This is a genomic window from Nocardiopsis alba DSM 43377 (genome assembly GCF_000341225.1).
In the GTDB taxonomy this organism is placed as follows: domain Bacteria; phylum Actinomycetota; class Actinomycetes; order Streptosporangiales; family Streptosporangiaceae; genus Nocardiopsis; species Nocardiopsis alba.
Genome location: NZ_ANAC01000001.1, coordinates 1 through 57671, shown reverse-complemented (window position 1 = coordinate 57671; position 57671 = coordinate 1). Strand labels below are relative to the sequence as shown.

At 69.5% G+C, this 57671-nt stretch carries 52 protein-coding genes and 1 pseudogene (1 of these 53 running past the window's edge); 30 read left to right on the top strand and 23 right to left on the bottom strand.

Translation table 11 applies throughout. The annotated features are described in order from the left end of the window. Positions 1-184: the 3' portion of a cellulase family glycosylhydrolase gene (locus D451_RS0100265; protein ID WP_017532999.1), read on the top strand. 1286 nt of this gene lie to the left of the window's left edge; the window shows 184 of its 1470 coding nt (coding positions 1287-1470); the start codon falls outside the window, past its left edge; the stop codon is at positions 182-184. Between the two features lie 52 nt (positions 185-236). Here the strand turns inward: D451_RS0100265 and hisG are convergent, their stop codons facing one another. The 3 genes from hisG to D451_RS0100250 form a co-directional block, all read right to left on the bottom strand. Then, the gene (hisG, locus tag D451_RS0100260) at positions 237-1091 is read right to left on the bottom strand and encodes an ATP phosphoribosyltransferase (RefSeq protein ID WP_017532998.1); all 855 of its coding nucleotides are present in this window, start codon (positions 1089-1091) and stop codon (positions 237-239) included. A 94-nt stretch (positions 1092-1185) separates the two neighbouring features. Further along, on the bottom strand, positions 1186-1449 hold the full coding sequence (locus D451_RS0100255; RefSeq protein WP_014913038.1) for a phosphoribosyl-ATP diphosphatase: 264 nt from the start codon (positions 1447-1449) through the stop codon (positions 1186-1188). A 120-nt stretch (positions 1450-1569) separates the two neighbouring features. Then, a complete protein-coding gene (locus D451_RS0100250; protein WP_026124706.1) occupies positions 1570-2400 on the bottom strand; it encodes an SDR family NAD(P)-dependent oxidoreductase in 831 nt (276 codons plus the stop codon). 123 nt (positions 2401-2523) lie between these two features. On the opposite strand from D451_RS0100250, the gene D451_RS0100245 reads away from it, so the two are divergent. From D451_RS0100245 to D451_RS0100205, 9 genes are all read left to right on the top strand, one after another. Next, positions 2524-3255 carry a class I SAM-dependent methyltransferase gene (locus tag D451_RS0100245; RefSeq protein WP_014911906.1) on the top strand — a complete coding sequence of 244 codons (732 nt, stop codon included), beginning with the start codon at positions 2524-2526 and terminating at the stop codon, positions 3253-3255. 722 nt (positions 3256-3977) lie between these two features. Beyond that, on the top strand, positions 3978-6356 hold the full coding sequence (locus D451_RS0100240) for a trehalase-like domain-containing protein (protein ID WP_017532996.1): 2379 nt from the start codon (positions 3978-3980) through the stop codon (positions 6354-6356). Between the two features lie 89 nt (positions 6357-6445). Then, positions 6446-6937, top strand: a complete 492-nt coding sequence (locus D451_RS0100235; RefSeq protein WP_017532995.1) for a hypothetical protein — start codon at positions 6446-6448, stop codon at positions 6935-6937. A gap of 93 nt (positions 6938-7030) precedes the next feature. Continuing rightward, positions 7031-8134 carry a winged helix DNA-binding domain-containing protein gene (locus D451_RS0100230; RefSeq protein WP_026124705.1) on the top strand — a complete coding sequence of 368 codons (1104 nt, stop codon included), beginning with the start codon at positions 7031-7033 and terminating at the stop codon, positions 8132-8134. Positions 8135-8208: 74 nt separating this feature from the next. Then, positions 8209-9861 (top strand): hypothetical protein, encoded by a 1653-nt coding sequence (locus D451_RS0100225; RefSeq protein WP_017532993.1) that lies wholly within the window; start codon positions 8209-8211, stop codon positions 9859-9861. A 131-nt stretch (positions 9862-9992) separates the two neighbouring features. Further along, positions 9993-10913: a DedA family protein gene (locus D451_RS0100220; protein ID WP_017532992.1), complete on the top strand. Its 921-nt coding sequence runs from the start codon at positions 9993-9995 to the stop codon at positions 10911-10913. Between the two features lie 127 nt (positions 10914-11040). Then, positions 11041-12447, top strand: coding sequence for a dihydrolipoyl dehydrogenase (gene lpdA / locus D451_RS0100215; RefSeq protein WP_017532991.1), 1407 nt, complete (start codon positions 11041-11043; stop codon positions 12445-12447). 193 nt (positions 12448-12640) lie between these two features. Beyond that, positions 12641-13330 carry a hypothetical protein gene (locus D451_RS0100210; RefSeq protein WP_014911397.1) on the top strand — a complete coding sequence of 230 codons (690 nt, stop codon included), beginning with the start codon at positions 12641-12643 and terminating at the stop codon, positions 13328-13330. Between the two features lie 14 nt (positions 13331-13344). Further along, a complete protein-coding gene (locus tag D451_RS0100205; protein WP_017532990.1) occupies positions 13345-13947 on the top strand; it encodes a mismatch-specific DNA-glycosylase in 603 nt (200 codons plus the stop codon). Here the strand turns inward: D451_RS0100205 and D451_RS0100200 are convergent. After that, a complete protein-coding gene (locus tag D451_RS0100200; protein WP_237449945.1) occupies positions 13944-14597 on the bottom strand; it encodes a TetR/AcrR family transcriptional regulator in 654 nt (217 codons plus the stop codon). The two genes, D451_RS0100205 and D451_RS0100200, sit on opposite strands and share 4 nt — an antisense overlap. Before the next feature lie 137 nt (positions 14598-14734). Here D451_RS0100200 and D451_RS0100195 point away from each other — a divergent pair, with 137 nt between their 5' ends. Beyond that, positions 14735-15523 carry an SDR family NAD(P)-dependent oxidoreductase gene (locus D451_RS0100195; RefSeq protein WP_017532988.1) on the top strand — a complete coding sequence of 263 codons (789 nt, stop codon included), beginning with the start codon at positions 14735-14737 and terminating at the stop codon, positions 15521-15523. A 65-nt stretch (positions 15524-15588) separates the two neighbouring features. On the opposite strand, the gene D451_RS0100190 is transcribed toward D451_RS0100195, so the two are convergent. Next, positions 15589-17181: an OmpA family protein gene (locus D451_RS0100190; protein WP_017532987.1), complete on the bottom strand. Its 1593-nt coding sequence runs from the start codon at positions 17179-17181 to the stop codon at positions 15589-15591. A 274-nt stretch (positions 17182-17455) separates the two neighbouring features. Between D451_RS0100190 and D451_RS0100185 the strand changes: the two genes are divergently transcribed. Further along, positions 17456-18046, top strand: a complete 591-nt coding sequence (locus D451_RS0100185; RefSeq protein WP_017532986.1) for a fasciclin domain-containing protein — start codon at positions 17456-17458, stop codon at positions 18044-18046. A 4-nt stretch (positions 18047-18050) separates the two neighbouring features. Here D451_RS0100185 and D451_RS0100180 read toward each other — a convergent pair whose 3' ends face one another. Together D451_RS0100180 and D451_RS0100175 are read right to left on the bottom strand one after the other, a co-directional pair. Then, positions 18051-19340, bottom strand: coding sequence for an MFS transporter (locus D451_RS0100180; protein ID WP_017532985.1), 1290 nt, complete (start codon positions 19338-19340; stop codon positions 18051-18053). A gap of 523 nt (positions 19341-19863) precedes the next feature. Continuing rightward, positions 19864-21171: an MFS transporter gene (locus tag D451_RS0100175; RefSeq protein WP_014908300.1), complete on the bottom strand. Its 1308-nt coding sequence runs from the start codon at positions 21169-21171 to the stop codon at positions 19864-19866. A 188-nt stretch (positions 21172-21359) separates the two neighbouring features. Between D451_RS0100175 and D451_RS0100170 the strand changes: the two genes are divergently transcribed. The 5 genes from D451_RS0100170 to D451_RS0100150 all read left to right on the top strand — a co-directional run bounded on the left by D451_RS0100170 (position 21360) and on the right by D451_RS0100150 (position 26068). Beyond that, the gene (locus D451_RS0100170; RefSeq protein WP_014910270.1) at positions 21360-21836 is read left to right on the top strand and encodes an Lrp/AsnC family transcriptional regulator; all 477 of its coding nucleotides are present in this window, start codon (positions 21360-21362) and stop codon (positions 21834-21836) included. Positions 21837-21907: 71 nt separating this feature from the next. Further along, entirely contained in the window at positions 21908-22747 is an 840-nt protein-coding gene (locus tag D451_RS0100165) for a DMT family transporter (RefSeq protein WP_017532984.1), read from the top strand. 61 nt (positions 22748-22808) lie between these two features. Continuing rightward, entirely contained in the window at positions 22809-23450 is a 642-nt protein-coding gene (locus D451_RS0100160; protein ID WP_017532983.1) for a hypothetical protein, read from the top strand. 83 nt (positions 23451-23533) lie between these two features. Next, the gene (locus D451_RS0100155; RefSeq protein ID WP_017532982.1) at positions 23534-24424 is read left to right on the top strand and encodes an amidohydrolase family protein; all 891 of its coding nucleotides are present in this window, start codon (positions 23534-23536) and stop codon (positions 24422-24424) included. Positions 24425-24496: 72 nt separating this feature from the next. Next, on the top strand, positions 24497-26068 hold the full coding sequence (locus D451_RS0100150) for a long-chain-fatty-acid--CoA ligase (protein ID WP_017532981.1): 1572 nt from the start codon (positions 24497-24499) through the stop codon (positions 26066-26068). A gap of 39 nt (positions 26069-26107) precedes the next feature. Here the strand turns inward: D451_RS0100150 and D451_RS0100145 are convergent, their stop codons facing one another. Beyond that, positions 26108-26899: a VOC family protein gene (locus tag D451_RS0100145; RefSeq protein ID WP_017532980.1), complete on the bottom strand. Its 792-nt coding sequence runs from the start codon at positions 26897-26899 to the stop codon at positions 26108-26110. 97 nt (positions 26900-26996) lie between these two features. Next, complete coding sequence (locus D451_RS0100140; RefSeq protein WP_017532979.1) at positions 26997-27797, bottom strand: VOC family protein; 801 nt, start codon at positions 27795-27797, stop codon at positions 26997-26999. A 150-nt stretch (positions 27798-27947) separates the two neighbouring features. On the opposite strand from D451_RS0100140, the gene D451_RS0100135 reads away from it, so the two are divergent. Next, positions 27948-28877, top strand: coding sequence for a PfkB family carbohydrate kinase (locus D451_RS0100135; RefSeq protein ID WP_036567624.1), 930 nt, complete (start codon positions 27948-27950; stop codon positions 28875-28877). Between the two features lie 112 nt (positions 28878-28989). Further along, on the top strand, positions 28990-30465 hold the full coding sequence (locus D451_RS0100130) for an ATPase (protein ID WP_017532977.1): 1476 nt from the start codon (positions 28990-28992) through the stop codon (positions 30463-30465). 136 nt (positions 30466-30601) lie between these two features. Here the strand turns inward: D451_RS0100130 and D451_RS28040 are convergent, their stop codons facing one another. Both D451_RS28040 and D451_RS0100120 read right to left on the bottom strand, forming a co-directional pair. Beyond that, positions 30602-31744, bottom strand: coding sequence for a DUF308 domain-containing protein (locus D451_RS28040; protein ID WP_161628219.1), 1143 nt, complete (start codon positions 31742-31744; stop codon positions 30602-30604). 299 nt (positions 31745-32043) lie between these two features. Continuing rightward, positions 32044-32295, bottom strand: a complete 252-nt coding sequence (locus D451_RS0100120) for a Smr/MutS family protein (protein WP_014912425.1) — start codon at positions 32293-32295, stop codon at positions 32044-32046. A gap of 172 nt (positions 32296-32467) precedes the next feature. Here D451_RS0100120 and D451_RS0100115 point away from each other — a divergent pair, with 172 nt between their 5' ends. The 3 genes from D451_RS0100115 to D451_RS26135 all read left to right on the top strand — a co-directional run bounded on the left by D451_RS0100115 (position 32468) and on the right by D451_RS26135 (position 35291). Then, a complete protein-coding gene (locus D451_RS0100115; RefSeq protein ID WP_017532976.1) occupies positions 32468-33475 on the top strand; it encodes an STM4015 family protein in 1008 nt (335 codons plus the stop codon). Positions 33476-33743: 268 nt separating this feature from the next. Continuing rightward, positions 33744-34361: a TMEM175 family protein gene (locus tag D451_RS0100110; RefSeq protein ID WP_017532975.1), complete on the top strand. Its 618-nt coding sequence runs from the start codon at positions 33744-33746 to the stop codon at positions 34359-34361. Positions 34362-34481: 120 nt separating this feature from the next. Then, positions 34482-35291, top strand: a complete 810-nt coding sequence (locus D451_RS26135) for an alpha/beta fold hydrolase (protein ID WP_017532974.1) — start codon at positions 34482-34484, stop codon at positions 35289-35291. Positions 35292-35323: 32 nt separating this feature from the next. Here D451_RS26135 and D451_RS26130 read toward each other — a convergent pair. From D451_RS26130 to D451_RS0100080, 5 genes and pseudogenes are all read right to left on the bottom strand, one after another. After that, positions 35324-35807: pseudogene (locus D451_RS26130) on the bottom strand (N-acetyltransferase family protein). Continuing rightward, complete coding sequence (locus tag D451_RS0100095) at positions 35807-36616, bottom strand: TIGR02452 family protein (RefSeq protein ID WP_017532973.1); 810 nt, start codon at positions 36614-36616, stop codon at positions 35807-35809. The pseudogene D451_RS26130 and the gene D451_RS0100095 overlap by 1 nt, the downstream one beginning before the upstream one ends. An 83-nt stretch (positions 36617-36699) precedes the next feature. Further along, positions 36700-37533 (bottom strand): class I SAM-dependent methyltransferase, encoded by an 834-nt coding sequence (locus D451_RS0100090; RefSeq protein WP_014909176.1) that lies wholly within the window; start codon positions 37531-37533, stop codon positions 36700-36702. Between the two features lie 7 nt (positions 37534-37540). Then, complete coding sequence (locus D451_RS0100085) at positions 37541-38392, bottom strand: SURF1 family cytochrome oxidase biogenesis protein (RefSeq protein WP_193789584.1); 852 nt, start codon at positions 38390-38392, stop codon at positions 37541-37543. A gap of 115 nt (positions 38393-38507) precedes the next feature. Then, positions 38508-39563, bottom strand: coding sequence for a chaplin family protein (locus D451_RS0100080; protein ID WP_026124701.1), 1056 nt, complete (start codon positions 39561-39563; stop codon positions 38508-38510). Positions 39564-40394: 831 nt separating this feature from the next. Here D451_RS0100080 and D451_RS0100075 point away from each other — a divergent pair. Next, entirely contained in the window at positions 40395-41510 is a 1116-nt protein-coding gene (locus D451_RS0100075) for a CapA family protein (protein WP_017532971.1), read from the top strand. Positions 41511-41553: 43 nt separating this feature from the next. Here D451_RS0100075 and D451_RS0100070 read toward each other — a convergent pair whose 3' ends face one another. Further along, the gene (locus tag D451_RS0100070) at positions 41554-43536 is read right to left on the bottom strand and encodes an APC family permease (RefSeq protein ID WP_017532970.1); all 1983 of its coding nucleotides are present in this window, start codon (positions 43534-43536) and stop codon (positions 41554-41556) included. A gap of 102 nt (positions 43537-43638) precedes the next feature. Then, on the bottom strand, positions 43639-44646 hold the full coding sequence (locus D451_RS0100065) for a TetR/AcrR family transcriptional regulator C-terminal domain-containing protein (RefSeq protein ID WP_017532969.1): 1008 nt from the start codon (positions 44644-44646) through the stop codon (positions 43639-43641). A gap of 285 nt (positions 44647-44931) precedes the next feature. Between D451_RS0100065 and D451_RS0100060 the strand changes: the two genes are divergently transcribed. Continuing rightward, positions 44932-46104, top strand: coding sequence for a DUF418 domain-containing protein (locus D451_RS0100060; protein WP_026124700.1), 1173 nt, complete (start codon positions 44932-44934; stop codon positions 46102-46104). Positions 46105-46143: 39 nt separating this feature from the next. On the opposite strand, the gene add is transcribed toward D451_RS0100060, so the two are convergent. Together add and D451_RS0100050 are read right to left on the bottom strand one after the other, a co-directional pair. Further along, a complete protein-coding gene (gene add, locus D451_RS0100055) occupies positions 46144-47175 on the bottom strand; it encodes an adenosine deaminase (protein ID WP_017532967.1) in 1032 nt (343 codons plus the stop codon). A gap of 135 nt (positions 47176-47310) precedes the next feature. Beyond that, a complete protein-coding gene (locus D451_RS0100050; protein WP_017532966.1) occupies positions 47311-48771 on the bottom strand; it encodes an aldehyde dehydrogenase (NADP(+)) in 1461 nt (486 codons plus the stop codon). A gap of 450 nt (positions 48772-49221) precedes the next feature. On the opposite strand from D451_RS0100050, the gene D451_RS0100045 reads away from it, so the two are divergent. From D451_RS0100045 to D451_RS0100035, 3 genes are all read left to right on the top strand, one after another. Then, a complete protein-coding gene (locus D451_RS0100045; protein WP_017532965.1) occupies positions 49222-49812 on the top strand; it encodes a TetR/AcrR family transcriptional regulator in 591 nt (196 codons plus the stop codon). Further along, on the top strand, positions 49806-50684 hold the full coding sequence (locus tag D451_RS0100040; RefSeq protein WP_017532964.1) for an alpha/beta hydrolase family protein: 879 nt from the start codon (positions 49806-49808) through the stop codon (positions 50682-50684). The genes D451_RS0100045 and D451_RS0100040 overlap by 7 nt, the downstream gene beginning before the upstream one ends. A 199-nt stretch (positions 50685-50883) precedes the next feature. Next, positions 50884-51507, top strand: coding sequence for an HD domain-containing protein (locus D451_RS0100035; protein ID WP_014912646.1), 624 nt, complete (start codon positions 50884-50886; stop codon positions 51505-51507). A gap of 19 nt (positions 51508-51526) precedes the next feature. On the opposite strand, the gene D451_RS0100030 is transcribed toward D451_RS0100035, so the two are convergent. From D451_RS0100030 to D451_RS0100020, 3 genes are all read right to left on the bottom strand, one after another. Beyond that, entirely contained in the window at positions 51527-52285 is a 759-nt protein-coding gene (locus tag D451_RS0100030) for a sulfite exporter TauE/SafE family protein (RefSeq protein WP_014911264.1), read from the bottom strand. A 159-nt stretch (positions 52286-52444) separates the two neighbouring features. After that, positions 52445-53371, bottom strand: coding sequence for an SPFH domain-containing protein (locus D451_RS0100025; RefSeq protein WP_014913130.1), 927 nt, complete (start codon positions 53369-53371; stop codon positions 52445-52447). Positions 53372-53694: 323 nt separating this feature from the next. Continuing rightward, a complete protein-coding gene (locus D451_RS0100020) occupies positions 53695-54480 on the bottom strand; it encodes an ABC transporter ATP-binding protein (protein ID WP_014911100.1) in 786 nt (261 codons plus the stop codon). Between the two features lie 55 nt (positions 54481-54535). Here D451_RS0100020 and D451_RS0100015 point away from each other — a divergent pair, with 55 nt between their 5' ends. From D451_RS0100015 to serB, 3 genes are all read left to right on the top strand, one after another. Then, positions 54536-55297, top strand: coding sequence for a hypothetical protein (locus D451_RS0100015; protein ID WP_017532963.1), 762 nt, complete (start codon positions 54536-54538; stop codon positions 55295-55297). A 211-nt stretch (positions 55298-55508) separates the two neighbouring features. Continuing rightward, on the top strand, positions 55509-56168 hold the full coding sequence (locus D451_RS0100010) for a DUF1707 SHOCT-like domain-containing protein (protein ID WP_014908908.1): 660 nt from the start codon (positions 55509-55511) through the stop codon (positions 56166-56168). Positions 56169-56269: 101 nt separating this feature from the next. Beyond that, positions 56270-57481, top strand: a complete 1212-nt coding sequence (gene serB / locus D451_RS0100005; RefSeq protein WP_014912366.1) for a phosphoserine phosphatase SerB — start codon at positions 56270-56272, stop codon at positions 57479-57481. Positions 57482-57671 lie beyond the last annotated feature (190 nt).

Here is a 57671-nt window from a genome sequence, read left to right as displayed (position 1 = left end):
GTCGGGGGCCACCGAGCTGTACCTGCCCTCGGACGTCTTCGGAGAGGGCCACGAGCCGACCGTGGTTCTCGGCGGGGACGGCTCCTGGGACGCCGAGTGGGACGAGGGGATGCGGGTCCTGCGCGTGACCGTCACCGGAGCCGCCGACGGAGACGAGACCGTCCTCACCGTCACCCCCGAGTGAGACACCTCGGGCCCGGCGGCCCCCAAGGAGCTGCCGGGCCCGACGGACCGGATCAGAGCCGGCAGGCGTAGATGTCGGTGACCAGGATCGCGCGGGCGCCCAGACCCCACAGGTCGTCCATGATCCGCTGGGCCTCCTTGCGGGGCACCATCGAACGGACCGCGACCCAGCCCTCACGGTGCAGCGGGGAGACCGTCGGCCCCTCCATGCCCGGGGTGAGCGCGACCGCCGCCTCCAGGTTCTCGGCGTGCACGTCGTAGTCCATCATCACGTAGTCGCGCGCCACCAGGACACCGCGCAGCCGCCGCAGCAACTGGTCGATCTGCGGGTCGTCCGGGGCGTCGGTGGGCCGGATGACGACGGCCTCGGAGACGAGGATGGGGTCGCCGAAGGTCTCCATTCCGGCGTTGCGCAACGTGGTCCCGGTGGAGACCACGTCGGCGACCGCGTCGGCCACCCCCAGCTGCACCGAGCTCTCCACGGCGCCGTCGAGGTGGATGACGCGCGCGTCCACGCCCTGGGCGTCGAGGTAGGAACGGAGCAGACCGTCGAAGGAGGTGGCGATGCGCTTGCCGTCGAGGTCGGCGACGCTCATCGAGCCGCCGCCGGGGGCCGCGAAACGGAAGGTGGAGCCGCCGAAGCCGAGGGCCAGGACCTCGTCGACGGGGGCGCCGGAGTCCAGCAGCATGTCGCGTCCGGTGATCCCCGCCTGGAGGATGCCCTCACCGACGTAGACGGCGATGTCCTTGGGGCGCAGGAAGAAGAACTCGGTGTTGTTGTCCGGGTCGACCAGCACCAGGTCGCGGCTGCTCTTGCGCTGCCGGTACCCGGCCTCGGTGAGCATCTGGACGGCGGGTTCGGACAGTTGCCCCTTGTTGGGCACGGCGATACGGAGCATGTCGGGCATGTTCTGGGTTCCTTCTGTGGCTCTCGCGTGTACGGGGACGTCTGTGGCCGGCGCGTGTCCCGCACCCGGGTGGGCGCGGTGGGGCACGAGCGGCCTAGAGATGCTTGTAGACGTCCTCGAGGCGCAGGCCACGGGCCAGCATCAGAACCTGGAGGTGGTAGAGGAGCTGCGAGATCTCTTCGGCGGCCTGCTCGTCCGACTCGTACTCGGCCGCCATCCAGACCTCGGCCGCCTCCTCGACGACCTTCTTGCCGATGGCATGGACGCCGGCATCGAGTTGGGCGACGGTCCCGGACCCCTCGGGGCGGGAGCGTGCCTTCTCTGACAGCTCGGCGAACAGCTCTTCGAAGGTCTTCATGGTCTCTTTCCTCGACCGACAGTGCGCTACCAGGGTAGGCGCTTCCGACACCCGGTGACCAACCGGGGACCGGAAGTCTCACCATGTGGGAGGGCCGGCGCGCCGAGCGGGCGTCGGAGCTCAGGCCATACGACGGGCGACGGCCCGCACCAGGGAGCGCGGCAGCACGCGCAAGAGCCCATCGGCGGTCTTGTAGGCGGCCCCGGGGACGACCACGGAGCGCCCCGCGGACCAGGCCCTCAGGGAGTCCCGGACGACCTGTTCCTTGGCCACGAAGGCGAACTCGGGCATCCCCTGTTCCTGGACGCCGCGGGTCATGTCGGTGCGGACGAACCCGGGGAACACCGTGGTGACGTACACGCCCTTTCCGCGCACCTCGGCGGAGACGCTCTCGCTCCACAGGGCGATGAACTTCTTGCCCCCGCCGTAGACCGACCCTCCGGGGTTGGAGGGGACCTCCCCGGCCATGGAGGACACGTTGATCACACCGAGCCGACGGTCCGCTCCGGAGGCGGCGCGGGCGATCTGGACCGGCAGGACGGCGCGGGTCAGATGGAGGACGGCGCGGACGTTGAGGTCGATCATCGCGTCGATGTCGTCCGGTTCCTGGTCGACGAAGACGCCGCCGTCGCCGCGCCCCGCGTTGTTGACCAACAGGTCGATGGGGGCGGTCCCGTCCGAGCCGTGGGCGGAGACGCGCTCGACCACGGTGGCGAGCCCTTCGGGGGTGCCCAGGTCCGCGGCCAGGACCTCGATGTCGGTGCCGTAGCTCCCGCGAAGGTCCCCTGCGAGGTCTTCGAGGTTCTCCCGGCTCCGCGCCACGAGGACCAGGGAGTAGCCGCGCTGAGCGAGGCTGCGCGCGTACTCCTCGCCGATGCCGCGGGAGGCGCCGGTGACCAACGCCGTACGGGACGGGTCGGGCCGGTTTCGGGTCCTGTCCGCTTCGCTCATGGCTCCAGCGTAGGGCGTGGGCCCTCGGTTCCCGATGGCGCCGTGGTGATGACCACCCGGTGTTTCCCGGACAAACCCTTCCTCGCTCTCCCCATGGGGGCGACGAGGCGTTAGCGTTCAACCATGTCCGAGACACAGAGCCCTGCCGGACCCCTTTCCGCTCTCAGGCTGGAGGAACGTCTGCGTGACACCAGGCTGTTCTTCGGCCAGGCGTTGCGCACCTTCCACGCCACGGGTTCCATCGTGCCCAGCAGTGGCGCGTTGGCCTATGAGATGGCCGAGTACGTCCGCCGACGCCCCGACCCCGAACAGTCGCTGAGCATCCTGGAGGCGGGCGCGGGCACGGGCGCCATCAGCCGCGGGATCGCCGCCGCGATGCGTCCCGGCGACACGATCGACCTCGTCGAGGCCAATCCGGAGTTCGCCGCCCACGTCGAGGAGCTGCTCAAGACCGACCCCGAGATGTCCCGGGTCGCCGACTCCGCCGCCGTGCACGCCTGCCTGGTGAACGACATGGGGACCGACCGCACCTATGACGTGATCGTCTCCGGGCTGCCGTTCGCCAACTTCACCGCCGAGCAGGTCGAGAGCATCCTCGACCACTACTTCACGGTGCTCCGCCCCGGCGGAACGCTGTCGTTCTACGGGTACCTGTACACGAAGCAGGTCAAGGCGGTCATCGCCAAGCGCGAGGACTACCTCCGTCAGGCCCGGAGCGGCTGGGTGGTCCAGGACTGGATCGACCGCTACCGGATCGACTCGGCGAGGGTCTACGCCAACATCCCACCGGCCTGGGTGCACCACCTGCGCAAACCGGAATGGGAGTCCTCCGGGGAGCGTCCGCGCGCACTCTGATCCCCGGTTCCCGACCCGATATGTTCCGGTCCCGTCTCGCATGAACGGCCACCACGCCGTTCGTCCGGGGCGGGACCTTGGTCGTCTCTTCACGAACCAAGCCAATTGTGCGCGCTTTGCGGGGAAATGTCGGAATTTTACCCATTGATGCACCCGAGTTGCGTGCAATGACCGGAAGGGCGCCGACCTCGACCTCCCTACGTCGAGCATCCTCGAAGATCGTCCACAGGCTGTGGACGACTTTTTTTCCCACGCCCTCCCGCCCGCCCCTCCGACCTCCGCACCACGGGGAGGAAGAGGGGTGGAAGCGCATCGAAGCAGGTCAGAGTGGAGAGCCCCAAAAAGGGGGAGCACTCCCCCACTCTCGGAGGCCACACCCCGAAGCCCGCGCCACTGCACTCCGCGACGAGTGACCCACCCCAGGTCAGCTTGTGGGCCGCATCACCGGAAGCTCGAGTCGCGTGTCCTCTGTGACGCCGGTAGTCTCGCGTTGACTTCTGGGGGAGATGACCTTTTCCGGAACGACCGGCATCACCCGGTTCGCCAGAGCGGGCGTTAAAAGTTCCTGATGTCTGTTCAAAGTCCCCCGAGGCTCATCCCGCGCCACCATCCCTGCGTCTACGTTTTTCACACCAAACCCGTGTGAACGGAAAGCATGCGCGCGGAGTCCCATATCTCACCTATTTTCCCAGGTCATGCCATAGACCAGCGGAGGAGGCAACGTGACGCTCACCCAGGCGGTCGAGGGGGCTTCGGTCACGCCCACGAGGGCGACCGACACCACGCTCGAAGCCATGCCCCTCGACGTGCGCCAACGCGTCTCCGCCCTCGCGCGAACCTCACGGCTCCTCGTGGCCTGTGACTACGACGGCGCGCTGGCCCCCCTCGGTACCGACCGGCACGGGCCGCTCCCCGGAGCGGTCCGCGCCCTGCGCGACCTCGCCGACCTGCCCGGCACCGTGTGCGCGGTCGTCTCCTCCCGTCCCCTGCGCGATCTCGCCGTCCTCTCCCGGCTGCCGGCCGAGGTCCGGCTGGTGGGCGCCTACGGCACAGAGTTCGACACCGACCTGACCATCGACCCCTCGCGTCCGGGTCCCGGGGCCCCGCCCTCGGACAAGTCCGCCGCCCTCGAACTGCTGCGCGAGCAGGTCGACGCCACCGCGCTCCTCTACATCGGAGGCGGCGAGGGCGAGGAGCCGGTGTTCATGAACCTGAACACCGGAGCCGACGCCGGCATCCGTGTCGGCGCCGAGCCCACGGTCGCCTCCCACAGCGTCCCGGACACCCCGACCGCCGCCACCCTCCTGGCCCTGCTCGCCACCGAGCGCCGCTCCTGGGTCTTCGGCGAACGCCCCACGCCCATCGAGCGCATGTCGATGCTGTCCAACCAGGCCTCCGTGGCCCTGGTCGGCCCGGACGCGCGCCTGCTCTGGTTCTGTCACCCGGAGCCCGACTCGGGCGCCCTGTTCGCCGAGGTGCTCGGAGGCCGCCAGGCCGGGGTCTTCTCGATCGCCCCCGCGCACGGCGGGCTGCCCCTCGGCCAGCGCTACCTGCCCGGAACGATGACCGTGCGCACCCGCTGGTCGCGCCTGGAGGTCACCGACTACCTCACCCACGACACCGAGCCCGGACGCACCGACCTGGTGCGGGTGATCGGCGGCGTCACCCCCGCCACCATCGAGTTCGCCCCCCGCCCCGACTTCGGCCGTGCTCCGATCCGCATCACCGTCGAGCCCGAGGGCCTGCGCGTCCAGGGCGCCGACTTCCCGATGGTGCTGCGCTCCCCCGGCGTGGAGTGGCACATCGACCACGACGGCACCGACGACATCGCCCGGGCCACCGTCCACCCCAGGTCCGAGCGCCCCGTGATCCTGGAGATGCGCTGCGGCACCGACTCCCTGGCCGCAGAGGAGCGGACCGAGTCCGAGCGCCGTGAGCTCGCCGCGCACCACTGGTCGGACTGGCTGGAGACGCTGGAGCTCCCCGCCACCGAGCGCGCCCTGGCCGAGCGTTCCGCGCTGACGCTGCGGGGTCTGTGCACCCCCACCGGCGGGGTCATGGCCGCGGCCACCACCTCGCTGCCCGAGGAGATCGGCGGCGTCCGCAACTGGGACTACCGCTACTGCTGGCTGCGCGACGGCGCCCTGACCGTCCAGTCCCTGGTCACCCTGGGCTCCACCGTCGAGGCCGAGGCCTTCCTGGAATGGGTCCACCGTGTCGTGGACTCCCTGCCCGGCCCGGAGCTCCTGCGTCCGCTGTACTCCCTGCGCGGCACCGACCTGGGCCCCGAGGAGGTCATCGAGTCGCTGTCCGGGTACGCGGGCTCCCGCCCGGTCCGGATCGGCAACCTCGCCGACCGCCAGGTTCAGCTCGACGTGTTCGGCCCCGTGGTCGAACTCATCGCCCACCTGTCCCGGGAGCGCGGCACGCTGGCCGACCGCGACTGGGAGCTGGTCCGCTCCATGGCCGAGGCGGTCGCCCGTCGTTGGCACGAGCCCGACCACGGGATCTGGGAGGAGCGCGACGAACCCCGTCAGCGCGTCTACTCCAAGGTCATGTGCTGGGTCACCCTCGACCGGGCGCTCACCCTCGCGGAGACCTACGGTCGTCGGGCGGAGGCGTCCTGGGCGGGTCTGCGCGCGGAGATCGCCGAGGAGGTGCTGGACAAGGGCTGGAACGAGACCGTACAGGCCTACACCACCGCCTACGACGGCACCGACCTGGACGCCGCCTCTCTGCACATCGGCCTGTCCGGAATGATCGACCCGACCGACGAGCGCTTCCAGTCCACGGTCACCGCCGTGGAGGCGGAGCTGCGCAGCGGGCCGACCGTGTACCGCTACCACCGCGACGACGGTCTGCCCGGCGGCGAGGGCGGGTTCCACCTGTGCACCACCTGGCTGATCGAGGCGTACCTGCTCACGGGCCGCCGCGCGGAGGCCGAGGAGCTGTTCAAGCACCTGGTCGACGCCGCGGGTCCGACCGGTCTCATCCCCGAGGAGTTCGACCCGGTCACCGAGCGGGCGCTGGGCAACCACCCGCAGGCCTACTCGCACCTGGGCCTGATCCGCTGCGCCCGCCTGCTGGACACGCACCTCTGAGCGCCACCCCGCTCGACCGGTAGCGTCGACACCGACCCCACGGGGCGTCCCGCACGGGACGCCCCGTCTCCCTTCCCCCAGGAGAAGTCATGTCGACCCCGCGCGCCCGAAGGACCTCCGCTCCGAACAAGGTCCTGGTCACCTTCCTGCTCCTCGCCCTGTCCGTCATCGGCTTCCAGGCGTTCGTGGGGCCGTCGGTCCTCCCGATCGTCCCGGCCGACAGGCCGCACGAGTTCGCCAACGGGCTCGGGGTGAGGCTGCTGAGCATCGCGCACACCCACGAGGACGGGGAGCACCTGGTGACCTGGAGCGTCGAACTCCACAACCCCGGCGACACCGACCTCGTCCTGGACCCGACGACCGCCTGTCGGCACGTCATGCCGCCCGAAGACGTCGGGACGCCCGGGTCTCCCATGGAGCACACCGAGAGCGTCGTCGTCCCGGCCGGACAGGTCACTTACTGGTCGGACTCGTGCCCCTCCCCCGACTCGGGCCGCTGGTGGGCGTACACGGTGCGTTTCGACGATCCGACCGAAGAGCACCGCTACCCGCCGCTCACCCTGCTCGGCCGCGCCCACTGAGCCCGGACCGGGGGTCCGGGGCGTCGCCACGGTGGAATGTCCCTGGTGACGGGTAGGGTTCCGGAACCCATCGGACACCTGAGAGGCCCCCGGATGGTCGCCGTCCTCGATCGCCGCGCGCTCAACCGCGCCACCCTGGCACGCCAGTTCCTGCTCGAAAGGGTGGATCGGCCGGTCACCGACCTGGTCTCCCACCTGGCCGGGCTTCAGGCACAGACCACCCACAGCTGGTACGTCGCCTTCCAGAACCGGCTGATCCGACCGGATCCGGAGGAGGTGGGCCGTCTGCTCACCGACGGCGCGCTCGTGCGCATGTCGCTGATGCGTTCGACCCTGCACCTGGTCACCCCGGAGGACGCCCGCGCGCTGCGCTCCGTCACCCGGGAGGTCATGGCCCGGGACCTGCGGAACAGCCGGCATGGCAGGGCCACCGTCGGTGTGGACCACGCCGCGGTGGTGGCGCGGGGCCGGGAACTGCTGGAGGAACGGCCGCTCACCGCGCGGGAACTGGGAGAACGGCTCGGCGAGGACTGGCCGGACGTTCCCGGTGAGCACCTGGCCTACGTGGTGCGCTGTCTGCTCCCGGTCGTGCAGACACCGCCGCGCGGGGTCTGGGGCGCCTCGGGACGTCCCCTGCTGGCCCCGGCCGACCGGTGGACCGGGCTCGACATGGAGGTCGAACCCGACCGGGAGGGCCTGGTCCTGCGCCACCTGGCCGCCTTCGGACCGGCGAGCGTGCGCGACGTACAGGCATGGTCCGGGCTGACCCGGTTGAAGGCGGTGGTGGAGGGGATGCGGAACCGGCTCGTGTCCTTCCACGACGAGCGGGGCGTGGAACTGTTCGACCTGCCCGAGGCGCCGCGTCCGGGGCCCGATGTCCCCGCCCCGCCGCGGTTCCTCTACGACTTCGACAATCTGCTGCGCGCCCACGCCGACCGGAGCCGGGTGATCTCCGACGAGGGGCTGCGACGCATCGCCGTACGCAACGGCATGCCCCCGGCCACCGTGCTCATGGACGGATCCGTGGCCGCCACCTGGAGGGTGCTCCGGGGCACCGCCCCGGTGGTGGAGGTGGCCCCCTTCGCTCCCCTCCCCTCCGGCGAGGCCGAGCGGGTCGCCGAGGAGGGACTCGCGCTCCTCGCCTTCCTCCGGCCGGACCGTGACGACGGCCGGATCGAGTTCGTCACCCCCGACTGACCCGGCGCTTCACCCGTTTTCTACATATGTATCCGGATCACGGGGCCTACACGGGTATGTGACAGGATTCGAGGGTGACTGAAGAGTTCCGCGCCGCGTTCCAACGCGTGCTCGACACCGCCGCCGGCCAGACACCCGACTTCCCCGAGGCCGTGCGCGAAGCCTTCCGGCTGTCCTCCCACGTGCCCACCGAGGAGTTGGAGACGGCCCTGGAGGCGCTGGCCCCGGTGCTGGGCGACTGCGAGCCCTACCCGGGTGTGGCGGCCGACCTCTCGGTCCTCGCCGGAGCACTGGTCGAGTCGGGCGCCCCCGCCGGCCAGGTCGGTCTCGAAGTACTGCGTCAGGTCGGAAGCTACGGACAGGCCGCCGTGGCGTTCCTGCACGCGTGGGAGAAGACCGGCGGAGGCCCCCTTCCCGCCCCCTCCGAGGTGAGCGAGACCGAGGAGAAGAGGGTCGAGGAGGTCCTCGGTGAGAACGCCCCGTTGGCCACCATGGGCTGGTGGACCGTCCAGCGCTACGGCCTGGCCGCCAAGGCCATGCTGTGCGACGCGGGGGTGCGCTCCGCCGTCCGCGCGGACGCCGGGGCGATGAAGGGGCTCGGTCAGATCGTCCAGGCGCTCTCGACGCGACTGAGCGAGTTCGGCGAGATCTCCGAACTGCTGCGGATGGCCGAGGTCAGCCGGGTCCTGGTCCTGGACCGCGCCTCCCGACGAGGGTTCCGGGTGCGCTTCGACGGGGTCGGCGACAACTTCCAGCTCCACACCCTGCTCGCCGACGCCCTGATCGGCAAGGAGGGGATGCGACTCCCGGGATCCCGCCCCGACCCCCGCTGGGTGGCGGCCTCTCTGGACGCCCCGGTCGACCCGCTGGCCGACGTGGTGCGCGGCGAGTGGGACCTGGTCGGCGGGGACGGCACCTGGGTCGGCAACGAGGCCTGCCCCGGCGACATCCCCGAGGTGAACGGCGAGCGGGTCCTGGTCCTGGAGCCCCAGTCGCTGCTGCACTCGTGGCGTGCCGGACGGCGCCACCCGCACATCACCGGAGAGTTCACCGTCCTGTCCGAACTGACCCCGGACGAGGCGGCCTCCTGGTGGACCCGTCTCCATCCGGCCGGGGCGGTCCGTCACCCGCAGGCCCCGCCGATCGAGAACGACGACGCCGGCACGGACCCGGCCCCCCGTCACTTCGGGGAGGCCGCGCACTTCGCCGAGGTGGACCCCGGCCCCTCGTCGGTGCCCTTCCCGGCGCTGTCCCCGGAGGCGGATCCCTCCGGCCCCGACGCGGCCGCGCTCGTGGAGCCCGGACCGTCCTCCGCCCTCCCCTTCGACCCCGACCCCGAGCCCTTGGACGAGGACGAGGACGAGGAGTTCCCCGGAGCCGCCCCTTGGGCCGGAGCTCCGGTGACCCGGATCGACGAGGAGGACCTCTTCCCGGTCCCCGACGCGGGCCCCTTCCGCGACCCCGATCCGCTCGGCGGACCGATCGAACCGCCCTCCGACCTCTTCGACGACCGCCCCGAGGCGACGTCCGACCTCTTCTCCCCCGCCCTGGTGGAGAACGAGAACCCGCCGCCCTCGACGACCTCGGACGAGGGAACGCCCGAGAACGTCGAGACCGAGGGGCCGGCCCCCGGCTCCCGCCTGCTGCCGCCTCTTCCTCCCGGGGTCTCGGACAGCTTCACCTGGGCTCCGCACTGGAAGTGGCCCGCCCCGCCGCGGCGTCCCTGACCCGAACCGCGCCCCACACCACCCGTGAAGAGCGCATATGACAGTTGTCATGCCGATCCCACGCTTCTCTCACACGGAGTCGGTGACCGATGCGACTGTCGTGAGAAGCGCTCCGGCGAGAATCTGGGTACATGATGACGACGACGCCCGCTCCCCGTTCCGACTCCGATAGGTCCGGCGACGACCGGCCCACCCGTGAACAGGCCCTCAAGGCCGCCGAGCAGGCCTGGATGGAGCACGAGCAGGAGCTCGGCCGCGAGGCGCTCCGCTCCCTCAAGCCGTGGAAGGGCAAGGCCCAGCGGCAGGACAAGGTCCTGTTGACGGTGGCGCTCCTGCTCCCCGCGCTGCTCCTCCTCACCCTGCCGCTGCGCCCGTTGTTCATCGCCGACCACCCGCTGGCGCTGGCCCTGATCACCGGAAGCCACGCGGCCGTGGGCGCCGCCTCGGCCTTCATCGGCGTCGGGCAGGGCGGCGCCCTGTGGGTGGTGATCCTGGCGGGTGTCATCGGCAAGATCAAGATCGATTGGATCTTCTGGTGGCTGGGCCGACGTTGGGGGCGCGGCATCGTCAACTTCCTGATCCAGGGGGAGCGCGGGCGCCGTTTCGCCGACCGTCTGGAGACCATGAACCCCTGGGTCATGCGGGCCCTCGTACCGTTGAGCTACCTGCCGGGCGTCCCCGCGGGCATCACCCACGTGATCGCCGGAGCCAACGGGATGCGCCTGCACGTCTACATGCTGCTGAACGCGCTCGGCGCGGCCTTCGTCACCTCCATCGTCGCCCTCGTCGGCCACTCCTCCGGTCAGACCGGCGTGGACGTCGTGCTGCTGATCGACAAGTACGCGCTGTGGATCATGCTCGCGCTCATCTTCGGCATGGCGCTGTACCCGACGTTCACCGCGAGCCGCGATCAGAAGGCCCGTAAGACGGCCGCGCTGGAGAAGGCCGCCACCGAGTACGACGCCGAGACCGCCCGCCTGGAGGCCGAGGGCCGCTCCACGGAGTCCACCATCGCTCCGACCACCCCCACCGACGAAGAGAACCCTCGGTGACCCGGCCGCGACCACGGGTAGCCCACAGGTGGGGCGTACGCGGATAGGCTGGCAGACGGCAATCCGTCACCTTGGGCAACGCCGGCTGCACCTGGTGCGTCACCAACACTCTCAAGGAGATCCCGTCATGGGACAGCAACACTTCGACCTGGTGGTCCTCGGAGCCGGACCCGGCGGCTACGTCGCGGCCATCCGAGGCGCCCAGCTCGGCCTCAAGACCGCGGTCATCGAGGAGAAGTACTGGGGCGGTGTCTGCCTCAACGTCGGCTGCATCCCGTCCAAGGCGCTCCTGCGCAACGCCGAGCTCGCGCACCTGTTCCACAACGACGCCGACACGTTCGGCATCAAGGTGGAGGGCAAGGTCGAGTTCGACTACGGCAAGGCGTTCAGCCGTAGTCGCGAGGTCGCGGACGGCCGGGTCAAGGGCGTTCACTTCCTGATGAAGAAGAACAAGATCGCCGAGCTCGAAGGGCGCGGCACCTTCCTCGACGACCGCACCATCGAGGTACGGGGAGCGGACGGGGAGACCACCACGGTCACCTTCGACAACGTCATCATCGCGGCCGGCTCCTCCACCAAGCTCATCCCGGGCACCTCGCTGTCCGAGCGGGTCGTCACCTACGAGGAGCAGATCCTCGAGGAGAAGCTGCCCGAGAGCATCATCATCGCGGGCGCGGGCGCCATCGGCGTCGAGTTCGCCTACGTGATGAGCAACTACGGGGTCGACGTCACCATCGTGGAGTTCCTCGACCGCGTGGTGCCCATGGAGGACGAGGAGGTCTCCAAGGAGATCGCCCGCGCCTACAAGAAGCTCGGCGTGAAGGTCATGGCCTCCACCCGGGTGGAGAAGGTCGAGGACACCGGCTCGGGGGTCGAGGTCTCCGTCACCGGCACCGACGGCGCGCAGCAGGTCCTGAAGGCCGACAAGCTCCTCCAGGCGATCGGGTTCTCCCCCAACGTCGAGGGCTACGGCCTGGAGCGGACCGGTGTGGAGCTCACCGAACGCGGCGCCATCGCCATCGACTCCCGGGGCCGCACCAACGTCCCGCACATCTTCGCGATCGGCGACGTCACCGCCAAGCTCATGCTGGCGCACACCGCCGAGGCCATGGGCATCGTCGCCTCCGAGACCATCGGCGGCGCCGAGACCCAGGAGATCGACTACCGGTTCATCCCGAGGGCGACCTACTGCCAGCCGCAGATCGCCTCCTTCGGCTACACCGAGAACGAGGCCAAGGAGGCGGGCTACGACGTGCAGGTCGCCAAGTTCCCCTTCGTGGCCAACGGCAAGGCGCACGGCCTGGGCGACAGCCGCGGTTTCGTCAAGATCGTCTCGGACGGCAGGTACGGCGAGTTCCTCGGCGCCCACATGGTGGGGCCGGACGTCACCGAGCTGCTGCCCGAGCTGACCCTGGCCCAGCAGTGGGACCTGACCGTGCACGAGGTGGCGCGCAACATCCACGCCCACCCGACGCTCAGCGAAGCGGTCAAGGAGGCCGTGCACGGCCTGGCCGGTCACATGATCAACTTCTGATCCGACGTCGTTCGTCGAGGCCGGTCCCGGGTCGTCCCGGGGCCGGCCCCTTCGTATCGGGCGGGCGATCCTCGGGGCCTCCGGGGGCGGAGAGGTCCGGGCTCCCCGAGGACGCGGGACTTGCTAAGTTTCCCTGTGTCCCCCGCCGTCTCCCCTCACACGAGCACGGCGCACCCCGAACCGAAAGCCACCCATGCGCCTCATCCCGTCCACACCCCTGTCGTGCCTGGGCACGGCCGTCGCCGCGGTCGTCATCGGCGGTGTCGTACTCGTCGGCTGCGACGTGGTCGACCTCGACCTGGACCTGAGTCTGTCCAGTGGGGACGGCGCGGACGCCCCGGACGAGGAGGCGAGCGCCTCCCCGAGCCCCGAAGCGGAGGACGAGGAGGAGCAGGACGCCTCGTCCTACGGGCTCCCCGAGTCCTGTGAGGCGGCCTCCGCCGCCCAGATCGTCGGAGACCTGGCCCCCGGCCCGGTCCTCAGCGAGGAGAGCGGGCCCATCGACGGGTTCGAGGACGCCGAGCAGCTCTCCTGCACCTTCAGCGAGGGCGGCACCGAGCCGGGCACCCCCTCCTTCACCATCGTCTTCACCTCCGGCGCGGACCCGAGCGCCTCCCCGGACCTGGTCCAGGTGCCCGGAGCCGAGGCCGAGATGAACTGGGAGGTGGACGTCGACGTGGACGTCGACACCTACCACACGGAGGAGTCCGACGACCTCGGCGGCGACCTGGAGTACGTGGGCACCGTGGACGGTTCCAGCCGCCACCTGTACCTGGAACTGCCGGGCGACTTCTACGTCACCGCCATCGCCTACTTCGACGACGTCGAGCGGGGCGACCTGGAGCGTGTCGTCTTCCAGGCGGCCGGGCAGATCCGTAACTGACGAAGGGGGCCGGAGTGGACCGGGAGGGGCCCGTACGCGGGGTCGGCGGACTGAGTCGGGCCGAGCTGGAGGCCGGGCGCGACCTCCTGCTGCCCGACGTCCTCTCGGAAGGGCTCCCGGTGGTGTTCTGCGGGCTCAACCCCGGGCTGACCAGCGCGGTCCGGGGGCACCACTTCGCCTCACCCGGTAACCGGTTCTGGCCGGCCCTGGCGCGCTCGGGGTTCACCCCGGGCCGTTACTCCCCCGACCGGGACGGCACTCTTCCGGAGCTGGGGATGGGCTTCACCAACCTCGTGGCCCGGGCCACCCGGGGTGCGGACGAGCTGGAGCCCGAGGAGTTCGTCCGCGGTGCCGAGGAGCTGCGCCGCAAGGTCCTCGAACTGCGTCCGGGGTGGCTGGCCTTCCTGGGGATCACCGGGTACAGGGCGGGGTTCGGGGACCGGCGCGCGAAGGTCGGTCCTCAGGAGACCACGATCGGCGGGACCCGGCTGTGGGTGCTGCCCAACCCGAGCGGACGCAACGCGCACTGGACGCCCGAGGGGCTGGCGGAGGAGTTCGGCCGGCTGCGTGCCGCGGCGGGCCTGCCCGACCGATCCCTCCCCACAGGACGTTCCTAGCCGACCGCCGGGGCGCCCCACAACCCCGTGTCCAGGGCCCGTAGACAGCGCGCGACACGCGCCGCGGGCCCTTCCCCGCCCCGCTCCGGAGCGTCCGAGGCGGCCCAGTCCTCGATCGACAGCCGTACCGCGTCGGTGACGGCCGCCGCGGCCAGTCTCAGCACGATGTCGTCCTCCTCCCGCCCGGTCAGCCGGGCGAGCACGGGCACCAGGAGCACCTCCGATTCCCGGTTGACCCGGTGCCAGACCGCGCGCAGGGAGACGTCGTCCCGCGCCGCGCGGACCAGCCCTCGCGCCCTCTCCAGTTCCTCCGTCTCCTCGGCGCTCTCGGGGGTGAGCTCCGCGAGGATCGAGCGTTCCACCGCCTCGGCCGGGTTCCCCCCTGGCTCGAAGGAGCCCAACCGTTCACGCCACCGATCGGCCCCGGTGACCAGTAGAGGGGCGACCGCCTCCTGTTTCGTGCGGAAGTAGCGGTAGAAGGTGCGCGGAGAGACCCCGGAGGCGCGGGCGATGTCCTCCGCCGTGGTGCCGTCGACACCTTGTTCGGTGAACAGCTCCGCGGCCGTACGGGCGATCTCCAGTTGGGTCATGGCCTTGCGTCGCTCGGTGAGCGAGGGCCGGCCCCGTTCTCGTGGGTTCTCGGTGTTCATCACCGCCATGGTAGGCCCACCACTGCCAGGGTGACCTTTCATGCATTTGTGGCACATTGTGCCATCAAGGCATAGTATGCAGTCGTCGCACGTGCGGCCGGACAGAGGGCCCGACCGCCGGAAGAGTGGAGGAAGCCATGAACCGCTTCGAAGGACGACGCGCCCTGGTCACCGGCGCCGGCTCGGGTATCGGCCAGGCCACGGTGCTGCGCCTGCTCGACGAGGGCGGCACCGTCGTCGCCGCCGACGTGAGCGAGACCGGACTGAAGGACACGCTCGCCCGCGCCGGCACCGCCGTCGACCGGCTGACCACCCTCGTCATGGACATCGCCGACGAGGACTCCGTCCGCTCCGGGGTGCGCTCCGCCGTCGACACGCTCGGCGGACTGGACGCTCTGGTCAACGCGGCCGGCGTCCTGCGCTCGTCGCACACCGAGGAGACCTCGCTCGAGGACTTCGAACGGATCCTGCGGATCAACCTCGTCGGCACCTTCCTGGTGATCCGCGAATCCCTACCGGCGCTGCGAGGCGGCCGAGGCCCCGCCGTGGTCAACTTCAGCTCCACCTCCGCCGCCTTCGCCCACCCGTACATGGCGGCCTACGCCGCCAGCAAGGGCGGGATCCAGTCCATGACGCACGCCCTGGCGAGCGAGTACGCCGGGGACGGGATCCGCTTCAACTCCGTCCAGCCCGGCTCCGTCTCCAGCGGCATGACCGACGGCAGCGGGGCCAGCGGACTGAGCCGGGGCCCCGGACTGCCCGAGGACGCCGACATGCGCCTGTTCGCGAAGCTGTCCCCCGCCCTCGGCGACGGCGGTTTCGCCGGGGCCGACCGGGTGGCCTCGATCGTGGCCATGCTCGCCTCCGACGACGCCGCCTTCGTGACCGGGACCGAACTGCGCGTCGACGGCGGCACCCACTTCTGACCGCCCCGGGTACACGAGAAGGGGGCCGCCGACATCATGTCGAGGCCCCCTTTTTCCTTGTGCTCCTAGTACTCGACCGGGATCTCCTCGAACTCGCCGAACGGTCCGGCGCGCAGCGTCAGCTCCTCGACGTCCACCGGAGGCGCCGGGAAGACGGCGACCAGCTCGTGGGTGTTGCCGGGCTGGATCGTGTGCACCTCCTCGGCGAAGCTGCTGTAGCGGTTCTCGCCGAAGTCCATCTGGGCCACGTAACGGACCAGGCCGCTCTCCGGCTCGAACAGCTGGAAGCCGCCCAGGGTGCCCTTGTTGAACTGCTCGGGGCCGCCCGCCACCGTCTCGCTGCCGCCCAGCTCGGGGGCGAGCGGCTCATCGGTGGTGTTGGTCATCGCCACGGTGCCGATGACGTAGGCGCCGTCCCGACGGAGCGGGTAGATCTCCAGCCGGATGCCGTCCTTCTCCCCGTCGGCGACCACGGAACCCGGGTCGTCGCTGTAAGGAGCGGGCCAGGTGACGTTGCGCTGGGCCACGCCCAGACCGTCGTCGTCGTACTCCTCGTCCTCGGTGGCCTCGACCGTCGGGTTGAAGACGTAGGAGAACTCCACCCGACGGTTACGGGCGCGGGCCTCCTCGTCGTCGGGGCCGCCCTCGCGGGCGATGGGCTCGCGCTTGCCGCGCCCCTCGACCTCCAGCTTGTAGTCGGTGCCGAGCTCCTCCGCGAGCAGGTCGCGCACGCTCTCGGCGCGCTCCACCGACAGGTTGTCGTTGTAGGAGTCGTTTCCGATGCCGTCGGTGTGACCGACCACGGTGATCGTGGGGTCGTCGGGGTCGACGTTGCGGGCCAGCGTGGTGGCGGCGCGCCGGACCACGTCCGCGGCGTCGGCGGTCAGATCCGAGCGGTCGAACTCGAACATCACGTCGGAGTGCAGGGAGATGATCTCCCGATCCCCGTCACGGGTGGTCGAGGCGATCTCGGAGTCGACGAAGCTCTGCACCCAACCCTCGTCGGCGACCGCGTCCTCGTCGGGCCGACGATTGGCGAAGGTGAGGTTCTCGCCTCGCGGGGGCGGGTCGTCGAGCGTGAGGTGCTTCGGCCCGTTGGGGTCCTCCGGATCCTCGCGCTCGTTCTCCACGTCCTGGACCGGGATGCCGGTCATGGCGCCCAGACCGCTGCCGACGAAGGTCACCTGGGACACCTCGTCGGGCAGGCGGGGGAAGTAGCGGGTGTACTCGTTGGTGACCCCGTCGTGCACGGGGTACAGGCCGTCCTCGTTGGGGCTCTCCGAGCCGTACTTGAGGCCCTCGTCGTCGAGGAACTGCCGGTACACGCGGCCGGTCAGGGGGTCGACCAGCGTGTGCGCCATGCTCAGGTTCCGGTTGGGTCCGGAGAAGTCGTCCGGGTAGGAGACCTCGTAGTGCATGACCGTGTAGTCGTCGGTGCGCTCCAGGCCGGTGATGGCGAAACGCATCTCGGCGTCCTGGCCGGTGTCCTGGAAGATGCGTCCCTCACGAACGTAGGGGAACTCCTCCTTGACCTCGGGCGGGCCGGACGCTTCTCCGAAGGTCTCGGACCACCAGTCGGACACGACGGTGCAGCCGCTGAGCAGGAGGCTGCCCGAGACCATGAGCGCGACCACGGTGAGGGGCGTCTTGCGCGCCATGTGGGGGAACTCCGATCATTGAGAGGACGTACCGGAAACATCCTCTTGTACTCGCGGGGTCGAACCGACCATAGTGCCCTGTCACGGGCTTCGGGCACCGGCCTGGCCAGCGACGACCCCTATGGGAGATTCTTCGCCGATACCGCCCGGAAACGGTACCCGTCGTCCCTCTCCGCCCCGTGAAGGGGGGCGCGTCGAAGCCCCGTCCTCCCACGTCGGGCACGTAACGTCATGGGTCGACGACGGAAGGACGTGCGACGGTGAGGGGCCTCGGATGCGTCGGACCACCCTGGCGGGCTGCGGTGTCGTGATCGCCCTCGCTCTGACCGCGTGCTCCGGTGGGACCGAGGCGCCGGAAGAGAACGGGGAGGCCTCGGAGGGCCCCGTCGAGTCCACCGCCTTCGGACCGGACTGCGCCGACCTCCCGAGCGAGGGCCCCGGCAGTCTCGCCTCGATGGCCGAACAGCCCTTCCTCACCGCGGTCGCCGAGAACCCGGGACTGAGCCGCCTCGCCTCCGCCCTGGAACGGAGCGGGTTGGAGCGGGAGTTGGCCGAGATCGACGACATGACGGTGTTCGCACCCGTCGACGACGCCTTCGACATCTACCCCGAGGAACAGGTACGGGAGCTCTTCGACGACGCCGACCTGCTGGCCTACCTGATCGGCCACCACGTGACCCTGGGCGAGTACGGCAGCCGCGATCTGGTCGAGGGTTCCCTCCCCACCTTCGGCGGAGACCGGATCAGCACCGCGGAGAAGGACGGGGAGTACACGATCGAGGGCTACTCTCCGGTGGTCTGCGCGGACGTCCGCACCACCGACGCCACCGTGCACATGGTGGGGATGCTCCTCATCCCCACCTGACCCGTCAGGCGACGACGAGTTCCTCCGGCGGGGGCAGTGAGCGCATGGTGGGGCCGAGGGTGAACAGGGCCGCCAACGCCGATACCGAGGCCATCACCAGGAACACCGGCACCGGGCCCGCGTGGTCGAACACCACCCCGATCCCGACGATGCCGATCGGCTGGGACAGCAGGGACATGAACGTCACCGCCCCCAGGGCCCGCCCCTGGTAGCCGTCCGGGACGGCGGCCGCGACGTAGCCGAAGAAGACCGCGTTGACACCGGGCACCAACGCGAACACCACCGCCACGATGAGGCCGAGGGGGAGCGTTCCCGGGACGGCGACGAGCGCGAGCGCGCAGACCGGCGCCGACCAGGCGGTGATCAGGAAGATCCGGGTGGGGCTCAGCCGCCGCACCACCGGGCCGGCGAGCAGGGAGCCGACCAGCCCGCCCATCCCGGCCAGCGACACGGTCAGACCGACCACCAGGTGGGAGGCGCCGCGCTCGTCCGCGGTGGCGATGAGAGCGAGGAAGACCCCCGCCTGAGCGAAGGCGATGTTGAATCCGACGATCCATCCGATCATCGGGCGGAGTACGGGGTGCCGGGCGAGCAGGACGAAGCCGCTCACCGTCTCGCGCGGGCTCCACGGTTCCCGTTCGGGTTCCCTGGACGCCTGCATGGGTCTGCGGATACGGAGCAGGAGCGCGGCCGACAGCAGGTAGCAGACGGCCTCGGTGACGAACGGGAAGGCCCGCCCCAGGCCGAAGAGAGAACCGGCGATGGGCGCTCCGAGCGCCGTGGTGCTGAAGAAACGGATCTGGTTCTGTGCCGAGGCGTCGGCCATCTGGGAGGCGGGCACGAGCTGTTTGATCGCGGCCACCGCCACGGGGTTGGAGACGCCCATCAAAGCGGAGGAGGCGGCCGCGACTCCGATGACCAGAGGCACCCCGACGTCGTCGCCGCCGAGGAGGAGTCCCGCGAAGGAGACCAACAGTACGAGGCGTCCCAGGTCGCAGAAGAGAAGGATGGCGCGACGGTCGGCCCGGTCGGCGAGAGCCCCGCCGACCACCGCCGTGATCATGGTGGTGGCCACCTGGACGGCGCCGATCACCCCGGCCTGAGAGGCCGATCCGGCCAGGAGGAGGACGAGGAGCGGGTAGGCGACCTCACCGCTCTCCTTGCCCAGCCCCGCGAGGAAGCGGCTGGTCCACAGGGCCTGGAAGTCCTGGTTCCTGATGAGCGGGGTGGTCGCGCCCTCCCCGTCCTCCGGCTGTCCTGGGGACAGGTACGGCTGTGGCCGGTCCGTGGTCATGGCGTGCGGCTTCCCGTGATGTGGCCGTCGGGTACCGGAGAGGGGCTCGGACCCACTGATCGGTCTGCTCCACCCACATCGCCGGTGCCTCGAACGCTGTGGAACCGTCAGGGGCGGAGAACGGGGGCCACGGAGGAGGGGTCGGAGGGCGGGGTGTTCATGTCGTCATTATGCGCACATTGTGGACACTTGCCAGGTTCTCGGACTGTATGACTGACTTTTCCAGGCGAATGGCCACTATCGGCCGCTCAGGCGCACGGAACGACTCCGCGCGCACACGTACCGTCCCCGTCCGCCCACCGACGCGTGACGTCACCGGCGATGTGACCCGAGGCCCTTCCCTCGATCCCCCGGATCGCGACGACGGGCCGCCCCGAAAGGGCACGCCGACCGTGTTCGGGTGTTCCGACCCGGCGGGGCACCGCGTACCACCGGGTTCCGTATTCTTCGTGTGCCCCTCACGCGACCTTTCGAAGCACGATCCCCGTGTTCCCGAAGCCGAGCGGCACGAACACCCTTCGACCTAGCCGCGGAGGGGGACCGGGTCCAAGGCAGTCCGGGGCTCCTGGGAGGCGCGCGGAGGACGTGCGCTCTCGGCGGCGGCCTCGATGGTCCACGGGGTGCGCTCGACGTAGGCGACGACCAGCGCCACCAGCAGCGATCCCCCGGCGACCAGGACGTAGGAGGCGGTCCACCCACCGGTGAGTTCGCCGAGCAGTCCGAACAGCAGCGGCCCGCCGAGGGCGATGCCGCTCCCCACCCCCTGCACGAAACCGGACAGGGCGGCGGCGCCTCGCGGTGTGGAGCTGCGGGCGTTGATCATGGTCATGGTGACCACGAACAGGCTGGTGCCCAGACCGAGGAAGAGCACCCACAACGGGGCGAACCCCGGCGCCAGGGCCACGCCCAGGTAACCGACGCCGTAGCCGGCCAGACCGAGGGCGACGATCGGGAAGGTGTTGCCCGCGCGCAGTGTGATCGTCGGCGCGACCAGCCCGAACATCAGGCTCGCGCCCACCATCAGGGAGACCAGGCTCCCGGCCGCGGCGGGACTGTGCCCGGCGTCGCTCAACAGGGTGGGCAACCAGGTGAAGAGCGTGAAGACGTTCCAGGTGACCATGCCGAAGAGCAACGCCATCCGCCAGGCCATGCCGATCCGGAGGATCGGTCGGGCCAGGGCCGGACCTCCCGTGGCGGTGGCCGTCCGGCTTCCGGTTCCTCCACGGCCGCGACCGGCCCACTGGGCGATCCACAGGAGGGAGGCGATCAGGGCGATGCCCGCCCACGCTCCGAGAGCGATCCGCCAACCGGCGAGCTCGGCCAGCGGGATCGCGACCAGGGGCGGGAAGAGCGCTCCGAGGTGGATCGCGACCATCTGGACGGTGCTCAGGGCGGCGAGACGGTCGGGGAAGTACTGCGCGATCAGCGGCGGCAGCACGACGTTGCCCAAGGCGGCTCCGGTGAGCGCGACACCGGTGAGCGCGAGCAGGGTTCCGGTATCGGGCGCGAAGGCGCGCAGGACCTGGCCCACCCCGGTGAGCAGCATGCTCAGCGCCGCCGTGGCCTCGGGGCCCAGCAGGCGCATGATCGCCGGTGTGATCAGCCCGAAGATCGCGAAGGCGACCAGGGGCAGGGTGCCGAAGACACCGATGACGGTGGCGGCGAAGCCGAACTCGTCGCCCACCGTGGTCAACAGGGGCGACAGGGAGGTGACGACGAGGCGCAGGTTGAGCGCCGCGCAGACGATCGCGACCAGGGCCAGGACCCGGCCCCGGGGTTCAGGGCGCACCGACGGTCGGTCGGTGTCGGCCGCGACAGAGGAAGGTCTCATGGTGACGGACGTCCCTTTGTTGTGCGGTGGTGCGTCATCGCACCGTTGCTGGGCCGACCGGCGGGCGACGGTGCCTGCCAGGTGAGGTTCTCCCCCTGGCGAGCCAAATACGACCTTTTCCCTTAGATGTTATGCACACGCCGGACCAGAAAACAAAGCACCGTATTAAGTACGTGTAAACTCCCTATATGGCTGATCTTGATGAACTTGATGCGGCGATTCTGGCCGAACTCCAGTCGGACGCACGGAAGACCAACCGCGACGTGGCCGCGGCGGTGGGCGCCTCCCCCACCACGACGCTGGATCGGACCCGGGCATTGCGGGAGAAGGGTGTGATCCGCGGCGCACTGTTGGACGTGGACCTGGAGGAGATCGGCCGGCCGGTTCAGGCGCTCGTCACCGTCAGTGTCGAGAAGCCCTCACGCCACAACATCGAGTCCTTCCGCGACTGGGTCGGCTCCCTGCCCGAGACCCTGTCGGTCTTCGTCACCTCGGGCGACGAGGACTTCCTGGTCCACGTGGCCCTCCCCGACAACAACAGCCTGTACTCGTTCATGGTGGACCGTCTCACCGAACGACCCGAGGTCGCCGACGTGCGCGCGTCGATCGTCTACGAACATCTGCGCAACCACCGCGTCACCCCCACCAACACACGGAGGCGTTGACCCCGGTCGATGGGGCTCCGAGCGGCGGGGACTAGCCTTGCGGCGTCCTCGCTCCCGGCTCGAAAGGCCCCATGACCACACCGATCGTCGTCGCGGTCCTGATCGCGGCCCTGTTACACGCCTCCTGGAACGCGATCGCGCACTCCATCACCGACCGTCTCCTGGGGTTCGCCCTCATCGGAGCGGGCGGGATGCTCGCCACCCTGCCGTTCCTGTTCGTGGTCGGCCTGCCGCCGGTCGAGGCCTGGCCGATCCTGCTGGGCTCCCTCCTCACCCATCTGCTCTACCTCGGCCTGTTGATGCTGTCGTACCGGACCGGCGACTTCGGGCAGGTGTATCCGCTGGCCCGGGGGACGGCCCCATGGGTGGTCGCCCTCATCGGGGTGGTGTTCCTCGGTGAGACCCTGCCGCCTCGGGAGTTCATCGGGGTACTGGTGATCTCGGCGGGTCTGATGGTGCTGGTGTTCGCCGGCGGTATGCCGAAGCGGCACCACGTCCCCGCGCTCGCGGCGGCCTTCGCCACCGGCCTGGCCATCGCCTGCTACACCGTGGTGGACGCCTACGGCGTGCGACTGACCCAGAATCCGCTCGGCTACATCACCTGGGTGATGATGCTTCAAGGACCGGTGTTCCTCTTGGTCGCGATCGCCACCCGACGGCGGAGACTGGTGGCGCAGCTGCGCCCCATCTGGAAGGTCGGGTTGACGGGCGGCGCCGTCAGCGCCGGCGCCTACGGCCTGGTGCTGTGGGCCCAACTGTCGGGGGCCGTCGCCGGTATCGCCGCCCTGCGGGAGTCCAGCATCGTCTTCGCCGCCCTGATCGGCCTGGTGTTCTTCCGCGAACGCTTCGGTCCGGTGCGGATCCTGGCCGCGGCCGTGGTGGTCGCGGGGGTCCTCCTGCTCGCCCTGTGAACGGACAGGGTGAGTAGAAGTACTCAGAGGCGCGGGCCCGTCGTCGGTGGTCTCACCGGACATGAAGACGCACAGGCACCTCCCCTCCGCCCTCCTCGTGACGGTCGGCGCCGGCCTGCTCCTGACCGGCTGCACGTTCCCGCCCCTCTCCCCCGCTCAGATCGACGGCTCCCCCACGGCCGAGCCGGTCGAGTCCTCCCCCGAGGCCGAGGCGACCTCTTCCGCCACCACCCCCGAGGCGTCCGAAGCCGGAGAGGTGGTGTGGCTGGTACCGCACAGCACCGAGTGGACGACCACCTACGACGCCGATCAGGACCTGTACCGGTCCACGCTGGACGACACCGGCTGCGACATCATGCACAGCCGGACCACCGGGGTGGCACGGGCCGGCGAGGAGGGACACGAGCCGATCGACACCGTGGACCGGCTGCTGACGACCGTCGCCGAGCAGACCGGGGACACCCCGGTCGAGGAGCCCACCGAACCCCTCTCCCTCATGGCGGAATCGGGTGAGACCTTCGATTTCGAGACCAGGCTGGCCACGTTCGACAGCGACGGGGAGAACCGCACCGTCCGCGCGGCGGCGCAGTGGTTCGACGACACCGAGCTCCTGGTCAGCGCCTCATGCCCCTCCGACGAGTGGGAGGAGAACGGCTTTCTCATCACCATGTTCCTGGGCGTGACCTCCATCGACGGGGTCTGAGCCTCCGCCCGCGTCCTCCGGTGACACACCCTCGGATCCACCCGCCCCCGAACCCGGCTCGGGGGCGGCGTAGGGTGTGCCCTGTGACCGAAGTCTCATCACCGCACGAAGTGGGCGAAGCCGCCGAGGTCCGCCGTATCCAGCGCGAACTCGGACTCCCCGGCCTCGTCGACGTGCACACGCACTTCATGCCCGACAACGTCCTGCGCAAGGTCTGGGCCTACTTCGACGCCCTCGGCGAGGGCGTGTGGCCCATCACCTACCGGTTCGACCAGGACGAACGTCTCGCGGTCCTGCGCGACCTGGGGGTGCGACGCTTCACCGCGCTGTCCTACCCCCACCGTCCGGACATGGCCCGATGGCTCAACTCCTGGTCCGCCGGGTTCGCCGCCGACCACCCCGATTGTCTGCGCAGCGCCACCTTCTACCCCGAGCCCGACGCCGCGACCTACGTGGCCGAGGAGATCGCCTCCGGGGCCCGGATCTTCAAGGCGCACCTCCAGGTGGGCGCCTACGACCCCCGCGATCCACTGCTCTCCGACGTGTGGGGTGCCCTCGCCGACTCCGGCACCCCGGTGGTGGTCCACTGCGGTTCGGGCCCGCTGCCCGGCAGGTTCACCGGCCCGGGCCCCTTCTCCGAGGTTCTGCGCGACCATCCCCGCCTGACCGCGATCGTCGCCCACGCCGGGGCTCCGGAGTACTCCGCCTTCCTCGACCTGGTCGAGCGGTACGAGCAGGTACGCCTGGACACCACCATGGCGTTCACGCCCTACACCGAACGCTCGGCCCCCTTCCCCCGCGCCGAACTCCCCCGGCTGCGGGACCTCTCCCACCGGGTCCTGCTGGGGACGGACTTCCCGAACATCCCCTACGCCTACGTCGAGCAGATCCGTTCCCTGATCGCGCTCGATCTGGGGCCCGAACGGTTGCGCGGCGTCCTGCACGACAACGCCGCCGCCCTGTTCGGGATCTGAGACCGGCCCGCCGGCCCGAGAACCATCATCCGTCCACGTTCGCAACGACGTCGTCCAAGGAGAGAGGGCACCGTGGAGCTCACCCTGACCCCCCTGGAGTTCGCCCGCCGCACCCGCAGGCTGTACCCGCAGCGCGAGGCGGTGGTCGACCGGGATCTACGCCTGACCTACGAGCAGTTCTTCGACCGCTGTGACCGCTGGTCGTCCATCCTCCAGGGCATGGGGGTCGTCAAGGGCGACCGGGTCGCCTACATCGCGCCCAACACCCACGCCCAGCTCGAATCGTTCTACGCGGTGCCCCAGCTGGGCGCGGTGCTCGTCCCCGTCAACTTCCGGCTGACCGGCGAGGACTTCGTCTACATCGTCGAGCACTCCGGCGCCAAGGTGCTGTGCGTGCACGCCGATCAGCTCGACGCCGTGGACTCGGTGAGGGACCGGATGCCGGGGGTGGAGCGCTTCATCGCGTTGGAGGGCGCCCGCGAGGGTTGGGAGGACTACGAGGCGCTGATCGCCGACGCCTCCCCCGGCTTCGAGCGCCCGGAGATCGCGGAGACCGACCTGCTCACCATCAACTACACCTCGGGGACCACGGCCCGCCCCAAGGGGGTGATGATCACCCACCGCAACGCGTACATGAACTCGGTGGGCACCCTGCTGCACCTGCGGATCGAGCTGGGACAGCGCTACCTGTGGACCCTGCCCATGTTCCACGCCAACGGATGGACCTACACCTGGACGGTGACGGCGGCCGGAGGCACCCACGTGTGCCTGCCCGCCATGGACCCGGCACGCGTGTTCGAACTGATCAGGGAGGAGGAGGTGAGCTGGCTGTGCGCGGCCCCGACCGTGCTCATCATGCTCGCCAACACCCCCGAGAGGGTGCGCGGCGACGTGCCGTCCGGCGTGCACGTGGTCACCGCCGGCGCCTCTCCCGCCGCCGAGACCATCGAGCGGTTGGAGGGCGACTTCGGCTGGACCGTCACCCACGTGTACGGCCTCACGGAGACCACGCCCTTCATCACCGTTTGTGAGCGACGACCCGAGCACGAAGGGCTGTCCACGCGCGAACGCGGCGCCCTCAAGGCCAGGCAAGGGGTCGAGCTCATCACCTCGGGCGAGCTGCGTGTGGTCGACGACGAAGGCGTCGAGGTGCCCTGGGACGGAAGGACCGTCGGCCAGATCACCGTGCGCGGCAACGTCGTGATGAGCGGCTACTACAACGACCCCGAGGCCACGGAGAAGGCGATGGGCGACGGCTGGTTCCACACCGGTGACGCCGCGGTCACCCACCCGGACGGCTACGTGGAGATCCAGGACCGGATCAAGGACGTGATCATCTCGGGCGGGGAGAACATCTCCTCCGTCGAGGTGGAGGGGGTACTGCTGCGACACCCCGCGGTCCTGGAGGTCGCCATCGTGGGGGTGCCGCACGAACGCTGGGGCGAGACCCCGCGCGCCTCCGTGGTCCTGCGCGAGGGGGAGACCGCCACGGAGAAGGAGATCATCGCCTTCGCCCGCGACAACCTCGCCCACTTCAAGGCGCCCACCCAGGTGGAGTTCGTGGAGAGCCTGCCCAAGACCGCCACCGGAAAGATCCAGAAGTACGTGCTGCGCGGCGGCGCCTCCGCCGTCTCCCGCCAGTAGCGTCGTGGCGCCCGGCGTCGGAAGCCGGGCGCCACGCCCTCACATCGGCGACGGGGTGAGCAACACGAACCCGGCCCCGAACGGGTCGGAGCAGACCGCCAGGCGTCCCACGCCCGGAGCGTCCTCCGGCCCCATGAGAACCTGGCCGCCCGCGTCCCGGAGCTCGGCGATCACCGCGTCGCAGTCCATGACGTGGAAGACCGGATGCCAGTCGCCCTTCCCGTCGGTCTGCGGTAGCTGGTCCGGCGTCATCTCCATGGCCCCGCCGAAGTACCGGTCCTCCCCCGTGCCGGCCGGACGGATCATCGAGTACCGCTGGGAGCCCTCCAGCTCGATGTCGGTGAACTCCCAGCCGAAGAGGCCACCGTAGAAGTCCTTGGTCCCCTGGGCGGAGGGCGTCCACATCTCGGTCCACATGAGGGCGCCGGGCGCGTCCGTCAACTCCAGGCCGGAGAACGAACGGGGCTGCCAGAGCGAGAGATCTCCCCCCTGGGGATCGGTCAGGTAGGCGGTCCGGCCCAGATCGAGCACGTCCATGGGCTCGACGTGGACGGTGGCGCCCAGAGCGGTGGCCTCGCGCAGGGTCTCGTCCAGATCCGTGGTGTACCTGTAGATGGACCAGACGATCGGCTGTTCCTCGTCCCTCGTGGGGCTGATCGCCCCCACCAGGGCCCCGTTCAGCCGGAAGTTCACGTACCCGCCGGCCTCCGGACCGGCCGACTCCGCCTCCCAACCGAACAGGCGCCGGTAGAACTCGGCCGTGATCTCGGGATCCGGGCTCGCCACGTCGATCCAACAGGGTGACCCGGGAAGATGGTCGGTGGTGATCATGCTCCGCCTCCAGTGAAGATTCCCCCACGAGTGTGCTTCGCGACGCCGACATTCCGGGGATCCGACCGGCAAAGTCTCGACAATCCCTCGCCCCGGATCAGCCGTGGCTGCCCTCCGGATCCAGGAGCACGAAGCCCGCCGCCGACGGGTCCGAGCACACCGCGGTCAGACCCACCCCGGGCGCGTACTCCGGGCCCATGTGCACCCGGCCTCCCGCGTCCAGGACCGCGCTCGCGGTGGCGTCGCAGTCGGCCACCTGGAAGATCGGATGCCAGTCGGCGGCGCCGTCGGTCCTGGGGAGCTGCTCCGGGGCGACCCCCATGAACCCGCCGAAATAGCGCTCCTCGCCCATGCCGATCGGCCGCAGGGTCGTGTACGCGCTGTCGCCGCCCGGTAGAGGGATGTCGTCGTAGCGCCAGCCGAACAGGCCCCGGTAGAACTCCTTGGCGCCTTGGACGTCGGGGGTCCACATCTCGACCCAGCACAGGGTGTTGGGCCGGTCGACCGCTTGCAGGCTGGAGAACGTCCCCGGCTCCCAGAGGGCGAACCAGCCTCCCTGGGGATCCGTCAGGTGTGCCATACGTCCCAGCTCGCGCACGTCGGTGGGCTCCACCTCCAGGGTCGCGCCCAGGTCGCGGGCCCGGTGGACGCTCGTCTCCACGTCGTCGGTGTGAAAGTAGGGCGTCCAGGCCGGTGGTTCGTCGTCGACGATGCGCGGACCGATCCCGCCCACGGCCTCCCCCGTCGACCTCATGACCAGGTAGTCCCCGAAACGCTCCCCCATCGTCTGGGTGCGCCAGCCGAAGACCCTCCCGTAGAAGTCGGCCGAAACGATCGGGGCGTCGGACCCCAACTCGAGCCAGCGGGGCGAGCCGACGACGAAGTCGGTGGTGATCATGTGCTTCCTCCTTCTCGCCTCCCCCACGAGTCTGAGGCGCATGAGCACACCGGAAGGAGATCGACCGGCAAAAACTCGACAATCACCCCATGTGAGAAGTGCGGGATGATCATCGGACGTAACCACCGCCCTTCGAGGAAGGAACCCTCCGTGCACGGACGCCTCCACCATGTGGGACCGGTGATCATCGACGTCGTGATGGAGGTGGACTCCGTGCCCGTGCCCGGCGGGGGCGCGTTCGCGAGCTCGGCCGTAACACTGCCGGGCGGCGGGTTCAACGTGATCGCGGCGGCCGCCCGGGCCGGTATGGAGGTCGTCTACGGAGGGGCGCACGGCACAGGGCCGAACGGAGACCTGGTCAGGGCCGCCCTTCGGGACGAAGGGGTGGCGGTGGCGCACCCGCCCAGGCCGGAGGACACCGGTTTCTGCGTCGTCATGGTGGACTCCGACGCCGAACGCACCTTCGTCACGAGGCTCGGGGCCGAGGTGGACCTGCCCTTGGCGGATCTGCGGCGGCTGCGCCCCGCATCGGGCGACTTCGTCTACACGGTCGGGTACTCGCTCCTGCCGGGGGAGCGCGCGGACGAACTGGCGATCTGGCTCGAAGGGCTCGTCGACGGGACGCGACTCGTGCTCGACCCGGCCCCGGTCGCGGGCATGATCCCGACACGGACCCTGGAGCGGGTCATGCCCCGAGTGGAGGTCCTCAGCCTCGGTTCCGACGAGGCCGCGACGCTCTCCGACGAGACGGACGAGGAGAAGGCCGCCGCCCTGCTGGTCGAGCGGATCGCCCCCGGCGGTGTCGTGGTGCTGCGCCGGGGCGCCCGGGGCTGCCTGGTCGCCCGGGAGGAGACCGGGGTCGTCCCGGTTCCGGCGTTCCCGGTGTCCGCCGTGGACACCAACGGCGCCGGCGACGCCCACGTGGGCGTGTTCACGGCGGGGCTGTCCCGGGGGACCGATCCGGTCGAGGCCGCCCGCCGCGCCAACGCGGCCGCCGCCCTCGCCGTCACCCGCCGAGGCCCGTCGACCTCGCCCCGCGTCGAGGAGCTGGAGGCCTTCCTCGCAAAGCACCGCCGGTAGCGGTTCCCGAAGGACGATTCAGGCCGCTGAGCGGGACGATCCATAGCCTGGATCAAATATAGGAGTACACTTCTATTAACTGTACTTCTATTAATCGCTCAGGGTGGTCGTCATGCGCAAGCCCTCCGAGATGTTCGACCGCGACTACGAGTGGTCGGCGTTGTCCCGGTTCATCACCGACGAACAGCCCGGCGCGACCCTGGGTGTCGTCTCCGGGCGTCGCCGTCAGGGCAAGACCTTCCTTCTGGACGCCGCCTGTCGGGCCGAGGAAGGCTTCTACTTCGGAGCGACCGAGGCAACGGATACCGAGTCGTTGCGCCGAATCAGTGCCGCGCTCACCGCGCATGTCCGTCCCCCCACCCCCTACCACTTCGCCGACTGGTCAGAGGTCGTCGATTCGCTCTTGGCACTCGGAGCGGAGCGGCCGGTACCCGTGGTCATCGACGAATTCCCCTACCTGGTCAAGGCCAACCCGGAGCTCCCCTCCATCATCCAGGAGGCGTTCCGTCCACTGCGTGAACAGCGTGCCTCCTCACGTACCCGGATGCTGCTGTGCGGCTCGGCCCTGTCGTTCATGGGCAGGCTGCTGTCCGGAAACGCTCCCCTTCGAGGGCGCGCCGGCCTGGAACTGGTCGTCCGCCCTCTCGATCATCGACTCGCCGCCGAATTCTGGGACATCACCGACCCCCATCTGGCGATGAAGGTCAACGCGATCGTCGGTGGCACCCCCGCCTACCGTCGTGAGTTCGCCCGTGGCGACTCACCGAGCGGGCCGGAAGACTTCGACGACTGGGTCGTCCGTACCGTCCTCAACCCCGAGACCCCGCTCTTCCGAGAGGCACGCTATCTCTTGGCGGAGGAACCCGATCTGCGCGATACCGCCCTCTATCTCTCGGTTCTGGGAGCCGTGGCCGACGGCAACGCCACTCGCGGTGGCATCGCGAGCCACATGGAACGCAAGGCCACGGACATCGCCCACCCCATCAACGTTCTCGAAGACGCGGGCCTACTGCACAAAGACTCGGACGCCTTTCGGGAGAACCGCCCCACCTATCGCATCTCCGAACCGTTGATCGCCTTCTACCACGCGATCATGCGCCCCGTATGGGACCAGTTGGAACGCCCGGGAAGCGCGTCCCGGGTCTGGCAGGCGAGCCGTCGCCGTTTCGTCAGCAACGTCCTGGGGCCGCACTTCGAGCAGGTCTGTCGTGAGTGGGCCCTGCATCACGCCGATCCTGATCTTCTCGGCGGCCTGCCGGCCCGGGTGGGACACGGAATCGTGCACGACACTCGAGCGCGCACCGGTCATGAGGTGGACGTGGCCATCGTCGGTATCCCCGATGGAAGCCGGAGGCCGCCATTGCTGGGTATCGGTGAGGCCAAGTGGAACGACACCATGGGCGCCGCCCACATCGAGCGTCTCCGACATATCCGTGAACTGATCGCCAGAGGCGGACGTTACGACACCGAGCGAACCCGCCTGTTCTGCTTCAGCGGTGGCGGTTTCAACGACAAGGCCCGCGCCGAGGCGGAGACGTCTCACGACATCCGACTGATCGACCTACCCACCCTGTACGGTCGGGCGTGAGTTCTCACCGGCGTCCGGATCTCCCCGGCGCACGAAACGCTCCGCGCTCCTCAAGAGGCACGTGGGCGAAACGGTCCGAGATGGCGATGTGCCCCTCGGCGGGGCCGAGGGGCACATCGGTTCGTCTCCGCTCCCGTCAGGGCTGCTGCGGCGGGAAGGGCTTGGTCGGAGGCTCCTGCTGCTGCGGGGGCCGCTGAGGCTGAGGCGCCTGCTGGGGGTACTGCCCAGGCGGGGGGAACTGCTGCCGGGGCGGGAAGCCCTGCTGCTGAGGCGGAGGCGCCTGCTGCTGCGGGTACTGCTGCGGCGGGGCGAACCCCTGAGGCCGAACGGGCTGCTGCCCGGCGGCGAACACCTTTTTCGGGAGAAGCGTCACGATCGCCGCGATGAGCAACAGGAGCCCCGAGATCCCCAGCAGGATCGCGCCCGAACCGGCGGAGGCGTAGGCCTGACCACTCGCGGACGAGCCGCTGCCGAAGCCGTTGATCGTACCGACGAGGCCGAAGAGGATGGCGAGGACGCCCGCGGTGATGACGGCCCACTTCTTACCGGTCATCAGCGACACCACGGAGAAGGCGATCACCGCGATGAACCCGATGAGCATGACGGCCCCCTCGCCGGGGGGCGCCTCCTCCGAGAAGTAGTTGACGCTCACCGAGTAGCCCCGGTAGGACGCGGAGGCGATCGGCATGAAGAGCGAGATGACCCCGATGAGCGCGAGCACGGGGACGGCGAAGCGGACCCAGATCGTCCAGTGCACGGCGCCCGAACCCTCACCGGACCTCTCGCTCACCGTCCGGGCCGCGCTCATGGCGGCGGGCGCGACGGTGTCGGCGAAGTAGGTCTTCGCGCCGTTCGCCAGGTCCTTGGCACCGGAGGCCGCCTGCGAGGATTGCGCCCCGCTCCGCGGCGCTCCCCCCATCGGAGGCGACCCGGGCCGCCCGGGTCCGCCCACAGGAGGCACGAGTCCGTTCCGCGGCCCGCCGACGGGCCCCTGGGGGCCGGTCTGGAGGGGGCCACCGCCCATAGGGGCCTGGGGGCCGCTCTGCGGCGGCCCTCCCATCGGCGGGAGGGGGCCGGTCCGCGACGGCGGGGCGGCCTGGGGCGTGTTCTGCCGAATGTGCGCGGCCAGGCCTCCATCACAGTTCGGGTGACGCAGGATCGACGGCCAAAGGTCCGGTCGGACGGCGGCGATCCGCCGTAGGGTCTCGGAGTCGATGCGCGGGTCGGCCAGTTCCTGGGCGGAATACCCGGCGGGATCGCGTGGCCCGGGCGAGTTCATTCGTGCTCCTCGGGGAGGGGGGTGGAGGATGCTCGGCGCATCAGAGCACAAAGTACCAGCGGCCTTTCCGTGGAAACGGCCGCCGCGCGGGGTGATACTCGACTCGAACCGCCCTGCCGTGCCTCGAAAGCGTCGACGCCGAGACGGAACGAGCACCGCTCCGCTTTCCGTCCATGAACAGGACGACCAAGAGCGAAAATCGGCGTCTTCCCAGTTCAGAGGTGACGCAAGACCCTTGGACACGGAAGGGACGGCCCACCTCGAGAACGCTCCGATTCGACGCTCTCCGAGAACATGAATCAGTGTTTGAAGTGCACGAACAGACGGCCGAAGTTCTTCGAGTCCTTCTCCACACGGTGGTAACGCGCCTTGACGTCCTTACGGTCGAGAAAGCGTAGGACCCGCTTCTTCAACTGGCCCGATCCCTTGCCCGGAATGATCTCGATGGTCTTGGCCTTCTTGCGTTCGGCCTCGTCCATGATGTCGTCGAGCGCCCGATCGATGTCACGTCCCTTATTGAAAATGTCATGCAGGTCGAGCTTGAGTCGCACGTTCGTACCTCCCGGTCCGGTTGGCACGGATGATACGCGCACGGTCCCCGCAGGGCCCGCGCACGCCACCGTCCCGGGGCGAGGTCACAAGGTCTCCGCCGAGGCCGTGCCGATCTGTCGCCCGGAACTGTTAGGCATGGGAGGCATTTCACCTCCTGAGAAGAGAGTTCCCTTGGACAACCTCACCGAGTTCGCAGGCCTGCCCGTGGTGGATTTCCCCGAAGAGACGACGGAGGAGGGGTGGCGGCGCGAACTGCGACAGGTCGCGGGCTCTGATGGCACCCCCGCCGACGTGGGCTCCGTGGCCTGGCGGCTGCGTGTCGACGGCACTTCGTGGATGGAGCCGGACGAACGAGCCCGGCACCTCACCCGTTTCCTCTCCGAGGTCGGGGGCGAGCGGGTGTCCGCGATGACCCTCGGTCTCTGGGGCGGCAGGGAGATGGCCGAGCCGGTGGATCTGCTCGTCGAGCACGCCGACGCGTTTCCGAACCTGCGTTCCGTCTTCATCGGCGACGTCGGCTGGGACGAGTGCGAACTCTCCTGGATCTGCCAGACCGACCTGAGTCCTCTCCTGGAGGCCTTCCCCCACCTGGAGGAGTTGGGCGTGCGGGGCGCCGCGGGCGCCATCAGGACCGGAGAGCTCTCCCTGCACGTGCCCTCGCACGGGTCGCTGCGTTCCCTCACCATCGAAAGCGGTGGGCTGCCCGGTTCCGCCGCCCGGGAGATCGCCTCCTCTGGATGGCCCTCGTTGGAGCGCCTGGAGCTGTGGCTGGGCGTGGGGGACTATGGCGAGGACACCTACCCCGACGACCTGGCGCCGCTGATCTCGGGAGAGGGCTTCCCAGGGCTGCGGTATCTGGGCGTGCGCAACGCCGAGAGACTGGACGAGTGGATCCCGGTTCTGGCCGAGGCGCCCATCCTGAAGCGGCTCGAGGTGCTGGACCTGTCCCTGGGCATCCTCACCGATGAGGGAGGCCGGGTGCTCGTCGAACGGGCCGCGGCCTTCTCAGGGCTGCGCGAACTCGACTTGCACCACCACTACCTGAGCGAGGAGATGGAGGAGCGGGTGCGCACCGTCTTCGCCGAGAGCGGTGTGGAGGTCGACCTGTCGGACCGGCTGGAGCCGGACGAGGAGGACCCCGACGAGGGGCCCATGTACTACACCTCGGCCTCCGAATAGCGGGCGAGGGCCCCGTCTCGTTCGTGTGTCGAGGCGGGCCCCGGGGCCGTTGGGTCTCCCGGGGCCCGCTCTCCATCTTCGAAGTCACGGACACGCACCGAGGAACATCGCCGAGAACGCCGAGGGTGGCAGCATCGGAAGAGCGAAGGTTCCCTCGTCAGGGCCGCTCCGCCCCGATCGATGGTGCTCGCCTTCCACCGATCGATCACCGAGGCCGCCTCGACACGGGGCTCCCGGCGGGGCCTCGCCGACTCGCGGGACGGGTGCGATGGATACCGGACGGATCGAAGCGTTCAGCGATGGCGTGCTCGCCATCGTGATCACCATCATGGTGCTGGGCCTGGTCCAGCCCGCGGCCCCGACCTTCGAGTCGTTCTTCGCCACCACCGGGCTCGGCCTGCTCAGCTATCTGTTGTCGTTCGTGTACGTCGGCATCTACTGGAACAACCACCACCACATGTTCCAGGTCGCCGACCGCGTCGACGGCAGGGGCCTGTGGGCCAATCTCGGCCTGCTGTTCTTCATTTCCCTGCTGCCGTTCACCACCTCGTGGATGGACAGTACGAGCTTCGCTCAGGTACCGGTGATCCTCTACGGCGTCGTCCTTCTGCTGATGGCCCTGGCCTACTTCGTCCTCCAGAGCACGATCATCCGGGTGCAGGGGAAGGACTCGTCCCTCAAAAGGGCCATCGGAAGCGACTGGAAGGGCAAGGTCTCGCCCGTCCTGTACCTCGTCGGGATCGTCGCGGCGATCCTGGACCCCGGTGAGGCGGGGGTCGGTATCGGGATCGCGCTCGTCGCCTTCGTGCTCGTCGCCGTCCTCTGGGTGATCCCCGACCGGCGCATCCACCGCTTCTACCGGGAGAGCACCGAGCGGGAGCCATAGTCCGGGCAGCGCCGCTTCAGAACCGACCACCGCGGGTACATCGGCGAATCCGGGACCCGTGCCCTCCCCACTCCCCCGACACCCTTTGGAGGCCCCTTGCCGAAGAGAATCGCCACCTCCGTGGACGGAACCGAGATCCGTGGCTTCGACGAGGGGGCCGGGCCTCCCGTAGTCGTTCTGCACCCTGGCATGGACGACGGCACATCATGGGACCGGGTGAGTACCCGACTCGCCCCGCACTTCCGTGTCGTACGCGTGCACCGCCGCACCTACCGGCCGGACCTGCGCGTCGATCCTCGAAACTCGCTGAAGCGAGAGGTGGAGGACGTCGTGTCCGTGGTCCGGTCGTTGGGCGGACGCGCCGTTCTGGTCGGCCACTCCTCGGGGGCGGTCGTGGCGTTGGAGGCGATGGCGGCCTCACCCTCGTCGTTCGCGGGGGCCGTACTCTACGAACCGCCCGCGCCCGTCGAAGGGCTCCCTCTCGGAGGAGAGGCCCTTCGAAGGGCCGAGTCCGCCGCGGATCGCGGAAGGACGGCCCGCAGCATCGCGATCTTCTTCCGTGAGGTCGTCGGATACCCCGCCCCCTCAGCGTGGCTCTTCGGGGCCGTCGTCGCGGCCGTTCCCGGTCTGCGGCCTCGTGCGCGGCGCCAGCTCGTCGACTGCGAGGCCATCGACCTGGCGGGCGTGCGCGTCGACCGGTACTCCGAGATCGGAGTCCCGATACTTTTCCTGCTGGGCCGGCGCAGCCCGTCCCATCTGCGCCGTCGGAGCGAGGCTCTTCGCGATGCCCTCCCTGGAGCCCACATCGTGGAGTTGCCCGGGCAAGGGCACCTCGCCAACCGGCTCAGGCCGGGGTGGGTCGCCGAGGCGATCGCCCGGTTCCACGAGGCCTTGGGCGAACCCCGTCGGAACAGGGCGAGCGAGAGCTGATCGGGCGCGGGGTCTTCTATCCTCCGGCCCGGTCAGAGTCGCAGTTCGAAGGCCATCCGATCCGTGCCGGGGCCGTCGTACCCCTCGTGCGGCCCCGTCACGGCGAACCCGATCGACCGGTGGAAGGCGATCGACCTCTCGTTGACCGGAGAGGTGACCGCCCGGACGACGGTTCGTCCGTCATCCCTCGCGGCGTCGAGGAACAGCCGGTACATCTCCCGGCCCAGCCCCGACCGACGCTGTTCCGGAGCCACGCCGGAGAAGTGCACGTAGGCCTCGTCCCCCTTCGTCGGGCTGGGAACCCCACCAGGAAGCCGAGCAGCCCCCGTCCTTCTCGGCGATCAGGATCGTCGTGTGGAAGTGGTCCAGGAACAACCGGGGCAGGATGTGCGCCACCGGTCTCCCCCACCACTCGTCACAGACCGCGACGATCCGCCCGTAGTCCTCGGGCACCGCGTTCCTGATCAGGACCCCCGCGGGCCCCTCGCTCTCCCAGTCACCGCTCCACGCGTTCATCAGGCGAAGACCTCCTCGAAGGGTCGCCCTACCCCCGGATCGCGGCCCAACACCGCGAACACGACCCGTTCGAAGATCCCGTCGAACTCCCCGTGGAGCCCCTTCCCGAACGCTCCGGCGACGTCGGCCGGGTCGTTGCCGAACACCCCGCAGCCCCAGGCCCCCAGGATCAGGCGCGAGGCCCCGTGGTGGGCCGCCACGGCGAGCACCGCGCGGGCTCGGGACTCCAGCGCGGGCGACACCGACGCCGCCCGCTCGGGCTGGTTGCGCTCCACCATCCTTCGGTTGGGCGCGGCCGAGGTGAGCATGTCGACCGGCACCGCCTCGGGCAGCCAGTCGCCCTGGGCGTCGCGGTAGACGGGCACGCTCGGCGACCAGATCACCCGGTCGCTGTACAGCAGGCTCCGTTCGGCCCGATGGTGCGCGTAGAAGTCCGGGCACCGGATCAACGAGTCGTACAGGGCACTGGATCGGGCCAGGCTCTCCTCCTGGGCCCGCGCGCCGTTGGCCACACCGCCGCCGGGGTTGCGCGCGGAGGCGAAGTTGAGCGCCGCGACACGGCCGCCGGTCTCGACGGTCAGTCTTCGCGCGGCCGTGAGGGTGTCCTCTCCGGTCACCTCGTACCGGGTCTCGAACCGCGGTTCGGGCAGCGGAAGCGAGGCGATCTCCTCGGGCGTGTGCAGGCGGGTGCCGGACCTCATCTCGGCCAGCGGCGCGGTCAGGTCCACCTCCCGCCCTTCCACCGGGTAGGAGCCCCTCTCGTAGGCCTCCCTGGACTGTCGCCACACCTCACGCAAGCGTTGGGACACCGTCGCTCCTCTCGTCGGCCCCCGACGCTAACGAACCGGCCCTACCGCCCCCAAGCGATTTTCGCTGGCCCCGGGGCGGGAGGTCAGGGTCTGGTGGTGACGAAGATGGCGGTACCGGGGAGGACACGTCCGCGGACCGGACCCCAGCCTCCCCACACCTGATCGTTGTCCTCGGGCCACTCGGGTTCGACCATGTCGCGCACGACCAGGCCGGCCGCCACGAGCCCGCGGATCCAGTCGCCCACCGTGTGGTGGTGTTCCGCGTACAGGGCCCGACCGTGCTCGTCCTCCTCGACGTAGGCTCGGCGGTCGAAGTAGGACTGGCGCAGGGTCATCCCGTGCTCGGTCGGATCGTCGGGGAAGCACCATCGGATCGGGTGGGTCACCGAGAACACGAAGCGGCCGCCGGGCTTCAGGACCCGGGCGGTCTCGGCGAGCGCCGCCTCGGCGGCGGGAACGAACGGGAACGCCCCGAAGGCGGAGAAGGCCACATCGAAGGAGGCGTCGGCGAACGGCAGCCTCTGGACGTCGGCCTGGACCGTGGGCACCCGCAGTCCGGTCTGTTCGTCGATGCGACGCGAGTGCTGGAGCTGGCGCAGGGACACGTCGAAGGCGACGACCTCGCCCACGCCCTGGTCTCGAAGCCAACGGGAACACTGGCCGGCCCCGCAGCCGATCTCCAGGATCCGGGCCCCGGCGACGTCGCCGAGCAGCCGGGCACGGGCCTCGTCGACGCCCTCCGGCGACCAGACGAACCCGACGTCGCGCAGGAAGTCGCCGTGCTCGAACTGGTAGGCGTCGGCGGCCCCGTCCCACCAGCGACGCCCCGCTCTGGCGCTCTCCTCGGTCGTCATCGAACGCCGTTCCACCCCGCCGGGTGTCGGGTACTCCGGCTCCTCGTTCACGCTGTCGTGCACACCGCTCCTACGTCCGGGTCCGAGGGACCTGTTCCTCTTCGTCGACGCCGGAGGCCTCCCCGGCGGGTCCCCCACCAGTGTCGCCGTTCGTGAGCGCGCCGTCGCCCTCGGAGTCCTCTTGTCGGGCATCGCGCAGCTCACGGCGGATGAGCACGATCCACCCGATGACGGCGACGACGCTGAACACCCACCACTGGACGGCGTAGGAGGCGCTCATTCCGCTGTCCTCCTCGCGCAGTTCGACGTATTCGGGCACGAACTCGGGCGCCGGGTCCTGGCCGGTGAGCTCCATGTAGCCGTCGTAGATCGGGTACGGCAGCTCGTCGGAGAGCTCCTCCACGTCGACGATCATGATCTGCCCCTCGGGCAGTCCGTCGCGGCCGTGCAGACCGGTGTTCTCCTCGGTCTCGCCGATCTGGAGGCGCCCGGTCAACTCGACGGTCCCTTCGGGCACCTCGGGGATCTCGGGGGTGTCCTGCGCGGTCTCCCCGCGTTCGATCCAGCCCCGGTTGACGAGCAGGCCGGTGCCGTCCTCGGTGATCAGGGGGGTGAGGACGTGGAACCCGACCCCCTGGGAGCCGTCCCGGTTGCGCAGCAGGAGCTGGTGGTCGGTGTCCCAGGTCCCGGTGGCCTCGATCGTGCGCCAGCGGTCGTCGCGGGAGACCGGTTCGTCCACGGAGGCGATCTCGTCCACCGACACGGGCTCGGCGGCGAGGTTGCCCCGCTGGAGGTCGACGGCCGAAGCGCGTTGACCGGCCCGGTCGAGCTGCCAGAAGCCCAGCCAGATGAAGGCGGGCACGAGCAGTACGACCAGCGCGTGGAAGGCCAGCATGCGACGGGAGAACAGGACTTTGAGCACGTCTTCGAGGTTATGAGACGGCTCCGACCGCACCACACCGCCCCCGTGTCGGGGAGGTGTCGATGCGGCCGGAGCGGTGTTCCCCCGGTCGGGGTCGTTTCCGAGGCTCGGGAGCCTAGATCTCCTCGGCGGCGGCCCGACGCTTGCGGCGGGCGAAGTAGAGACCGGCGCCACCGGCGCCGATGGCGGCCAGGGCGGCGGCGACGAGACCGCTCAGGGCGCCGCCGGTGACGGCGAGCTCGGAGCCACCGGCCTGGTCGACGGGGGCGGGCTTGTCGTCGGAGGTACCGGAGGAGGTCTCCTCTTCCTTCTTCTCCTCCTCCTTCTCCGTCTCCTTCTCCTCGCCCTTCTCCTGCTCCGTCTCCTCCTCGGTCTCGGTCTCCTCCTCGGTCTCCGTCTCCTCCTGCTCCTCTTCCTCCTCGGGCTTCTCGCGCTCGTCGGAGATCTTGGTGACACAGGCGGCCTCGGCCATGCCGAGGACGGAGACGGCGTTGCCGCAGATCTGGACGGCGGCGGAGACCGGGACCGAGACCTGGTTGCCGGAGGCGATGCCGCCGGAACCGTCGGTGGAGGCGTTGTTGGCCGGGTTCCCCGTGTTCTCCGGGGTGGCCTGGATGATGTTGATGATGGTGGTGCACTCGGCGCTGGCCCCGCCCAGGACGGCGACGGAGTTGCCGCAGATGTCGATGGCGGCGCCGACCGGAACGTTGAGCTGGTTGCCGGAGGCGATGCCGCCGGAACCGTCGGTGTCGAGGGTGGAGGGGGACTTCTCGGACTCCTCCTGGAGTGCCTCGACGACGGAGACGCAGTCGGCCTCGGAGACGCCGGCCACGGCGACGGAGTCACCGCACATGTCCAGGGCCGCGTCGACCGGGACGACGATCTGGTTGCCGGAGGCGACGCCGCCGGAACCGTCGGTGGAGGCGCTCTGCCCGCTGCTCTCGTAGAGGACCTCGGACACCTTGGTGCACTGGGCCTGCGAGATGCCGAGGACCGCGATCGAGTTGCCGCACAGGTCGGCCTCGACGTCCACGGGGACGACGATCTGGTTGCCGCTTCCCACACCGCCGGCACCGCTGGTCGTGGCGTCGGCGAAGGCGGCGCTGAGCGGCGCGATCACCAGACCCGCGGTCAAAGCGGTGGCGAAGGAGTAACGGAACGTATTGCGCATGGTGCGGCTGGACCTTTCTGAAGACTGCCAGAGGACGCGCCGAGCGGAGCGCGAAGTCCGTGCGCCCGATTCCCGGCGGTCTCTGTACGGCCGCGTGGACGGGTCGCACGGTGGGCGGGCCCGTCCTCGACGGAGTCGGGACGGCGGGGTGGCCCGCGTATACGTGCAGGGGTGACGGTTCGGCCCTTTCGGAGTTCGTTCCATGGACGACCGCCAACGGACCGAAACGTTAGAGCAGAGCGGGCGGGCGCGCAGGCCGTTTCAGGAATCGCCCACCACGCACATCATCACCATATGCTCATGCTCCACTACGAACGGGCATACCCGCAGGCCCAAGAGTTGCATAGAGCTACTGCACGTCGCATTACAGTGACTCTGTGTCACGACTCGGGATGAAAAAATTTCGGGAGTTCATCGAAAAGAAGACTACGAAAGGACTTCGTAGATTCGTTTTCCCCACCCCAGGAGAGCGCCTCATTCCTTGCGTCCATAATCGCCTCGAAAAAGATAGAAGTCCGAAGAGAGAAAATTGACCGATTCGCCTCTTCATGGCACAAGGACCCCCTCCGAACCTTTGCCCAACAGAACCCCGGAACACCACGGAAAGAACAATGAATTCGCTGGTCAGAAGCGTTTATCCTGACGTTGGACCTGTCCGCTCCCGACACTTCCCCTGCCCCGAGAGGAGAGTCCGACCGTCTCCGGCACCCGGGACACGAGGCGACGACGGGGCCGAAGATCACCGCAGGCATCCGACCCCACGGACGACCGGGCTCCACGGCCGCGTGCTCCACCGACGGCCATGCCCTCCGTCCCCCTCTTGGAGCACGCATGAACCTCGAACAGCCACGACCGCGCCGGCTCCTCACCATGAGCGCCGCTCTCTCGGCCCTGGCCCTCGCCGCCGCCTGCTCGACGAACGAGACCCCCGAACCACTCGAACGGGGCTCCGTCGACGAAGAGGAGGCCACCGCGGCCCCGCAGTCCTCCCACGAACCCGCCACAGAGCCCTTCACCATCGCCTTCGGCGGGGACGTGATGTTCGAGGGCATCCTCCGCCCCCGTCTCGCCGACCCCGCGACCGCGCTCGGCCCCGTCTCCGAACACCTCTCGGCGGCCGACCTGGCCATGGTCAACCTGGAGACCGCCGTCACCGAGGGCGGGGTCCCCGTACCCGGTAAGGAGTTCGTCTTCCGCGCGCCGTCGAGCGCGTTGGAGGCCCTGGACGCCGCCGGCGTGGACGTGGCCACCGTCGCCAACAACCACGGCATGGACTACGGAGAGTCGGGCCTGCTCGACACCCTCGACCACGGGGACGGGTCTCCGGTCGCCCTGGTGGGCGCCGGCCGTGACATCGACGAGGCCTACACACCGCACGTCGCCGAGGTGAACGGACAGACCGTCGCCCTGTTCGGCGCCACGGACGTCATGGACGACCACCTCATCCCCGAGTGGACCGCGGGAGAGGGCTCACCGGGGCTGGCCTCCACCAAGGGCGAGATGAGGGAGCGGATGCTGGAGGCGGTCTCCGAGGCCGCCGACGAGCACGACAACGTGGTGGTCTTCCTGCACTGGGGGTTGGAGGGCGCGCACTGCCCGCTTCCGCACGCCCCCTCACTGGCCGACGAGCTCTTCGAGGCGGGGGCCGCCGCCGTCGTCGGCGGTCATGCCCACGTGCTCTCCCCGGGAGGGTTCCAGGGGGAGGGATACGCCCACTACGGCCTGAGCAATTTCGTGTTCTACAACTTCAGCGGCCCGACCGCCGAGACCGGCGTGCTCACACTGACCTTCCACGAGGGCCGGGTCCTGGAGTCCGACTGGACCCCCGCCCGGATCCAGGAGGGTGTCCCGATCCCCTACGAGGGGGTCGACGCCGAACGGGCCGAACGGACCTGGACCGATATGCGCGTCCAGTGCGACCTGCCCCTGAGCGACTCCCCCGTCTGACACGACGGGCGGGCCCGGGACGGCTCGTCCCGGGCCCGCCCGTTCAACTGACGTGCACCACGGGCCTGCGTTCGGCGTCGGGCTCGTTCTCCCGAAGGATCTCCCGGGTGAACCCGGCGGTGCCTCCGTTGCCCAGCATCAGGAAGCGGAAGAAGGCCCGCACCGGCGACCGTTCGGACCAGGCGAAGTAACAGTGCGGGATCGTGCCGGTGGCGTCGCGCAGGCACAGCAGGACGGCCGCCAGGGCGTTGGGGACCGCCGGGCTGCTCACCCTCAGCACACGATGCCCGTGGATCCAGGTACCGCTCACACCGAGCGTCCCCTCGAAGTCCGAGGGGTGGTGGACCCGTACCTCGACGAACAGGGGCGGCACACGCAGCGACACCGGGTTGAGTCGGCGCTGCTCGGCCTCGGTGGCCGCGTACTCGTCCGCCTCGCCCGAACGCGGCCGATTCGCGAAGAGGAAGAGGCGTCCGTGACGCGCGGCCTCACGGACGAACCGCAGGGCGGTCGCGTCCAGATCCACCGAGTGCGCGCGCAGTTCGGTGCTGCGCAGAGCCCGGGAGATCAGGGAGACCGCGATGATCGCCACCACGAACAGCAGGGCGATGGCCAACCCGTCCGGCCTGGTGACGATGTTGTCCACCAGCGCGAACCCGAACACGAAGGTCAGGACCGCGAACCCGAGCGTGGCCCACCTCGCCCTCTTGCGGTGCACGATGACGGTCACCGCCACCGCCGCGGTCACCAGCATCGCCAGGATGCCGGTCGCGTAGGCGCCGGACTGGGCGTCCACCCCGGCGCCGAAGACGATCGTGATCACCATCGTCAGGGCCGTGTAGACCAGGACCACCGGTCGGACGGCGGTCCCCCAGGCCGGGGCCATCCCGTAGTGGGGCAGGTAGCGCGGAACGATGTTGATGAGTCCGGCCATCGCCGAGGCGCCCGCGAACCAGAGGATGAGGATCGTGGAGACGTCGTAGACGGTACCGAACCCCTGCCCGAGCAGGTCGTGCGCCAGGTAGGCCATGACGCGGTCGGCCGCCGGGCCGCCGGCCACCACGTCCTGGCGGGGGACCAGTACCCCGCTGACGAAGGTCGTCGCCAGCAGGTAGACGCTCATGATCACCGCCGCGGTGGTGAGGAGCCTGCGGGTGCTCGCGATCCGCGCCCGTAGCCGCTCCTCGGCGGTCTCCCCCTCCGCGCGCACCAGAGGCATCATGCTCACGCCGGTCTCGAACCCGGACAGCCCCAGGACCAGAAGCGGGAAGGCGAGCAGCACGACGGTGGTGGTCGACCAGAGACCGCCGTCCAACAGGCCGCCCTCCCACTGGGACAGGAGCCGCGGGTCGGCGGCGATGTGACCCAACGCCGCCACCACGACCACCAGGTTCAACGCGAGGAACAGCACGACCAGAGGGATCGCCAACCTCACGGCCTCCTTGAACCCCGCCAGGAACACCGCCCCCAGCAGGGCGAGGAGAACCAGGGTGACCGGCACCGGGTGCTCGGCCATCATCGCGGGCGTGTAGGGGTTGGCCGCCAGGTGGGCGGTGGCGTCGGCCGTGGACAGGGTGATGGTGATGATCCAGGAGGTCGCCACGAACCCGAGCAGACACAGGACCAGGAACTTGCCCCGCCACTCCGGCAACAGGTGCGCCAGCATCGCCACCGACCCCTGACCGTGCGGGCTGCGCTCGGCCACACGCCGATAGATCGGCAACATGCCGAACAGCGTCAGCAACACGATCAGCAGGGTGGCGATCGGGGAGAGGGCTCCGGCCGTGAGGATGGCGATGCTGGGGAGGTAGCTCAGCGTGGAGAAGTAGTCCACCCCGGTCAGGCACATGACCTTCCACCAGGCGTGCTGTCGCTCCGCCCGCGGGCGAGAGCCCGCGCCGCCCACGTCGTCGACCTGGTGCGCCGTCATCCACCGGGCCACCGGGGCCGACCACCGTCCGAGTCTGCGCCCCCGGCAGGGGACCTCCCAGTGGTAACCGTCCCGCGCGGCGTCCTGCTTCAACACGTCTCCCCCGACCGAACGTCCTCGCCCAAGTCTGCGTGGCCGAACGGTCGAAGGAGGGCAGGTCGTGGGCGTGTCGGTCCTTCCGGAGCGACCGGGAGGACCTCAGAGCGTCCCGGTCCTCTCCATCAGGGGCGCGATCCCGTCGAGGAGCCTTCGCATTCCGGGCTCGAACATCCCGTCGACGTCGGGTGGGCCGGACACACCGAACATGGTGGGATAGGCGCCCTGATCGGCGAGTCGATGAAGATCCGGCCCCCGGTGACACCACCACTGCGCGGCGTCCATGCCGATCTCGTGTTCCTCCAAGGCCAACCGGGTGGCCTGCAAGGCCATGCCGGAGGTGTAGGCGGACACGATGGTGAGGATCTCCAAGGCCTCGTCGGGCGTGTTGCCCTGAGCGACGATCACCCTCATCATCCACTCGGCGTTCCTCATGAGCCCGGGAGAGACGACACCGCCCGCCATCACGGTCAGCCGCGCCGCCCAGGGATGTCTGCGGTAGATCTCCCACTCGCCGAGCAGGGCCACCTCGAGCGCTCGCCGCCAATCATCGGGCGGGGGCTCGGGAAGAGCGTCGACCGTGTAGAGGTGGTCGACCATCTCCGTCAGCAGTTCTCCCTTGCTCGCGACGTGCCGGTACAGGGCCATGGTGCTGACCCGCAGCTCGGTCGAGACCCGACGCATGGACAGGCCTTCGATGCCCTCGTCGTCGGCGATGGCGATGGCGGCCCGCACGATGCCCTCGCGGGTCAGGTGCGGTTCGGGGTGGGGCCGACGTTCCGCGCCCGGGGTGGTACGCGATCGTCCCCTCGATCCTCCGTCTTCGGACGTCTCGGCCACGGGTCCGGCGGGGTCGGCGGGCACAGGGTCCGTCGTGGGTGCTCTTCGAACGACCGTCCCCACTCCGCGCACGGCCTCGACCCGCCCCTCTCGACGCAGGACGGTGAGCGCCTTGGTGGCGGTGGCCATGGCGACCCCCCATCGTCGGGTGATCTCCCTGGTCGAGGGCACCCGGTCCCCCGGTCGCAGCTCCCCCGTGTCGATACACGAGCGGATGTCGGCGACGATCCGCGCGTAGGGCGCGAGTCCCGATTCCGTGTCCTCGTTCATCGTCCTCCTCTCGGATCACACGACGAGAACCTCAAGTGTACTAGTGCACCACCCCTTGAAGAGCGTCGCGACACATGCGCCCCCTCCCCGCTCCACACCTGGACATCCCCAGAGAGCACTAGTGCACTTGCGAGGTTATTCCCGATTTTACAAAGGATTTCTATGAAGGGTGTTTCTTGTTTATTGTGTACGCACGAGGTACACCACCCACTGGCACCGCGTTCATCGACCCTGATCGCGTACACCGTTTCACCCACCCTCACCCACGACCGCCCGGAGTCCGCCATGTCCCAGACGTCCGCGTCCGTGCCCCGCGCACCGGACACCACGAACCGCCCGCTCCCCGCGGCCGACCGATCGCTCGCTCCGGACCTGGCGCGCGGGATCATGCTCCTGCTCATCGCGCTCGCCCACGCGCACCTGTTCACCGTGTTCATCGGCGGCGACGAGACCGCCCCCACCGTCCTCGACCGGATCGCCACCGGCGGCACCATCGTTTTCGTGGACCTGCGCGCGTACCCGATGTTCGCGGCGCTGTTCGGCTACGGCCTCGCCCAGATCCACCGCCGTCGGACCGAACAGGGACACGAGTGGCGTCCGACCCGGGCCCTCCTACGTCGACGCGGCCTCTGGCTGATCGTCTTCGGGGTCGCCCACGCCGCGCTGCTCTTCTTCGGGGACATCCTGGCCGTCTACGGCATCGTGGCCCTGCTCTTCGTCGGGGTGCTGCGTCTCCGCGACCGGACCCTGGTGATCCTGGCGTCGCTCTGGCTGCCCTTGGCCGCGGCCGCCCACGCCCTGCTCGCCGCCGACGAGGCCATGAACGGCCAGGGGACGCCCCTGATGCCCGACGGGTTCGTGGACGAGCTCCTCTTCCGCCTGTCCTTCTACCCGTTCCTCATCGTGCTGATGTTCCTCAGCACCGTCGTGCCGTTCCTGATCGGGGTCCTCGCGGCCCGGCACCGGGTCCTGGAGAAGCCTCGTGAACACCTGCGCCTACTGCGCGCCGCCGCCTTCGTCGGCATCCCCCTGGCCGTCCTGGGCGGGGTCCCCCTGGCACTGACCAAGACCGGTGTGTGGACCGACGCCACACCACTGGACCTCCTCCTCATCACCCCGCTGCACCAGGTGACCGGTTACGCCGGAGGTCTGGGCTACGCGGCGCTCATCGCCCTGATCGCGGTCCACCTGAACGACCGGCGAGGGCGGGTGACCGACGCCCTGTCCGCCCTGGGGCAACGCTCCATGACCTTCTACCTGGCGCAGTCGGTGGTGTGGGCGGTGCTGTTCTCCTCCTACGCGCTCCACGTGCAGCTCACCTCCTCCGCCCTCGGCGTCGCCATCGCCGTGGCCGTATGGGGGGCCACCGTGCTACTGGCCGACCTCATGCGTCGTGGCGACCGACGCGGACCGGCCGAGACCGCCCTGCGCCGGCTCACCTACGGCCCCACCCGATAGGGGTCTCCGGGCCCGGGGGACCCCCGGGCCCGGAGCCGCTCAGGCCACCCCGTGCCGCTCGACCACCCCGTCGATCTCGGCCTGGAGGGCGTGTCGATGGGCCGTTCCGAGATAGGAGGCCTCGACCCCGTTACGGAGCAGCCGCACCAGCCCCTCGGCGCCCACAAGATCGTGGGCGAGCAGGTACTCGCCGGTCAGGTCGCTGCCGAACATCGTCGGGTCGTCACTGTTGAGCGTCACCGCCAGCCCCGCGTCGAGCATCGCGGGCAGGGGATGGTCCTCGATCCGCTCCACCGCCCGGGTCCGGAGGTTGGAGGTGGGACTGACGTCCACCGGGATCCGCTCATCGACGAGGCGGGCCACCAGCTCCGGATCCCTCATGCTGTCGATCCCGTGCCCGATCCGCTCGGCGCGCAGCAGGTCCAGAGCCTCACGGACCCGTACCGGCCCACCGTGCTCCCCGGCGTGCGGCAGACTCGCCAGACCCGCCGCCCGGGCCCGCGCGAACACCTCGGTGTAGGGCTCCATCGGGGACTCGATCCCGCCCACCCCGAAACCCACCACGCTCGGCGGGCCGTCCCGCAGTACGGCCTCCACCGTCGCCTCGGCCGCCTCCGGCCCGAAGTCGGAGGGGAAGTCGGGGATCCAGCGCAGCCGGATCCCGTGCTCACGCTCGGCCCTGATCCTGGCCTGCTCGATCCCGTCGAAGACGACCTTGGCCGGGACCCCGCGCATCAAGTGGGTGTACAGACTGACGTGGACCTCGGCGTAGCGGACGTTCTGCGCCGCCAGGCGCTCGGCGACGACCGAGGCCAACAGGGAGAAGTCCGCCTCCTCCCGCAGAGTGCGCACCGAGACCAGGTACACCTCCACGAAATGCGGGAAGTCGGTGAAGACGTACCACTCCCTCAGCTTCTCCAGCGTGTCCGGGAGTTCGGTGACCTCGTGGCGCGCGGCCAGTTCGAAGAGGGTCTCCGCCGGCATCGAGCCCTCCAGATGGACGTGGAGCTCCACCTTGGGCAGTTCGCGGACGAACGATTCGATGTCATGGGCGGTCGCGTGGCTGTTCATGGCGTGAGCGTACGCACACGGCGACCGACCCCCAACCCCTCGCGGCTCGACCTCACGCCGATCCGTCAGAAAGCCCCCACCAGGGCGGAGAGCGAAGGGCCGGTGGTCCGGGCGGACCGGACCACCGGCCCGGCTTCAGACCGACGGGGTCCCCCCGTTCACCCTCCTGGGCACACCGAGCGGGTTGGCGTCCCGCAACTCGGCCGGCAGCAGGGCCTCCGGCACCGCCTGATAGGTGACCGGACGCAGGAACCGACGGATCGCGGTCGAGCCCACCGAGGTGTGGGTCGAGGCCGTCGTCGCCGGGTAGGGGCCGCCGTGGGTCATCGCGTGCGTGACCGCCACCCCGGTCGGCCAGCCGTTCCAGATCACCCGACCCGCCACCGAGGCGCCCAAGGCCAACAGCGCCGGGGCCATCGGATCGTCCTCCTCACCGTGGACGGTCACCGTCAACTGGCCGTGCAGGACACCGCCCACCTCCAGAAGACGCCGCTCGTCCGGGTAGGAGACCACGAGCGTGGCCGGACCGAAGCACTCGTTCAGCAACTCCTCGGAATGCTCCAACAGGGAGTCCAGGTCCGTGCTCAACAGGCTCGGCGTCCACCCCTCCTCGGTCCGCGCACCCTGGACCAGGACCTTCGTGGCGGGATGGGCGGCCAACGCGTCCAACCCTCGGGCGAACCCGTCGGCCACCCGGTCGTTGAGCAGCGGAGCCGCCGCGCGCGCCTCGAAGTCGGCCACCAGGGACCCCGTCCCGGCCCCCTCCGGCAGGAAGACGACCCCCGGCTTGGTGCAGAACTGCCCCGATCCCAACGTGGCCGAAGCGGCGTACTCCTCCAGGATCCGCGCGCCTCGCCCGGCCATCGCCGCCCGGGTCACGAAGACGGGGTTGACGCTGCCGAGCTCCCCGTAGAACGGGATCGGATCGGGGCGCGAGACCGCCAGATCGTACAGGGCACGGCCACCGGGGATGGAACCGGTGAAGCCGACCGCGCGCGTATTCGGGTGGAGCACCGCGGCGCGCCCCGCCTCGAACCCGCTCACCAGGGCGAACACACCCTCGGGTGCCCCCGCCTCGGCGAGGGCCTCCACGACGATGTCCGTGGTGAGCCGGGCCAGTTCCGGATGGCCGGGGTGGGCCTTGACCACGACGGGACAGCCGGCCGCCAGGGCGGAGGCGCTGTCACCCCCGACGGTGGAGAAGGCGAAGGGGAAGTTGCTCGCCCCGAACACCACCACGGGACCCAGGGGCACGAGCAACCGGCGCACGTCGGGACGGGGCGTCCCCCACTCCGGATCGGCCGGATCGACCATGACCTCCAGGTACCCGCCGTCCTCCAGCACGTCGGCGAACAGGCGCAGCTGGAAGGTGGTGCGGCCCAGCTCGCTCCGGCAACGTGTCTCGGGATAGTGCGCCTCGGCCATGGCCACGGGGACCAGCCGATCGGCCGCGCCGTCCAAGGCGTCGGCCACCGAACGCAACATCCGGGCCCGGTCGGCGGGTGTGGTCGACGCGAGGAGCGGCGCCGCCTCGGCAGCGCGCCGCAGGACGGAGTCGAGTTCCTCCATCGTCGTCTCGGACGTCTCATCGGTCATGCCGGAACCTCCAGGGGGTGGGTACGACGACGCGGTACGGCACCACGATGCCACGGGCATCGAAGAAGCGCACGGGGGCGAACGTTCGGTGAGCGACGATGCGGTCACACACCGCGACGCCCTGGAGAAACCCGACAAAAGAGGGCGGTGGATACCTCTCCAACCGGTTTCACCTGCACGAACACCGGCCAAGAGAGAAGACGACCACGCTTTCCGGAGGCCGCTCGAACGAAACTCGAATTTCCCGGAACCAGGTGATTCCGGAAAGGCATCATAGGTGGTGTGACGACGAATTCCCGAAGCTCAGCACCCCCCCGCGCGCGACGGTCCCCCGAGTCGGAGAAGGGGACCTCCACACGGCGCGAGAGCCGTGGACCAGACAGAGTCGCCCACGACGATCTCGCGTTCGCGCAAGCCCCTCTACGCAGGCTGCCGGCACAGCAACGCAGCATGGTCCGCGTGCAGCGCATGCTCGACTGCTGCGCCGAACTCCTCGACGAGGTCGGCTACGACAACCTGTCCACCACGCGGATCGCGGAACGGGCCGGCGTGGCCATCGGTTCCGTCTACCAGTTCTTCCCGGACAAGAAGGCGATCACCCAGGCCTTGGGCCTGCGCTTTCTCGACCAGTTCGGCACCAGGGTCACCGAACGCCTCGCCGACGTCTCCTTCACCCACTGGACCGTCGCCGTCGACGCGATCATCGACGAGTACATCGACATGCACCGGAACGTCCCGGGCTTTCGCAGCCTGCACTTCGGCGACATCGTCGACCAACGGCTGCTCAACGGAGGCAGCGACAACAACCGGGTCATCTCGGAGCGACTGCGCAAGATCATCGTCTCCTCCGCGGAGATCTCGGACGACGAGGGACTCGACCGCGCCATCCACGTCTCCGTGGAGGCCGCCGACGCCGTCCTCAAACTGGCCTTCCGCGGCAACCCCGAAGGGGACCCCGACCTGATCCACGAGGCCAAGCGCCTGGTCAGCGGCTACCTGTCCCAGTTCTCCGAGCAGGAGGGGAGCGACCATCCGTGGTAGACCAGGCGAGAACCCTCGCGGCGCCCCGCACCGGCACCGCCGCGGGCGTCCCCTACCTCGTCCTGCCCCCGGCCGCCCCCACCGAGGCCCCGGCGCCCCTCGTCATCGGACTGCACGCCTTCGAACCGCCCCGGAGCGAGGCCGCCCTCGCCGGGACGGTCCCCATGGCCTCGTTACCGGCCTGGCGGGTCTACCTGGGTCTGCCCCTGTTCGGAGCACGCCTGCCCCCCGGCGGCGTGGCCGAGGTCAACGGACTCGGTGAACGCGACTACCTCACCGAACTCTTCGGCCCCGTGGTCGAGCGGGCCGCCGCCGAACTGGGCGAGGTCGAGAAAGAGCTCCGGTCCGCCCTTCCCGTGACCGACACCCCCACAGGCCTGGTCGGCGTGGGCGCCGGAGCCACCGCGGTCCTTCTCGCCCTGGCCGAGAGACGGATGCCGGTGGGCGCCGCCGCCGTGATCAACCCGATCGTCGATCCGGCCCTCTTGATGGCCGCACGCGAACGACGCACCGGTGTCCCCTACCCATGGACACCGCGGGCCCGGGACGCCCACGAACGGCTGCACCTGATCGCACGGGCCGAGGAGCTCTCCCCGGGCTCCACGCCCCTGCTCGTGATCAACGGCGGCCGGGACGAGGTCGCCCCGCCCCGTTCGGGCCGGGCCCTCCACGATCGGCTCGCCCATCAGGACGGAGAACATGCGCTCCGTCACATCGTCGTACCGGACCTGGCGCATTCGATCGGCCCCGAACCGGGCCTCGAACCCGGACCGATCACTCCGGCGGGGGTCCTCACCGACCGGGCGCTGACAGAATGGTTCCATAGGAACCTGACCGTTTCCTCCCAGGTCCGCACGGACCCCGGAGGATGAGCGCTCCCCCTCGGTGTCCGGGCGAACCCGGAAGGGCCGGGGTCACCGCGCGTTCACCCAAGGGACCTCGCCGCCTTCTCTCTCAGGTCGGTCGCCGGTCGCCGACGCGACAGGCGGCGCGTGTTCCATGGGATCATCCAGTGGCGACCGCGCCCAGCGGTCCCACCTGATCCGTTCATCCTTCAGGAGGGCGAACCACGTGACGGAACCGGCACCGGTCTTTGCCAGCGGGGTCGACAACGAACGGTTGAACGCGCAACTGCGCTTCATCCTGGAAGTGGACAAACTCAAGCGCGTCCTACGGCAGAACCTGCTGGTGGACGGCTCCCGCCGGGAGAACTCCGCCGAACACTCCTGGCATCTGGCCCTCTCCGCCCGTACCTTCGCCGAGTACGCGCCCGAGGGCACCGACATCGAACGCGTCACCGAGATGCTCCTCATCCACGACATCGTGGAGATCGACGCCGGCGACACCTTCGTCTACGACCAGCGCGACTCCGAGTCCCAGGCCGAGCGCGAGCGCGCCGCCGCCGACCGGCTCTTCCCGCTGCTCCCCGAGGACCAGGCCCTGCGCGCCCGCGAACTGTGGGACGAGTTCGAGGCCAGGACCACCCCCGAGGCACGCTTCGCCCGGGCGATCGACCGCCTCTCCCCCATGCTCGCCAACTGGCACAACGAGGGCGGCACCTGGGTGCGCTTCGGGATCACCCGCGCCGAGGTCATGGCGAAGGTGAAGCTCATCACGGAGGGCTCCGAGGCGCTCGGCGCGTACGCGACCGCCTTGATCGACGACGCCACCCGACGCGGCTACCTCGGCGCCTGAACCCGGCGGCGGACCTCGGTCAGACCCGGCCCATGAGGAGCTGGATCGCGGCGGTCAGCCCCACCAGCACCAGGCACACCCGCAACGCCGTGGGGCTGAGCCTGCGCCCGAAGTGGGCGCCCAGGTAACCCCCGATGATCGTCCCGGCCATGATCAACCCGACCACCGCCCACGCGGGCGAGGCCAGCACGATGTAGAACACGGCGGCCGTGCTGTTGGCGATGGTGGTGAGCGCGTTCTTCAGGGCGTTGAGCCGCTGGAGATCCTCGTCCAGGGTCGCGCCCAGGAGACTGATCAGCAGGATCCCCTGCGCGGCGGCGAAGTACCCGCCGTAGGTGCCCGTGACATAGGCGCCCACCGGCATCCAGGGGCCGCCGTCCTTGGAGGCGGGCCTACGCGACCTGGCCCACCTGGTGATCCGGGGTTGGAGCACGATCAGGACACAGGCGGCGCCGATCATGAACGGCACCACCGCCTCGAAGACCCCCGGCGGCAGATAGATGAGCAACATCGCGCCGGTGATCGCGCCGATGAAGGACATGCCGCCGAACCGGATCAGCCGGGAACGCTGTCCGACCAGCTCCCGCCGATAGGCGATGGTCCCGCTGAGCGAACCGGGAGCGAGGCCGATGCTGTTGGAGACGGTCGCGGTGATGGGCGGATAGCCGAGCGCCAGCAGCACGGGAAAGGTGAACAGGGTCCCCGACCCCGCGATCGCGTTGATACCGCCAGCGGCGATCCCCGCGAGAAGGATGGCCGCGGCCTCCCAGAGTTCCATCGCGTCGCTTTCCGTTCAGCCGCTACCCCGACCGTCGAGGGCCCGAACAGCCTACGAGACACGATCATCCGGTGATCGGCTCGGGGGCGCGTTGTCGGAGCCGGACGCACGAGGGCCCGCCGTGCGGAACACGGCGGGCCCTCGACGTTCTCGTCCGGGTCAGGTCGGAAGCCTGACGACCTCGCTCTGGATGCGTTCGAAGGCGCTGCTCACGCCCTGAAGGGCCTGGCCCATCTCGGCCGGGACGATCCACACCTTGTTGGCGTCGCCCTTGGCGATCTCCGGAAGCTTCTGGAGGTACTGGTAGGCCAGCACGTCCGGGTCGACCCGGCTGGTGTGCAGGGCCTTGAAGACCATGTGGATGGCGTCGGCCTCACCACGGGCCCGCAGGGTCTGGGCGTCGGCGTCCGCCTTGGCGGTGAGCATCTGCGCCTCGGCGTTACCCTTGGCCCTCAGCACGGAGGAGGAACGCTCACCCTCGGCCCGCAGCACCGCGGCCTGCTTCTCGCCCTCGGCGCTGAGGAGCTGCGCGCGCTTCTCCCGATCGGCGCGCATCTGCATCTCCATCGCCTCCTGCACGGAGGACGGCGGTTCGATGCCCTTGAGCTCGATACGGCTGATCTCGATGCCCCAGTCCCGCGTCGCCTCGTCCAGGACGGACTTGAGCTCGCGGTTGATCTGGTCACGCGAGGTGAGCGTGCCCTCCAGGTTCATGCCACCGATGACGTTGCGCAGGGTGGCCAGGGTGAGCTGTTCGACGGCCTGGATGAAGTTGGCGACCTCATAGGTGGCCCGGTAGGCGTCGGCGACCCTTATATACACGGCGGAGTCGACCTCGACCGCGAGGTTGTCCTCGGTGATGGCCGACTGCGGCGGGAAGCTGACCACCTGGACACGGCGGTCGATCCGCTCTCGAACCTGGTCGACCCCGGGGATCACGATGTTGAAACCGGAGCTGAGCGTGCGGTGGAACTTACCGAAACGCTCGACCACGTCCTCCATCGAGTGCGGGACGATACGCACGCTGCGCCAGAAAATGATGAGAAGGACGGCGACGAAGAGTGCGACGATGATGATGGAGGTCATATTTACCGGCCCCCTCCGGCGTCGGACCGGGTGGCGTTGTTCAGTGGCGGCATCTGCGGCGGCTCCGGATCTCCTGACGGGGGTGACAGGCAGCATGGGAGCGGACCCGCTCCAGCGATCCGCGTCGGGCGCGCCGAAATAGAGCGATCCGCTCACTGAACGTCGACGCTACCCCATACCCATCCGGGTCGACCACATCCGGACGGAAATAGGATTTACGGACAATAATTTTCTGTCATAAATGCATCCCCAATCACTTTCGTCACATGAGTACCGCCCCGGTACCAGAGGTACACGGAGCGGAACACGAGACGAACGGGGAATCAGATAGCCCGGGCCGTCCAACGATCACCATCACGCTCGATCTTCAACGGAAGCCCGAAAGTCTCACTCAGGTACTCGGCGGTCATCACCTCACCCAGAGGACCCGCCTTCACCACACGCCCCTCACGAAGCAGCAGACCGTGGGTGAAGCCCGGGGGGATCTCCTCCACGTGATGAGAGACCACCACCAGCGCCGGAGCCACATCGCTCATCGCCAGCTTGCCCATCCGGCGCACCAGGTCCTCGCGCCCGCCCAGGTCCAACCCGGCCGCCGGCTCGTCGAGGAGCAGCAACTCCGGATCGGACATCAGCGCACGGGCGATCAGGACCCGTTTGCGCTCCCCCTCGGAGAGCGTGTGGAAGGAACGATCCGCCAGATCGCCGACGCCCCAGTGCCCCAGCAGGGCCCGGGCACGACCGTAGTCGGGGACCCCGTACTCCTCCCGGAAACGGCCCAGATAGCCGTAGGCGGCGCTGAGGACCAGATCGAGGACCGGGGTGTCCTCCTCGATCCGCGAGGACACCGAGGCACCCGCGTAACCGATCAGTGGACGCAGCTCGAACACGTCGACCCCGCCGAGCCGCTCCCCCAGGATCTCCACACCGCCCGCGGTGGGATACGTCTGGCTGGAGGCCACGTTCAACAGAGTGGTCTTCCCCGCGCCGTTGGGGCCCAGGATCACCCAGCGCTCCCCCTCCAGCACCGACCAGTCCACGCCGTCCAGCAGGTGGCCCCCGCCACGTCGTACCGTGACCCCGTTCAGGCCCAGAACACGCCCGTCCATCATCCTCCTTCGCTCACGTCCCACGCCGGTGCACGGGCCGCCCTACCCTGAAGCAATGCAATCAACGTCCGCACCGCTCGTCGCCTGGGGCAACGCCTGGCTGTCGGGACACGTCGGGTTGGACGACGCCGTCGACGCCGTCGAACGCAGGGGCGGCCCCAACCTGATCGGGACAGTACCCCCGGGAGACCTGCCCTTCGACAGCGACGTACCGCTGCGCGGCGCGCTGGTACGCCTTCGTGGTCTGGGGTTGTCCGCGTTCCGGTTGGCACTGCCCACCTGGGGTGACCCTTGCGGCCTGGTCGGCCCGGCCGAGCTCAACCAGGCCGCCATCGAGGCTCAGGAGGGGGTACTGGTGCAGTTGTCCGACCGACAGGTGGGACTCGTACCCTCCGCCGACCGGCGTGGTTCATCCTATGTCGGTGTCTCCTGGACCCCATATCCGGCGAACAACGTCACACCCCGAGTGCCCGATCTGCCCGAAGCGGAACGTCGACTGAAACTCACCCTCATGGAGACCGCCGAACGCCTCCAGGGAGTGGACGACATCGCCTCCTTCGGGCCGGCCGTCCACCGGGCCCTGGACGACCTCGGCGACATGGGAACCCCGCCCCTCGCCCACGGGTATCCGCCTCGGGCCCATCGGGTCGCCGCCCAGGCCGAACGACTGGCCCGCGTGCTGCGGCTCGCCGAACCCGGCCGGGGGCGCGGCGTGAGCGCGCACCAGATGGGCCTGAGAGACGCCGCCCTACGTGAACTGGACGCGAGCGTGCGTCGCGCCCTCATCGCCGCCCACGCCGCCATCGCGCTCCCCTGAGAGCGCTCCCGACCGGCAACCCGCCCCCGCGTCCCTCGTGAGCCGGAAGAAGGGTCTGGCCCCCGAGGGCACCGGGTGGGACCCTGGTATCGAGCGCGGGGAGTCTCCGGGATGAACCAGGGGCGACACCTGATCCCGAACCACGCCCCCACGTCGATACTTGGGTGTGAGACCTTTCATGGTCGACCCACCGAGGAGGAGAGCCGTCATCATGCAACCCGAGCACATCCGAGCTTCCGACGCGGACCGGGACCAGGTTGCCGAACGGCTCCGGGAGGCCCTGGCCGAGGGGCGCCTCACCCCCGTCGAACACGAGGAACGACTGGACACCCTCTACCGGGCCAAGACCATCGGCGAACTCGCGCCCATCGTGTCCGATCTGCCCTCGCCCGGCGCCCCCGGACCCGTACCGGGATACGGCGGCACGGACCGCTCCGACGGTCCCGACGGCATGGAGATCCTCGGCAGTGACGCCCGTGACCTGGCCGGACAGAGCAAGGGGTCGGAGAACCTCGTGGCGGTGTTCGGCGGAGCCGAGCGCCGTGGCCGCTGGCTGGTCGAACCACGCACCAACGTGTCGGTGCTCTGCGGCGGGGTCGAACTGGACCTGCGCGAGGCGGTGCTGAGCCGCCACGAGGTGACCATCCAGCTCGCGGTGATCATGGGCGGGGTCGACATCACCGTGCCGCACGGCGTCCGGGTGATCAACAACACGTCGGCGATTCTGGGGGGTGCCGATCTGCACGGAACGGACCAGGTCACCGACCCGAACGCCCCCGTCGTACATCTGACCGGATCCTGCATGCTGGGCGGGGTCGACGTCAAGGCCAAGAAGTCGAAGAAGAAGCGCAAGGACCGTCGCGAGAAGTGACCCACGCCTCCCGATCGACCGTCCACATGCTGGACTAGCTGGGCAAACTCCGCCCCCTCGACATCATTCGCACACCGCGGCCGAGTACCGTGGAGTATGCCATGAGTGATGAATCCACGTTGTTGGTAACGATGACCGGGCACGACCGCCCGGGCATCAGCGCACGTCTTCTGAGCACGCTCTCCGTCTTTCCGGTGACCATCGTCGACCTGGAGCAGGTCGTCCTCGGTGGTCGCCTCGTCCTGGGCGCCGTTCTCGAAGTGGACGAACGGGTCGCCCCGGGGGTGAGTCACCGGCGGGTCTACGAAGAGGTCCGCTCGGCCCTCGACAAGACCGCGATCGACCTCGAGATGGACGTCGAGTACGCGGACGGCAACGGGCGTGTCAACGCCTCCGGAGAGGAACGGCTGCACGTCACCGTGCTGGCCTCTCCACTGCGACCGGGGGCTCTCGGCGCCATCGCCTCGTGCGTGGCCCGCTCCGGCGCGAACATCGACCGGATCGAACGACTCTCCGCCTACCCGGTGACCTCCGTCGAGATGGAGATCTCCGGCGGCAACGCCGACCAGCTCCGGGCCGAACTGGCCATGGAGTCCGCCACCCAGGGTGTGGACGTCGCCGTTCAGGCCGGTGGCCTGCACCGGCGTAGCAAGCACCTGGTGATCATGGACGTGGACTCCACCCTGATCCAGGGCGAGGTCATCGAACTCCTGGCCGCGCACGCCGGCTGCGAGGACGAGGTCGCCAAGGTCACCGAGGAGGCCATGCGCGGCGAGTTGGACTTCGAGGAGTCCCTCCGCCGACGGGTGGCCCTCCTGAAGGGGCTGGACGCATCCGCCATCGAGAAGGTCCGCGACGAGATCCGGTTGACGCCGGGAGCCCGCACCCTCGTGCGCACCCTCAAGCACCTGGGTTACGAGTGCGGGATCGTCAGCGGGGGCTTCACCCAGATCACCGACGTCCTGGTGGAACGCCTCGGGCTGGACTACTCCGCGGCCAACACCCTGGAGGTCGTCGACGGCGTCCTGACCGGTGAACTGGTCGGCCCCATCATCGACCGCAAGGGCAAGGCCATCACGCTCCGGGACTTCGCCGAACAGGCCGGGGTCCCACTGAACCAGACCGTCGCCATCGGCGATGGGGCCAACGACCTGGACATGCTCCAGACCGCGGGTCTGGGCGTGGCCTTCAACGCCAAACCGGTGGTCCGCGAGCAGGCGGACACCTCCGTGAACGTGCCCTACCTGGACACGATCGCCTTCATCCTGGGCATCACCCGCGAGGAGATCGAAGCGGCCGACCTGCACGGCTGAGAACCGCCCCGGCAGGGGCGGGAGCCCGACCGACCATCCAGGCCTCTGGAGAGGGACAGCCTCTTCCAGGGGCCTTCGTCCATCCGGGGAACACGGTCATCCAGGGAACACGGTGCCGTCGAATCGACCTTCGGGCACAAAAAAAGGGGGGCACCCCAAGGCACCCCCCAACACACAAAAAAGAAAGGGA

Bases quoted from the DNA above. Each gene is read 5' to 3' on its own strand.
- hisG (WP_017532998.1), bottom strand. From the start codon at position 1,091: ATGCCCGACATGCTCCGTATCGCCGTGCCCAACAAGGGGCAACTGTCC.
- D451_RS0100255 (WP_014913038.1), bottom strand. From the start codon at position 1,449: ATGAAGACCTTCGAAGAGCTGTTCGCCGAGCTGTCAGAGAAGGCACGC.
- D451_RS0100250 (WP_026124706.1), bottom strand. From the start codon at position 2,400: ATGAGCGAAGCGGACAGGACCCGAAACCGGCCCGACCCGTCCCGTACG.
- D451_RS0100245 (WP_014911906.1), top strand. From the start codon at position 2,524: ATGTCCGAGACACAGAGCCCTGCCGGACCCCTTTCCGCTCTCAGGCTG.
- D451_RS0100235 (WP_017532995.1), top strand. From the start codon at position 6,446: ATGTCGACCCCGCGCGCCCGAAGGACCTCCGCTCCGAACAAGGTCCTG.
- D451_RS0100230 (WP_026124705.1), top strand. From the start codon at position 7,031: ATGGTCGCCGTCCTCGATCGCCGCGCGCTCAACCGCGCCACCCTGGCA.
- D451_RS0100220 (WP_017532992.1), top strand. From the start codon at position 9,993: ATGATGACGACGACGCCCGCTCCCCGTTCCGACTCCGATAGGTCCGGC.
- lpdA (WP_017532991.1), top strand. From the start codon at position 11,041: ATGGGACAGCAACACTTCGACCTGGTGGTCCTCGGAGCCGGACCCGGC.
- D451_RS0100210 (WP_014911397.1), top strand. From the start codon at position 12,641: ATGCGCCTCATCCCGTCCACACCCCTGTCGTGCCTGGGCACGGCCGTC.
- D451_RS0100200 (WP_237449945.1), bottom strand. From the start codon at position 14,597: ATGAACACCGAGAACCCACGAGAACGGGGCCGGCCCTCGCTCACCGAG.
- D451_RS0100195 (WP_017532988.1), top strand. From the start codon at position 14,735: ATGAACCGCTTCGAAGGACGACGCGCCCTGGTCACCGGCGCCGGCTCG.
- D451_RS0100190 (WP_017532987.1), bottom strand. From the start codon at position 17,181: ATGGCGCGCAAGACGCCCCTCACCGTGGTCGCGCTCATGGTCTCGGGC.
- D451_RS0100185 (WP_017532986.1), top strand. From the start codon at position 17,456: ATGCGTCGGACCACCCTGGCGGGCTGCGGTGTCGTGATCGCCCTCGCT.
- D451_RS0100180 (WP_017532985.1), bottom strand. From the start codon at position 19,340: ATGACCACGGACCGGCCACAGCCGTACCTGTCCCCAGGACAGCCGGAG.
- D451_RS0100175 (WP_014908300.1), bottom strand. From the start codon at position 21,171: ATGAGACCTTCCTCTGTCGCGGCCGACACCGACCGACCGTCGGTGCGC.
- D451_RS0100170 (WP_014910270.1), top strand. From the start codon at position 21,360: ATGGCTGATCTTGATGAACTTGATGCGGCGATTCTGGCCGAACTCCAG.
- D451_RS0100165 (WP_017532984.1), top strand. From the start codon at position 21,908: ATGACCACACCGATCGTCGTCGCGGTCCTGATCGCGGCCCTGTTACAC.
- D451_RS0100160 (WP_017532983.1), top strand. From the start codon at position 22,809: ATGAAGACGCACAGGCACCTCCCCTCCGCCCTCCTCGTGACGGTCGGC.
- D451_RS0100145 (WP_017532980.1), bottom strand. From the start codon at position 26,899: ATGATCACCACCGACCATCTTCCCGGGTCACCCTGTTGGATCGACGTG.
- D451_RS0100140 (WP_017532979.1), bottom strand. From the start codon at position 27,797: ATGATCACCACCGACTTCGTCGTCGGCTCGCCCCGCTGGCTCGAGTTG.
- D451_RS0100130 (WP_017532977.1), top strand. From the start codon at position 28,990: ATGCGCAAGCCCTCCGAGATGTTCGACCGCGACTACGAGTGGTCGGCG.
- D451_RS28040 (WP_161628219.1), bottom strand. From the start codon at position 31,744: ATGAACTCGCCCGGGCCACGCGATCCCGCCGGGTATTCCGCCCAGGAA.
- D451_RS0100110 (WP_017532975.1), top strand. From the start codon at position 33,744: ATGGATACCGGACGGATCGAAGCGTTCAGCGATGGCGTGCTCGCCATC.
- D451_RS0100080 (WP_026124701.1), bottom strand. From the start codon at position 39,563: ATGCGCAATACGTTCCGTTACTCCTTCGCCACCGCTTTGACCGCGGGT.
- D451_RS0100075 (WP_017532971.1), top strand. From the start codon at position 40,395: ATGAACCTCGAACAGCCACGACCGCGCCGGCTCCTCACCATGAGCGCC.
- D451_RS0100065 (WP_017532969.1), bottom strand. From the start codon at position 44,646: ATGAACGAGGACACGGAATCGGGACTCGCGCCCTACGCGCGGATCGTC.
- D451_RS0100060 (WP_026124700.1), top strand. From the start codon at position 44,932: ATGTCCCAGACGTCCGCGTCCGTGCCCCGCGCACCGGACACCACGAAC.
- add (WP_017532967.1), bottom strand. From the start codon at position 47,175: ATGAACAGCCACGCGACCGCCCATGACATCGAATCGTTCGTCCGCGAA.
- D451_RS0100050 (WP_017532966.1), bottom strand. From the start codon at position 48,771: ATGACCGATGAGACGTCCGAGACGACGATGGAGGAACTCGACTCCGTC.
- D451_RS0100045 (WP_017532965.1), top strand. From the start codon at position 49,222: ATGGTCCGCGTGCAGCGCATGCTCGACTGCTGCGCCGAACTCCTCGAC.
- D451_RS0100030 (WP_014911264.1), bottom strand. From the start codon at position 52,285: ATGGAACTCTGGGAGGCCGCGGCCATCCTTCTCGCGGGGATCGCCGCT.
- D451_RS0100025 (WP_014913130.1), bottom strand. From the start codon at position 53,371: ATGACCTCCATCATCATCGTCGCACTCTTCGTCGCCGTCCTTCTCATC.
- D451_RS0100020 (WP_014911100.1), bottom strand. From the start codon at position 54,480: ATGGACGGGCGTGTTCTGGGCCTGAACGGGGTCACGGTACGACGTGGC.
- D451_RS0100015 (WP_017532963.1), top strand. From the start codon at position 54,536: ATGCAATCAACGTCCGCACCGCTCGTCGCCTGGGGCAACGCCTGGCTG.
- D451_RS0100010 (WP_014908908.1), top strand. From the start codon at position 55,509: ATGCAACCCGAGCACATCCGAGCTTCCGACGCGGACCGGGACCAGGTT.
- serB (WP_014912366.1), top strand. From the start codon at position 56,270: ATGAGTGATGAATCCACGTTGTTGGTAACGATGACCGGGCACGACCGC.